Here is a 57,671-nt window from a genome sequence, read left to right on the forward strand (position 1 = left end):
GACGAGGATTTTTGCCCCGGTTTTCATGTCCTGTCCCTCAGTAGTCTGTTCATGCCGGCGATCATCGCCTCGACACTTGCCATGATGATGTCGGTGCGGGCGCCGCGTGAAGTAATTATCTTTCCGTCTTTACTTAATCTTACTGTCACATCGACAAGGGCGTCAGTGCCTCCCCGGATTGCGTCGACGTGGTATTCTTCGAGCCGGATATCCGCTACATCGGCCACGCATTTGCGCAGCACTTCCATTGCCGCATCGACCGGCCCGTCGCCCGTTGCAGCCCCGGTCATCTCCACCCCGTTTACAATCAGGGTGACTGATGCCGTGGGGAGCATGTTGCTTCCGGAGACCGCGGTGAACTGCCGCATTTTAATGATCGGTTTGCATTCGATCGCCATGACAGCATCGGCGATCGCCATCAGGTCAGTGTCCGTGATCCGTTTCCCGTCATCGCCCAGCTGCTTGATCCGCTTTACGATCTCCTTCATCTGGTTATCGTCAGCGGAATAGTTTAACTCGTGCAGGGCGGCCTCGACCGAGGCGGAACCGGAATGTTTGCCAAGTACGATCCTCCGCTTGCGGCCAACCTGCTCGGGTCTCACCGACTCATAGGTGGACGGTTCACGGATCACGCCGTGGGCATGGATGCCGCTCTCGTGCGTGAAGGCCATCTCGCCTACGATTGCCTTGTTTACCGCGAGCGGTACGCCCGTGTGCCGGGAGACAAGGCTCGAAAGCAGGTAGAGCTGTTCCTTTTTGATCCGGGTCGGGTACCCGTACAACACCTCAAGGGCCATCACCACCTCTTCAAGCGGCGTGTTGCCGGCCCGCTCGCCAAGTCCGTTGACGGTCACGTGGGCGCAGGAGGCACCGGCCTTCAGGGCGGCCATCGTGTTGGCCACGGCAAACCCGAGATCATCGTGGCAGTGGATAGAGAGCGGGGCGATCTTTGCAAGAGGCGGGATGAACGCTGCCACTTTCTCTGGTGTCAGCAGCCCGACCGTATCGCAGAAACAGAGCCGGTCGGCCCCGTGCTCAACCCCGTCCGAGAAGATCGACCGGAGAAATGCCTGGTCGGCCCGGGACGCATCCTCGCCCGAGAGCTCGACAATGAGCCCCCGGCTCTTCGCGTACTCCACAGCGCCCATTGCCATGGCAACGACCTCGTCGCGGGTCTTGCGCATCTTCTTGGCGATGTGCAGGTCGCTGACCGGGACTACGAGGTGGATTGCATCTACATTGCACTCTGCAGCATAATCGATATCAAGCCTGAGGGCCCGGACAAATGTGCAGATCTCTGCTTTCAGCCCGGCATCCGCGATCCGCCGGATTGCTTCACGCTCTCCGTCCGATGCAGCTGCAGAACCGGCTTCGATGACATCGATACCAATGTCCGCGAGCCTTGTGGCGATCTCGAACTTCTGGTCAGGATTCAGCGAGACTCCGGGTGTCTGTTCCCCGTCCCGTAATGTTGTATCTAAAAAGCGCAGGTTACTGGCGAATAAAACATTCACTCATGGCAATCACCATGAGTACACGTGGGGAAGGTGAATATAAATAAATTCGGATGCTCCGCGCCATGTTCTCGCGAGCTTCGCAAGTCAGGCCGGTCCTGCACCGACCGGGATCTCTGGAGCAGCCAATTATCTTAGAATAGGAACGGAGCGGCTGATTTATGCTCGGGATTGCCTATTGCAAATTCCGGATACGGAAAACCTTTTTCCAGCTTTACGAGTCTTCCCCGCCTCAGGGCCTCTCCGAGGCATGGCGGGGCAATGAATGTTTTTCTTTTGTCATGGGCATTCTTTTTCCGGTAATTGATCCGCCGCGGGGCGCTCTTCGGGGCGGCGGTCGTCCATCGCTCCCCTGGTTCCCTACCCCCCCATCCACCAACAAACATTTATCCAAAAATATCTTTCATTATATATCAAATGCATCGCACTCATTCAGTACCGCTGACGATACAGCCCCCGGGGACCCGCCGTACCCTGCACGGTGCAGACCGGGCCGCGTCCTTCCTGGCCGGTAGCATCACGAAAACCACTCCATGAAAAAGAAGGTGAAAGCATAGAAGAAAAAATTCTGCCGGCCCGGGTATTGCACAACGGGTCGGAATCTACGCACGAATCGTCGACCCGCCCGCAAGCCGACAGACTATCCGGGAAGTGCCCGCCATGAAACCGGGTCGCTGGTCGCCCCGGGCCCTGAAGGATGCAATACCCATCGCACAGATGCGGGGCCTCATCCAGTTGGCCGGGAAGGGACCCGACCGGCTCTTCGATATCAATATCGTCTCGAAAATTCCGATCGCGTTTATCCGGGTAAAGTTCGCGCCGGAAATCCTCGCGTCGCTTACTGAGATTGCTGATGATTTCCGCGAGGAGATCCGGAGGCTCCGGCTCATCGCCCGGGACGCGGCGGTCACGGCCGAGCTCTGGCTCCGGTCCAGGCACGGGACCTGGCGGTTTTTCCTGGTCACGGAAAAAGATCTCATCGAGCTGGACTGCCATGGATGGCCACTTAATGTCGGGTGACTGCGAGCTGAGCCGGGCCGATTTTTTTATTTTTTTGTGATTGTCCGGAAGTTTTCCCTGTGAAAATTTTTGTCCGGAATCTCCGGAATTTTTTCCCGCAAATCATCCGGAATACTCTGATACTCCGGGGTGTTCAAATCCGCCGGAATTGCGCCCCTGAATTGCGAAAGTGACGTGGGGATGATTTGGTAAACCGGATACATGGGGGTCGCGGAGGCACTCCGCTTTGGCTGCCTCCCCGGGGAAGGAGAGTGGGGGTCACCCTCATAATGTATACCGAAGGTGACACTCACCGTCGGAGAAATGGTCCCCTGGAGGGGTAGACCAATCCGGGCCCGTACAGAGCTCCGATTACCTGTTTTTCCGGTCCCGGGAGGTAACAAATCCGGAAAACGCGGAATTAAGACCGGAGTTAACGGGCATTTTTCGACGGGAATTAAGGAGGTAACTGACAGAAGCGTTTGCGGGGCCGAAAGAAGGGGTGGATGAGGTTGAATACGGGGGAATGCGTGGAGAGGCGGGTCCGGGATCTGGAATTTCAGAGGTTATTTTTTAGCAGCGGAATTTTCCCTCTTCATCGATCCGCTGCGGGGCGCCCTCTGGGGACCGCCAAAGGCTGTGGAAAAGATTTTCGCCGGTAAAATCCAGGACCCGGCGGACGTTTGTCTCAACCGGGGGTATGGGACAGCAAGCCCATATCGGCGATCGCAAAAAAAGCGAATGGGCCAACCTCCGCGGTCCGACCAGCCATTCACCGCTCCAAAATTTTGTCCGGAAAATCTTTCCGGACAGGCCCGACCCCTCAGCAAAAAATTGTGCCGAAAAATTCTTAGTCCGTTCTTTTTGCAACCAGCCAGCGCCCCGGAACAAAGAACCTATATTTCCCGGGTTCCAACTATCAGCCGGACCGTTCGTTCACACGATCGCCAGAATATATTCCATGTCGCTGTTTGGTAAAAAACCGGACCCTGCATCTGCTACCTGTGATGACATTGCCCGTCATTGCGCAGTGCTCAAAGGGACAAAGGCGCGGGGGGAACTCGGTGAACAGATCGCTAGTCTCGTGCTCACGTACTCACCGGCCGATATCCAGCGAATGAAACGGAACTTCGACAACAAGGTCCGGGACATCCCGCCCGAGTACCGTGACCGGCTCACACGGAAGATCACCGAACACCTCCTCGGGACCTGGCAGCGGATCCGGCTCGCTCAGCAGCAGGGAATCTTCAGGATTATGCACGAACCGGTGCCGCCCGGACTTGCAATGTACTGGGATATGGTTGCGGGGCAGTGCAAGGATAACGGCACGGGGGATGTCCCGAAGATCCGGTTCCTGAAGTTTCTCCTTGCCGGCTACTGCATGATCGTGTTGCAGGAACCGGGTCATCCGGTAGGGATGCCGTTTCCGGGCGGGGACCAGATCGAACTGACCGACGGGATCTACTACTGCCCGGTGCGGGAAAAAGCCGGAGATATGGACGCGGCGCTCTGCCCGTTCTGCCCTGCCCGCCAGACTCCGGAGATCGGGTACCTCCGTCCCCCAACGAACCCGGGCGAACACCGTAAGCAGGAGTTTATCGAGCACTGCCACCGGTTCCATAATTTCAATGGCTGATAATCTATTGAATCTCTATATTTTTAACAAAAGACGCCCGGATTCCGGGTATTTTTTCCCTGCCACGTCCTGTATCAGGGAAGGGTATATTTTATAGGAGACCTATCTTTGTTACAGACTATACCGTAAGTTCCTGTCATTTGCCGATATTTCCTGCGGGGCACGAGAATGGATACACCACAACTGCTTGCCGACAATCCGTCGCTCTATATCAACCGGGAACTGAGCTGGATCCGGTTCAACCGCCACGTGCTGGATGAAGCTCTCGATAGCAGCCACCCCCTGCTGGAGCGGGTGAAGTTCCTTTCGATTTACGCAAATAACCTGGACGAGTTCTTCATGATCCGTGTATCGGGTCTCCAGCGCCAGCTGGCAAAAGGCGTGCTCAGGGCCCCGCCGGATGGCATGACCCCGTCTCAGCAGCTGGACGCGATCCGGCAGATGCTTGACCCCGAGCTCCGGGCACAGAACGACTGCTGGCATAAGGAACTCCTCCCGAAACTGGCGGAAGCCGGTATTCATGTGTACAATTACGCGGATCTCTCGGTCCCGCAGATGGAAGCAATGCACCGCTTCTTCGTGGATGAGGTCTTCCCGGTACTCACTCCGCTCGCGTTCGACAGCTCTCACCCGTTCCCCTTCATCTCCAATCTTTCCCTCAATCTTGCGATTATCGTGAGGGACCAGAACCACAAGGAATTTTTCGCCCGGGTCAAGGTCCCGACGAACCTCTTCTCCCGCCTGATCCGGGTCCCCGAGCCGGACGGTACAACCCGGAACGATGACAGCGTGGTCCACTTCGTGTACCTGGAAGAGATCATCGCCGCCCACCTTGACATGCTCTTCCCGGGGCTCGAAACCGTGGCCTCGTTCCCCTTCCGGATTACCCGGGATGCAGATCTCGAGATCGAGGTCGACGAAGCTTCCGATCTGCTGACCACGGTTGAGGAGATCATGGAGCAGCGGGCCCGGGGCAAACCGGTCAGGATCGAAGTGGACTCCTGCATGAGGGAAGGGATCTGCCACATGCTGGAGCAGAAACTTGGCATCAGCACATCGATGCTTTACCTGGTCGGCCACCCGGTGGGGATGGCAGACCTCATGCAGATGATGTCACTTGACCGTCCCGATCTCAAGGACTCCCCGTTCGCACCTTCGCTTCCCCCGGACCTTGCAGATGACCGGGATATTTTCGCAGCTATCAAACGTCACGATATCCTGCTCTACCAGCCTTATGACAGTTTCTCTCCCGTTGTCAATTTTATACGACAGGCGGCTCATGACCCGGATGTTCTCGCTATCAAGATTACCCTTTACCGGGTGGGATCGAATTCCCCTATAGTCAATGCCCTCATGGAAGCCCGGGAGAATGGCAAGGCTGTCGCAGCCTTAATCGAACTCAAGGCACGGTTTGACGAAGAGAATAATATTGGCTGGGCCCGGGCCCTCGAACGTGAGGGTGTCCACGTGGTTTACGGTGTAGTAGGGCTCAAGGTGCATGCAAAGCTCTGTATGGTTGTCCGGCGTGAAAAAGACGGGATACGCAGGTATATGCATCTCGGTACCGGCAACTACAACGCGACCACAAGCCGGATCTACACGGACTTCGGGCTTCTCACCTGCGACAAAGAGATTGGCGAGGATGTGGCCAACCTCTTCAACTTCCTGACCGGCTATGCGCGTATTGAAAACTACAAGAAACTCCTTGTCGCGCCGGTCACCCTCCGCAGGATTCTTCTCGAGAAGATCGAACGGGAGGTTTCCCGGCAGAACGGTCACGGTGACGGCCATATCATCTTCAAGATGAATGCACTCGTCGATCCTGTCTCCATCGCTGCCTTGTACAAGGCCTCGCAGGCAGGTGTAAAAATCGACCTGCAGGTCCGGGGTATCTGCTGTCTCCGTCCGGGTATTCCCGGGTTCAGCGACACGATCCGGGTCACCGCAATTGTCGGCCGGTTTCTTGAACACGCCCGGATTTATTACTTCCGGAACGGTGGCAATGAGGAAGTCTTCCTCGGCAGTGCGGACCTGATGCCCCGGAATCTCGACCGTCGTGTCGAGATACTCTTCCCGGTCCAGGATCCTGCAATGAGGCGGGCGATCATTACCCTGATCCTCCCGGTGCAGCTCGGTGATAACGTCAAATCACGGGTGATGCAGGCCGACGGTACGTACGCACGGATCACACCCGTCCCGGATGAACAACCGATGAATGCCCAGACCTGGATGGTGGAGCACCGTGGAATCTGGTACGATACCCGGGCCTGATACGGTTGCACCGGAACGCGGGCTCTGCTGGTACGGTCTCCAGCGGCTGCCGGTCCTGCTGGACGCGTTTGCCCGTGAGATTGAGGGTGTCCGTGCTGCAGAGGACATCGAGTACATCCACCGGATGCGGGTGGCCACCCGCCGTCTCCGTGCAGCACTTCCGCTCTTCCGGGCCTGTTTTTCCGGGAAACAGTACTCGCGCTGGATGCAGGAGATGGCAAACATCACCCGTGCACTTGGAGAAGCACGGGATGCAGATGTCCAGATTGCATTTCTCCTGAAGTACCAGAAACGGTCCCGTTCTGCACAGAAGAAAAAGGCACAGCCCCCCGGTACCGGAATCCCGGTGAACCCGTACGATCCTGCCCTCCTTTATCTTCTCGCGGATCTCCGGAAACGCAGATCCCAGCTCCAGCAGAGGGTCCTCTCTGCACTCGGTGCCCTTGAAAAGAGCGGCGTGATCGGAGACATGCAGATATTATTTGCTGCCCGTAAATCCGCGGTCCGCAGGGTCCCGTGGAAGACCATGAGCTACGGTATCCCGACTGTTGCAGCACTGCGGATCGAGACCCGGCTTGTCACCATGCTCTCGTATGAACCCTGGGTACCGTATCCCGATGCGGTTGCCGAGCACCATGCAACCCGGATTGCAGCAAAAAAACTCCGGTACACCATGGAAATTTACGGCCCCGTATATCGCCTCAATCTGAAAAAACCCTTAATCCGGGTGAAGAAGATCCAGGAGGTTCTCGGTGATCTCCATGACTGCGATGTCTGGATCGATCATGTCACCCGCATTATGCTCCGCGAACGTTCCCACCTTCGCACCGAGAAGGAAGAGAAACGGCCGGACACTGCAACGCTGGCAAGTCTCCGGCTCTTCCTTAAGGAACGTGAACGGGCCCGGATCCTCCTCCACCGGCAGTTCGTGCGGTACTGGGAATCCCAGAAGCGGACACATCTCTGGGATGAACTCCGGCAGACCCTTCTTTACGGCAGGAAGAAGAAGTTCCAGCCGGACCCGGAGGTCAGGATTGAGGAGACCCGGCGGGTTGTCGGGGCTGTAGCTGCGCAGTTCCCGGAAGGTCTTGCCCATCACCGGCACGCAACGCATCTTGCCCTTATGCTGTTTGACAGCCTCCAGCCTGTCCATGGCATGACAAAACATGACCGTTTCCTCCTCGAATGTGCCGGGATGCTGCATGATATCGGCTGGATGACCCGGCAGAAGCGACATAACCATTTGAGCGCTGCCCGGATTTTTGCCGATGAGACCCTCCCCTTCGATCTCCCTGACCGCGTGACGGTCGGGCTCATTGCGCTTGCCCACCGCGGACAGGAAACACCGGAAACCCATGTCTTCTTCCCGCTTCTGCCGGAAGACCGGCAGAAGAAGATCCTGCAGCTTGCCGCGCTCCTCCGGGTAGCGGACGGGCTGGATTACCTCCACCTCGGTTCCGTGCAGGAGATCCACTGTATCATCGGCTCCGGGGAGATCAGCTGCGATATCGTATCCCCGGTTGATGTAACTCAGGAAAAGGAACGGGCGCGATCAAAAGCAGTGTTGTTTACCCGGGCATTTGGGCGTGAACTGGTGATCCGGTGAAACTCAAACCTCCCGGCCCGAACGGGCGCGTGGTCTCGTTCCTTGATCTGGGAACCAATTCCCTCCGTCTTCTCGTTGTCCGTCTCAACCCGAACCATTCCTACACGATCCTGACCCGGCAAAAACAACAGGTACGGCTTGGTGAAGGTGAGTTTGAGGACGAGGAGATCACCCCCCAGGCCATGGAACGGGCAGCGATCGTAGCAAAACGGTTCACTGATCTTGCCCGGACATTCAGTTCTGAAGAATTTGTTGCAGTAGCAACCTCTGCCGCCCGCGAGGCTGCCAACCAGAACGAACTCCTGCACCTGCTCCGGCAGGAAGCCCAGATCGATATCCGGGTCATCTCCGGTCGCGAAGAAGCCCGGCTTATCTATCTCGGGGTGGCGAGCGGTACGCACCTGACTGCAACCCCGGCATTCTTTATTGATATCGGGGGAGGCAGTACGGAAGTTGCTGTCGGGGATTCACGGGATTACCAGTACCTGGACAGTTTCAAGCTCGGGGCAATCCGGCTCTCGAACCTCTATACTGCTCCCGGAGATAATGGGCCGGTAACTCCCGAACAGTACAGGAAGATCCAGCAGCATATCAGGAACGTGATCTTCCACTCGCTGGAGAAACTCCGGAAACTCCGCCCTGCCCTTGCAATTGGCAGTTCCGGGTCGATCATGAACCTTGCCGAGATCGCCCAGAAGGCACTTCATTCCTCTTCGGGCTCATCTGATACCATGCTCACCTGCAAAGATCTCAGGAAGGTAACTGATCTGCTCTGTTCCCTTCCCCTCGAACAACGCCGTAAAGTGCCCGGGATCAACCCGGAACGTGCGGATATCATCATTGCCGGGGCAGCGATCCTTGAAACGTTTATGAAGGAGCTCTCGCTCGATGCCATAACAATCACCGGGCGCGGACTGCAGGATGGTCTCCTTGTCGATTACCTCTCCCGTATGGATAATTTTCCCCTGCTTGGGGAACTCTCATCCCGCCAGCGAAGCGTGCTCCAGCTTGGCCGTTCGTGTGGCATCAACGAGGTGCATGCAAGAACCGTGACGAGCCTGGTGCTCGAGATGTTCGATTCAGCCCGGGAACAGAAGCTCCACGACTTTTCCGATCTCGACCGGGAACTCCTCGAGTATGCCACCTTTCTCCATGATATCGGCTCATTCATCTCGTACACCAACCATCATGCACATTCGTATTACATTATAAAAAATTCAGAACTGCTTGGGTTCGACCAGAAGGAAGTTACATTCATGGCAACCCTGGCAAAATTCCACCGGAAAAAGACCCCAAAGAAAAAAGATCTCGACGTTGCGGATCTTGATGTCCGGGAGCGGGAAGCCCTAAAAGTACTCTCCACGTTCATCCGGCTGGGGGAAAGCCTGGACCGGAGTCATGCTGCCCTGATCCAGCATGTCCGGTTTGCCCGGGTCGACGAGGACGCTGTTCACCTGGAAGTAGTTGCCCGGGGTGACTGCCAGCTGGAGATATGGGGGATTGAAAGTGAACGGCGGACCTTTGAGAAGGTGTTCGGCAGGAACCTGGTCTTCGAAGTGATAAACCCGGCAGCCCCGTAATATCTCCGCCTTTTTTCAACAGTTCTGTATCCTGCCGGAAGGTGTGCGCAGGATCAGCGGATCTTTTTGAGGGCTTCTTCAGCAGCCAGATGGATGGTGCTGTTGCTGTCCGAGAGACGTTTCAGGAGTGGTGTTGAGGCCCGTGCATCTCCAATCTCACCAAGGGCCCATATTGCATACCCGGCAAGATCCCTGTCGGATTCCATAAGCCGGATGAGCGGATCTACAGATTCACGGGCCCGGATTGCACCGAGAATGAGAATCACGGAACCGACCAGCGGCCGGTGGGTATCGTCAAGTGCCTCTACAAGCGCGGTTACGGCCGGTGTACCGAGACTGATAAGGGCATCATATGCTGCAGATCGCACCTGCCATTGATCGTTTTCAAGGGTGCTTATCAGGAGAGGGAAGCACGCCGGATCACCGGTATCTGCCAGCCCCCTGACTGCCTCAAGCCTGGTGGCAGGCCGGTCGGATCCGAAATCGTCAGCCCACTGAGTCCTTTGATCTTCAGATACGGTACTTTTCCGGCGTACCGATGAAACGGCAGCCGGGGCAGGGTCCTGTTCCGGCCGTGCATCCGTGGTGGAGAGCCCGAGTGCTGCCGACCAGGTATCCACTGCCCACTGCGCTGCCTCGTCAGAGAATCCCAGTTCATCCTGGAGACGTTTTACCAGGAATCCCTTAAAAAGCGGGAACGGCAGCGAATGGCGCGGGGAGAGAAGATCGGCCGGTACCTGCTGGCGGACGGCATTGACGAGAACAAAGATCTCCCGGTTGCAATGCGTGCAGGTATCCCGGAGCAGTCCTTCGCACCGGAGGGGATCATACGCCAGGGAAGTACCGTACCGTGTGACAAGCGATGTGAGAATCCGGGCCGGCTCGTTGTTCATGGTGTCACTCCTGGTTCGGGGGCAAGTATCGTGAGCTCAATTCCCTCAATACGTATGGTCGTTCCGGGATGTAACGGAACAGCACGATCAGGAGGGACTTTTGTGGATCTTCCATCAGGGAACGTAATATTCCAGGATTCTTTTGACAGGTTACGGATACCGGCTGCGCCGGCAATGGACGGGTGTGGGACAACCTTTCCCACGACTTCCGCCCCGTCATCCAGGGGTGTGGCAGAGGAGATGTGACGTTTTCGCAGGGTTGTCCCGAGCGAAAGGAGTAGCGGAATATTCCCGGATGGGCGTCGGATACTGAGGACCGGGGGCGGAGTAATTGCAGCATTGCAGTGCCAGCAGGAACCGATCCTGCCGTTTTGCCCGGCAAAGTTTTCGGCCCTGCACCGCGGGCAGCAGGCAATGCGGTCCTTGATCCGGGAGAAGAGGCCCTGCCATTCACCCTCGGTCACGCGGCGGTCCGGGTCGCGGAGGCCATCCGAAAATGCGCGGGTGAATGTGTCCCGGAGCTCCCCGGGGCACCATGCCCATCGCTCGCGTGCGATCGCATAGTCGGGATCCTGCGGGAGCGTGTTGGAAAAGTCCAGCCGGTCAAATACAAAGACCGGGGTCTCGCCATACACTTTCTTCTTGGCCGGGATGTCCCAGCAGTGGAAACGGTACTCCATCTCGCCATGGAAGGGATGGTGCCAGACCCAGAGGTAGAAGAGGAGAATTGCAAGGGAATGCAGATCTGTCTGGGTGGAGGGATCGGCTGTCCCGCGGATGATCTCCGGTGCCATGTACTCCATCGTACCCCAGACCTGGCAGCGCGACTGGCGGTTCACGCCGACATTATCGTTGTCGCAGATCAGGATATCGCCGGTTACGGGATCGAACATCAGGTTCCCTGCCGAGATGTCCCGGTAGCAGTGGCCCGAGAGGTGGAGGGCCCGGTAACTGTTGGCAAGCTGGTAGGAGATTTCGCATAAGGCAGAGAAGTTGGGCACCGGTTTGAGATGGGCCCAGACTTCGCCGAGCTCGGCAAACCGCTTTGTGTCGATCCGCTGCATCAGGTACCCGAAATGGCCCGATGGTCCCGAGGTCACGAGGTCAAGAGGCCAGATAAACCGTTTCCCGGCAGCACCGAACGGCGGGCCGGTCCGGACCAGATAGAGGATCGCGGTCCGCTGTTCCGGTGTTGCCTGTTCAGGTTTGTACCATTTGACCGCCTGGTACCCGTCCGGTCCTTCCACGAGATAGACCTCTCCCTGGGTGCCTTCGCCCAGTTTTTTGATCACGTGAAGTTCTGCACCGGATAACTCTGCCTTTACCCGCTGGCCAATTGAAAGAGGCATCACCACACCCCCGAGAGCGTACCCTGCTGTGGCGGTGCGGTCTGCCGGTCAACCTCATCTTCCCGGGAAGAATCCGGCTCACAATTTTCTTCTGACGGGTTGATGCAGACAAATACCATAGTCATATCATCGCCGCTGGCGAGTTCTGAGTACCGGTCAAGCCACCCGTTGAGGGAACCTGCCACGTTCTCGATCCCGAATTCCCTGATACGCGCAGCAAGGCTTGTTATGAATTTTTTAAACTCTTCTCTTTCCGATCCATCAAAGGAATCCGAGATTCCGTCCGTTGCTGCAATGAGGATGCCCCCGGCTCCACGGTCCAGCGTTGCCGTACGCCAGAGCAGGTGGGCGTCCCGGGACGAGAGGGACCGGGTCTCCGCACCCATGAGGGTGGTATCGGCAGGGATCGGGATATCGAGAGTCCCGTCCGGGCGGACAAGGATCACGTCCCCGTCACCAATCTGCCCGATAAGGATCGTGTCTGCAAGGACCATGGAGGAAATCAGCGTAGTGCCGTACCGGGAAAAATCCCCGGAGCCACTGCCCTCCTGCGGTAAAATTTCGATCTTACGACGCACTGCATCCCCGAGCACTGCTTCGCGCCAGCGGCGGGTTGTACGGCGGGGAAAATCGGCCCGGAATTCCGAGCGGAGGACCACCCGGGAACCGGTTTCCCCGTGGATACGGTGGAATGAGACCAGTTCATCAATCGCTGCCTGAACGGCAAGGGCAGCCCCCGCCCGGCTCCTGTCGTGGCGGGAGTCTCCATGACCGTCTGCTATAGCTGCCGCAATGCAGGGGATTGCACCGGAGGCTCCGCTCCAGAGGGCGAATGCATCTTCGCAGGGCCTGCCGGAGCGGAGATGAGAGGCACCGGTCCGGCTGGAGCCGAATGCCCAGCCAAGGCCGGCATCACCGGAACAGAGGAATTGTCGTGAGGGGTGCATGCGACAGGACTAGAACAGGTCGGTGTTGGACGTGATCATAGGCGGCGGGGAGTCGAGCGTGACATTGGAGGTATCTTCCGTGATACCGGTACTGCGGCTCCTGCCCCGCGAGGAGGCGACCGAGGCCGAAACCGAGGCCCACTTAATGTAGGAGACGAGCTCTTCCGGCGAATGGGCCTTTAAGAGCCCGATCGCGTCCTGGTTCACGAATTTCAGGAGTTCGGGCTCGTTGTAATCTGATTCATCGCCGATCGCAATCGCGAGCCGGACTGCCTTTACGCCCCAGGGTATCTTTGCCAGTTCAGCGATTGAATTGTCATATTCTTCGCGGGGATCCGTGCAGAACCCATCGGAGACGAGGATGCAGACCGGGGGAAGTCCGCGCCGGGGCATCCGTTCGATCGAGAGCTCCCCCTCCAGCAGCTTCAGGGCTTTAGCCGTAGCGGTAAGACCGGAAGTCTCGAGTTCCGGCCAGGTAAACTGTTCGATCGGGACCGGGGCCGGACCCACATGCCATGCAGCTTCATCTGAGAACTTGATCGCCCGCATGAAGATCTCGACCTGCGGGTACGCAGCCACGGCCTTCTGGACTTCCGGTATTGCTTCCCGTATTGCCTGATTTAAGGTTGCTATCTTCTTGCCCCGCATGGAATCTGAGCAGTCGGCAATCCAGAAAAAGTGGAGTTTCTTACGGACAACCTGTCCATCCGGAATCGGGACGGTATCTTCTATGGTATAACCCCCTGCCTTACCATTGAATCTGGCAGATAACCATATAAGGTCACCGTTTTCCGGGCCAACCGGCGTGAAAAACCCGGCCGGTTCGGGAATTTAAAAAAAATGCGTTTTGAAAAAGAAAGGAAACCGGGAAAAATCCGTTTGTTCTTTCCGGAGCATCTCGTCGATCCCCTTTAAAGTGCCGCACGCCGGGAGACCGGCAGGGCCATTGCATCGGCCCGCCGGATTCTCGTGAAGCCTAGACCTTCTTGAGGGCCTGCACGAGCTTCCCTACTGTCTCCTGCGCGTCACCATAGAGCAGGCGTGTGTTATCCCGGTAGAACAGGTCGTTCTCTATTCCCGCGAAGCCCTTCCCCTGGCCACGCTTGAGGACGATGACGTTCTTCGCCTGCTCGACATCGAGGATAGGCATACCGAAGAGCGGGCTGCCCTGCCGATGCGCCGCCGGGTTGACGACGTCGTTTGCACCGATGACGAGGACGACGTCAGTGCCTGGGAACTCCGGGTTCACTTCATCCCGGTCGAAGAGGTGGTCGTAGTTGATCCCGGCTTCGGCCAAGAGGACGTTCATGTGCCCGGGCATCCGCCCGGCGACCGGGTGGATCGCGAACTTCACCTGGATGTTCTTGCTCTCGAGCATGTCGGTCAGCTCCTTGACCTTCTGCTGGGCCTGGGCGACCGCCATTCCGTAACCGGGAGCGATGATTACTTTGTTCGCATAGGCAAGCATAACCGCGACGTCATCAGCTTCGATCGACTTCATGCTGCCCTGGATCTCTACCCCTCTCTCTTCTGTCGCGCCGAACGCACCAAAGAAGACGTTCGAGATCGAGCGGTTCATCGCCTTTGCCATATTGAGCGTGAGCAGCGAACCCGCAGCGCCGACTATGATGCCAGCGATGACCATCGCGTAGTTGGGGGTAGCAAACGAGAACCCGTCGAGCGCGACGGCAAGGCCGGTGAAGGCGTTGTACATCGAGATCACGACGGGCATATCCGCCCCGCCGATCGGGAGCGTCATGAGAAGCCCGAAGCCGAGCGAGAGGACAAAGAACAGCGGAAGGTATATGGCAACTGTGAGCGGGATCCATGTTGGCTGCAGGACGACGAGTACGCCGGACACGATAGCGAGGGCCAGGAACGCGGTGTTTACGATCTGCTGGCCCGGGAAGGTGATCGGCCGCGGCCGCATCCAGCCCTGGAGTTTCAGGAACGCGATGATGCTCCCCGCAAACGAAACGGCCCCGATGAGGCCGCCGACGACCGCAAGGGAACCGGAGGTGGCGTTTGTCGTGCCAAGGAGCGCAACTGCCGAGATCCCGGCCGCTGCGCCGCCGCCCATCCCATTGTAGAGCGCAATCATCTGGGGCATGTCGGTCATCCCGACGCGCTTTGCGGCGATGTAGCCGAAGCCCCCGCCGATAACGATCGCGATCGCCATAAGGGCGAAGTTGGTGAGGCCCGGAGTAAGGAACGTGACGAGAGTTGCGATCAGCATCGCGGTGCCGGCCCAGACAATCCCGCTCCGGGCGGTGAGTGGGTGGCTCATCCGCTGGAGGCCGACGATGAAGAAGAAGATCGTAGCGATGTAGACCGGGTCGATTGCCCAGGAGAGGTCGATCATTTCAGGCCCCCTTTCCGGGCTTCTTCCCACTGCGGTCGAACATCTGGAGGATCCGCTCCGTGACCACGTAGCCGCCAGTGACGTTCGCTGCTCCGAGAATGACCGCTACAAAACCGATGGCCTGCTCAAGGGGCGTCGTCGCGAGGCCGAGCGCGACCATGGCGCCGACAAGCACGATCCCGTGGATGAAGTTCGAGCCGCTCATCAGTGGTGTATGGAGGATAACGGGGACCCGGCTGATGACGACGTAGCCGGTGAACGCGGCGAGCATTGCGATGTAGACTGCGGTCCAGAGGGTGGTTATGTCGGTCATGGTTTTCCTCCTATCAGGAGGTCACGTGTTGGCCCGTGGCGCACCTCTCCTGCGTGGACGAGAAGGCTCGCAACGAGGATCTCGTCTGTGAACTCTTTTATGAGCGCCCCGTCTTTGTCGACGAGGAGCACGAGAAACGACTGGAGGTTCTTTGCGTACATCTGGCTCGAATGGAATGGCACGCGGGCCGGGAGGTTCTGCGGGCCTATGATCGTGACGCCGTGTTCCCGTACGGTCTTGCCATACCGGGTCAGCTCACAGTTGCCGCCCGATTCTGCGGCCAGGTCGACGATGACGGCACCCGGACGCATCATCGCGACGGTCTCCTTGGTGACAAGGAGCGGGGCTCTCCGGCCGGGGATGGCTGCGGTCGTGATGACAATGTCTGCCCGCGCAACCGCGGTGGAGACCATCTGCTGCTCCTGTGCCTTCTCTTCGGGCGTGAGCTCGCGGGCGTAGCCGCCCTGGCCTTCAGCATTAATTTCAAGTTCGAGGAACTTTGCGCCGAGGCTCCTGACCTGCTCGCCAGCTGCACGCCGGACGTCATAGGCCTCGACAATGGCGCCGAGCCGTTTTGCCGTCGCGATCGCCATAAGACCGGCAACGCCGGCACCCAGGATGAGCACTGTTGCTGGTCGTATCGTGCCCGCGGCCGTCGTCAGCATCGGGAGGAACTTCGGGCAGTTATCGGCACCCAGGATTGCTGCCGTGTACCCGGCAGCCGTAGCCTGGGAACTGAGTGCATCCATGCTCTGAGCACGGGTGATCCGCGGGACAAGCTCGAGGGCGAAGGCAGTGACATTACGGTCGCGCATCCGGGCGATGGCTTCGAGGTTTGTTGTCGCGTTCATGAACCCGATGACGATCGTGCCCTCGGCGAGCTGGTCGACTTCGGCGACGGTCGGGGGCTGGACGCGCAGCACGATCCTGGCACCGTTCAACAGGTCGGTCCGGCTGGATGCAATTATTGCACCGGCGGCTGTGAAGAGATCGTCGGGATAGTACGCACTTGTCCCTGCATCGTGCTCGATCCGGACTTCGTAACCCGACTTCGTGAGCTTCTGGACGACCTCCGGTACAGTCGCCACGCGCTGTTCCCCTGGGGCCAGTTCCTTTGGAACGGCGATAACGATTGGCATAACTTTCGGGCCCTTCGAACCGGCCGGGATTATACCCTTTACTTCCTGTGCAATGACGGGGGTGCTCACAGTTCCCACCTCCCCGGTTCGGCTTTTTCGATACGGAACAACCTTTTCACTCCATGGATGATCTGCAATGTATCGTACTTGTTGAACCTACACCTTTTTTATCTTACGCACCCTGACGGCCACCCCGCGCTTCGATCGGGGGATATCTTCAGAGGGCAGCGCAGCCCGGCCGGTGCCGAGCGCACGCGCTCCGACAACGAGCACCTCATCGCCGTCCCGTATATCGGGATCGGTTTTTGTCACACCCGGCACCAGCACATCACCTTCCGGTATGAAATCGTCGATCCAGACCCGGTACCCTTCCGGTATCATCTTCCATCCATCGAATGTCGGGCGGAGCATGCCCGTTCCTGTGTCGATAGAAAAGAGCTGCGTATTTCCTTTGCTGTAAAAGAGCTCAGGGTAATGACCGCGCAGCGTGGTCCCTTTGGTGTCAACATCCACGTTGAACTGGTAGGAGATCATGCCATGGAGCCGGTCATCTTTTATCTTCCGTTCGCCCGCAAGCGAATCATCGAGAGCATTCAGTGATGCCGGGCTTACCGGGTTCCCGGTGCAGGAATATTCGAGTGTGATACCGCAGGCTTCGGCTGCCTGCCGGGCCACCTTCAGGGCTCCGCCTTCGAGATGGGCGATTATCCGCCGGTACTGGTGGCGCCGGAAGTAGCGTTCGAGTACCCCGGCAATGATCGCGCATTCTTCTGCATCCCAGTAACCGGTGACCGGAACATCGTAATGGCCGGCCGGGTAGATGGTCTCCAGTTCCCGCGGGACAAGACCAAGCGGGGAGGTAACGATCAGTTCGTGGGCCCGGCTCCCGACAGCCATCTGGAATTTACGGTGGCTCTGGGAGAGGGAGTACGGTTTCCGTGCCGAACAGGGAAGGAGCACTGCCACATCGCAGCGGGGCGGGATATACCGGCCCACAACCCGATCCGCAAATCTCCGCACTTCCACGCGCTGCATGGACTCGCCGGAGTTCGCCCGCATGATGCCGTTCCTTGCTATCGGCTGCTGCACTTCCATGAAAGCATACTTGTTGTCAAGATGGCGCATGATTGCTACCTGGGGTGCATCCATCCGGCACCGGGACTCGACCAGTTCACGGAGCTGCGCCTGTTCGATAAACCGGGTGACAAGGGCAATCTCCTGCCGGAGTGCCTGCCGGTTGTGCTCTTTGAGATTACCATCACGGCACCCTGCACAACCACACATGCCGGTCGCCATCACCTCCTTGGGGAAATCGCCTTCCGGCGTGCAGAACCGGCCCTGCGCGGTCATGAGATCCACGGCAACGTAATCGAACAGGTCAAACCCGGAATAGCAGAGGATTGCAGCTGTTGACGGGAGGGCAGCGGCAGGAGCATACCATGCCGTGTCGGCTGGTGTCTTCTCCTTGAGTTCAACCAGCCAGTCCACGTAGTTCCTGGGATTAGCATAAGCCGTATGCCATCCGGCAACCATTACGCAGTCACCGCTCTGTGCGGAATTATCGAGCCGTGGATGGATGGTAATCGGCTGACCGGTATTTGCCGGGGGAAACTGCAGCACGAGAGCTGCGGGTGCAGACAGGGGAATGTTGGTATATTTTTCTTCCCGGAGTGCGGGGAAAAGTTCTTCGCAATCGGCGGACGCAGGTAATTTCAGTGTTGTCGCTCCGTTCTCGAAAAGACCGGTACGGGCAAGGCCGTCCCGCTTCCGTATGTTATAGCGGGGCATGCCAGATCTCCATAGTGGCGAGTTCCTTCCGGACAACCGGCTCCCAGCGATGACTACAGGAGAGCACGATCCGGCTGTCAGGATGGCTATCAGCAAGAGATTTTATTCCCACACATCCCTGTCGCACCATATCCTCGTCCCACTCGGGGATTTCGCACGGTCCGATGGGAAATGTCTCTCTCAGTTCAGCCGGGTACGGGCCGAAAGGCGGTTTGAAGTGCAGGATATCATCAAATCCCTCTGCCCGGCTGCCGTCAAAAGATACAAGTACATTTTTTCCCAGATTAAGGCGTGAGAGCTGGCGCTGGTACCGCAGGACCTCGGTGCGCCGGCAACTCTCGCTGCCCCGGTAAAAGAACCGTCGTTTCGATACCCGGTCATGGGCTTCGAGTGCAGGAACATGACCGAGCAGGGCCCGGTAACCGGCAAGGAGCTGGGGGTGGCCGCGGCAGCGTTCGTCCACCAGTTCCCAGAGCGTGCCATCCGCGATTGCCTGCCGGATCCGTGCGATCTCCGCAAGGGTCACGTGGAGGTTGTGGAGAGCAAGCAGGCGCTCGCGATCGTTTGCTGTCCGGAGCTCTTCGGCCGTATGCGAACGGCAGACCGCACAGGCACAGGGAAGATCGGCAAGTTCCCCGATACGGTAACTGCCGTGCGAGGTGAGGTACCGGCCATCCTTTGCATAAAGAGCATAGGCTGCCGAGTCAAAGAGATCGCACCCCATCGCGGTGGCAAGGGCAAACATGGCCGGGTGACCGGCACCGAAAAGATGGACGCATGCGGATGGTGCGAGGGTTCGTTTTGCGGCCATAACGACGCTGACAAGATCCCGGTACCGGTATGATTCCATGAGTGGGACTACTGCACCCACCGGGCAGAACGAGAACCCGAGATCGCTCACCTCGCGGCCTGCCCGCTCCCGGAGATCTTCAAAGATACCTCCCTGGACAGGACCCGCGATTGGTGCATCGCTGCCGAACACATCCCGGGCTTCTTTGAGACGCTGCATGGTGACAGCGAGTTCCCGTTCCGTGGTCTCGCGGTCAGATGCGGGGGATGTCGGGATGTCGAGCGGAACCCATATATCACTCCCGATATCGCGCTGGAATGAGAGTGTCTCGGTATTAGTGATCGAGACCTGGCCATAGACCGAGAGCTGGAACGAGCCGGAGTCAGTCATGATCACGCCGTCAAAATCCAGGAGTTTGTGGAGCCCTTCCGCCAGCGCCAGTTCGCGGTACTGCTGGCTCTGGGAGAAGATGTAGGCATTTGTTATGAGCGCCTCGACGCCCATCTGCCTGAGTTCCTTTGGGGTGACCAGCTGGAGATGGGGGTTGATGACCGGGAGCAGCGCGGGTGTCCTGACCGTCTTTTTTCCGATTGTCAGCTTTCCTGCGCGTCCCGCACAATCACTGTCCAGACTTTCAAATGCAATTGCCATGGCGCACCGTATGTGCCCTTAAATAAGCTCTCTTCAGGTTAAACGGTTGCCCTCAGCGCATCAGGCCTTCTCGGAAAAGATCTGGCCCTCGAAAGTGAGAAATTCCACAGATTCGTTCTTCCAGCAGTGGTCCGGGAGGCCGGCTTTCATGCAGGTGTGTTCAAGAAATGTCGTGGCGTCCCAGCTGTATTCCGTGGCAACCTGGGGGAGCAGCAGGCCGCTGGTGCCCATGCCCCGGACGATCAACCCATGACGCCCGACCACAATCTTATGGGGGCGCTCTGACGGCTTGGCTTCCAGGGGAACCGGGACGGTCAGGATCGTGACCTCAAGGGAGATATCCCCCAGTTCCTCTTTTTTTACCGGGGGAAACCGGGGATCTTCCAGCGCAGCGGCGGCAGCGGCATGCTCGATTGCCTCCCCGAGAGGCATGACCGGATACGGGAGTCCTATGCAGCCACGCAACTCCCCGTGCTTGCTGATCGTGACAAACACCCCCCGTTTGTCCCGGAAAACCGGCGTCAGCTTCTGTACGGGTTTTGGTTTTTTAGCACAGACATGATCGATCGTGCCGCGTGCAGAGCGGACGGCCAGGTTTCCTTCATCAGCGGTGAGTAAATCCATGGTGTTCCCCCATGCTTGTGATGGTCTATAGTCCATCTTGGATAACAATCTATCGGATTTTTCAGATATTACGTAGTTTATTGCGCAGAATGGTAGTGTTCCGGTCTTCCGGCGCTGTGCTTATCTTCTTCAAAGTCGTATAATTACAGGAGAGGGAGAGAGCGGCCGACGGTGACTTCAGTGTCGCTGAGGAAAGTCCCCCCACCCACCGGTCACGCAGCCGTACGCAAGTACGGGTGGCGAGAGTCACGGCAATGGCACAGAAACGACCAAGTCAGAACAGGACATATGGATCGTCCGGTATCCGTCCGGGTTTGACGCATAGCTGAATGCCGCTAAAACAAAAGGAGGCTTACTCCTCCCACTCACTTCTTCTTATGGTTTTAGCGCACGAAAATCTTTTTCGATTTGGTTGTTTGTTTTCCGGATAGGAATTCAGATACCTGAAATCCCGGTAATGTTATCAGTTTGAATGGATATGTTGCCGGAACGTGCACCCAAAGGGATACATCTATCAGATACTCGCGGAAAACGTGGTACAAAAGATGGGAGGTTTTTGCATGTTTCATGCAGGTTTCTTTAAAATCCGGAAAATGATTCTTCTTACGCTCTGTATCAGTCTTCTCCTTGTAGCGGCACCGTCACAGGCGCTCGATCTGATGCCCGGGACGTCCCAGTCTTCCGTACCGGTGATCTCTAACGGAGATCCCGTAACAATTCATGGTATTGCCACCGGCCATCCCCGGAATGGGCTTATGGTCTGGGTTATCGGGTACAATTACCTTACCATTTCCAATATCCAGGTCAATGATGACAATACCTACAGTTATGAAATGAAATCCGCCGATACTGCAAATCTCGCATCCGGCCAGTATCTGGTGATCGTCCAGCACCCGATGATGAACGGTCAGTTTGACATAACCTACGACTCCTCGACCGGCAACGTAATTAACCGTCAGCTCGGCAATGGTATGGCAATATTCCAGCTCGGAAAGGCCGGAAGTCTCCAGAGCCCGGATGCGGCATCAGCCCTCATGAGCGCCATCAACAGCCAGAATATCGATGATACTTTTGCTACATCCTCATTTTCTGTCAGTCCTCCGGATGCATTTATCAACCCGATTGGCGACCATGCAGTAGGGGATAAATTTACCATTACCGGATCCACAAATCTTGCCGCCGGGGACAATCTCCAGGTGGATGTGTATTCGTCATCGTTCACACCTACCGGAAAGAACCAGGACAGTACGTTTTCCGGTGCGAGCGGAGTTGTCCAGGTTCAGCAAGGAACCAATGGGCATAACTTCTGGTCGTTTGATGTGGACGCGACGGGATTCAAACCCGATGAATATATCGTCATGGTGAAGGGCATTACCCAGGATGTCAGCGGGTCTGCCACGTTCAATATAGTGGAAACGCTCCCGACAACAGCGCCCGTGCTTTCAGTCATCCCGACAACAACCGCAATACCCTCGCAGACGGTGACTACCCTCCCGGTTTCTGCTATACCCACGACAAAAAAATCAGCGTTGCCAGCAGGTATCTGCATTGGGGCGACTGCCACAGCATTTATCGTACTGCTGATAAAAAAAGAAAATACCTGAAGTTTTATTTTTATTTACCAGCCAAGGAACAGCGTCTTTGTCTCCGAATACTGGTCAAGCGCATGGTGCCCGTTCTCCCGGCCGATTCCGCTCTCGTTTGTGCCCCCGAACGGAACTTCCGGCGGTACCGTAAGATGCCGGTTCACCCATATAATGCCCGCCCTGATCTCATCAAAAGCCCGCCGGGTTGTGGCGAGGTTTGAGGTCCAGATCGATGCACCGAGGCCAAATCGCGTGTTGTTTGCCTCGCGGATTGCGGTCTCAAGATCCGGCACGGTCATAACCGGGAGCACCGGGCCGAAGAGTTCGTCCGTGACAAGCCGGCTTCCCGGGACAACATCGGTTACCAGCGTCGGCTGATAGAAATAGCCCTGCTTATAGGTACCTTCCTGCAAGGTACACCCGCCTGTCAGGATAGTACCGTTATTCTTATCCCGGGTCTCATCGAGCATTCCCGCGATCTGTTCGCGCTGAATGGCGTTGTTCATCGGACCCATATCGATCGCCGGCATAAGGCCATTCCCGATACGCAGGGATTCGACCCGCTCCTTCATCTTCCTGATAAACGGTTCTGCAATACTCTCGTGGAGATACAGCCGTTTTACCGCAGTACAGGTCTGGCCTGCATTGTAAAACCTGCCCCTGACAGCGCCATCGACAGCCTTGTCGATATCCGCATCGTTCATCACAATCATCGGATCTGATCCCCCAAGCTCCAGCGTGATTACCTTGAGACCCTGATGTGCAAGGTCCCGGATCCGCAGGCCCGTAGTGACATTTCCGGTAAAGGAGATCTTCCGGACCGAAGGATGTTTTACGAGTGGCTCCCCGACAGATTCCCCGCTTCCTGTTACAATATTGAGGACTCCCGGAAGGAGCCCGGATTCGTCGAGAATTTTTCCAAGCCGGAGATTGGTAAGAGGGGTGGTGGAGGCAGGTTTGAGAACGAGGGTATTGCCCGCGAGGAGTGCAGGACCAACTTTCCATCCCATGATAAGTACAGGCATATTCCATGGAATGATTGCACCGCAGACCCCCAGGGGTTCGCGGGTCACCAGGCAATCGCCGGCCGCACCGAGACGAATCATCTCACCCTGCTGCTGTGCTGAGATCCCGGCATAAAATTCCAGGATGTTGGCAAATCCCCGTACTTCGTCAATGGCCTCGGCAAGGGGCTTGCCTTGTTCCGTTGTGAGAAGTGCGGCCAGATCTGTATGCTGCTTTCGTACGTTCTCCGCAGCATGGAAAAGGATCATGCCCCGGTCGCGCGGGGTTTTCTTCTTCCATGCCCTGAATGCAGTTTCGGCTGCATCCACTGCCCGTGCAACATCATCCGCGGATCCTGCCGGGATCCGATCGATCACCTCGCCCGTTGCCGGGTTTTTTACCTCAGTCCAGGCGTCATCAAGGGATGGAGATTCTTTTCCTCCGATTCTCATCAGCATCGTATTGTCACCCTTTTCGATCTCTTTGACTGTTCGGAACCATTATTTTCCGGACATAAAATTTACTGGTTAGTATCTTTATTCAGTTCCCCTATTTTACAACAAACTATATGGTCATATACCATAAAGTGAGCCTCTAGGGAATTCTCTATGATGGAAGATCCACAAAAAAACGGGAAGATACCCGCTGCTCCGGAGCCTGTTGTCACTCCGGTAATCCCGCAAAACGATGATCTGCTCATTGAGACTGATGAGCTTACATGGGAAAATACCGTGGAAAAATCCAAAAAACCCGTTGCCGTCATGTTCTACTCACCGACCTGTGCCTTCTGTCACCAGATGGAGCCGTATTTCAGAAGTTATGCCGGAGAGTATCAAGATTCAGTTATTTTTGTCCGCATCAATATCCTGACAAGCATGTGGACTGCAGAGCGGTATGGAGTTAAAAGCACTCCCACGTTCAAATTTTTCTGCAACGGGAAACCCGTCCATGAAATGGTTGGCGCAATATACCCTGCGATCCTGAAGAAGATGATCGACGAAGTTCTCATCCATGGCAAGGAATGTGCAAAGAACTCCACCCTGATCGATTACGATATTACCGGGTACGGATAGTTGTTCGGGAATTGCCCCGTTAGTCAACGCTGCGGCTGCAGCCACAGCTGATTGCCGCTTTTGTCACGGCTTTTGCGACAACTTTTGTGACGGTCTTGTCAAGGATGTTGGGCATTATACAATCGCTCTTTGGCTTTGGGACACAACCGGCGATCGCATGGGCTGCTGCAATCTTCATTTCATCCGTAATCCGCGTGGCCCGGGCATCGAGTGCCCCCCGGAATATTCCGGGAAATGCGAGGACATTGTTGATCTGGTTGGGAAAATCGCTCCTTCCGGTACCGACAACCATCGCCCCTGCATGCAGTGCTGCATCGGGCCAGATCTCCGGGACCGGATTCGCCATGGCAAATACGATGGCCTTTTTATTCATCGATCTGACCATCTCTTCGGTTACAAGACCCGGTGCTGAAACACCAATTAATACATCCGCCCCAATCATTGCATCCGAGAGCGAACCGGCAAGGGCCGGCCTATTGGTCTCTTCAGCGATAATGAATTTGTACTTGTTTTTATACAATCCCTGCCGTTCGCGGAATATGGTTCCCTGCGTATCGCAGACAATGATCTCATTTACCCGGGTGCATACCCGGGGATCGTAACCGATACACTTGAGCAGCCGGGTGATGGCAAATCCTGCAGCTCCCGCACCGCAGATGACGATATTAAGATCAGCATATTTTTTCCCGGTGACTTTGCAGGCATTGAGCAGAGCGGCAAGGACAACCACAGCTGTCCCGTGCTGGTCATCGTGCATCACCGGTATACCAATATCCTGAAGGGCGTCCTCTACCTCAAAACATTTCGGGGCTGCGATATCCTCGAGATTGATGCCACCGAAGACCGGGGCGATATTTTTTACCTGGTCGACGAAGTCTGTCTCATAGTTCTCAAAACAGATCGGGAATGCATCCACACCGGCAAACTCCTTGAAGAGAATTGCTTTTCCCTCCATGACGGGAATTGCTGCATAGCCTCCGATATTTCCCAGGCCAAGGACGGCTGATCCATCCGTGACAATAGCGATCGTATTTGCTTTCAGGGTGTATTTGTACGCGAGATTCCGATCCCTTGCAATTTCCCGGCAGACTTCAGCAACACCCGGCGTATATGCCCGTGAAAGATCTGCCCTGGTCTTCAGTGGGATCTTGGAATGGATCTCCAGTTTTCCTTTATGCAGTGCATGGAGGGCAAGGGATTCCTTGTAGATCTCAATGCTGCCGGGTGAAAATACCATCCTGATCACTTCACATACGTCACAGTGAGGGGACAGGCAATGAAGTTAACGGTCGGTGTAAAGGATTCAGGGATGTCCTTACGGAGATCACTCCGGGATTATTGTGTAACTGATGATTCCTGCCGGAATGCTGTTCCCGAAAGGCAAATCTTAATAAATGAATGAACAAATGTATACATCAAGGTATAATTTGGTCACTACTGGGAATTTCTTGCAAATAATTTTCGGTAACCTGTAATCTCTGGATGTGCAAACCATGACCCTGAAATCAAAAGATATTGCTATTGTTGGAATCCTGCTCGCAATTGGTGCAATCCTCCGGTATTTCCTTGCGATGCTGCATACGCCCCTCACCCCGAACATGATCATCGCATTCTATTGTCTTGCGATCATCCTCATCGCACCGACAATGCTCGAGGCTGTGGGGATCGGCCTTGTTGCGGGAGTGTTGTCGATGCTGATTTCGGGATCGATATTTCCCCCGGCAAACCTGATCAGCGAACCTCTTGGGGCGCTGGTTTGCTTTGCGGTGTATGCCCTTATTAAAAACCGGTCAAAACTTGCGCCTACCGCAACGACCTTCCTTGTTACGCTGGTCAGTGGATTTTCCTTTGCTGCGATCGCACTCATTGCAGTAATGCCGACAATAGTCCAGAAATATCACACCCTGGATGCATTCATCATCGTATTTGTCCCCATCGTCGTCGTAACTGCGGTATTTAATGCCGTTATCGTCCAAATCCTCTACATACCTGCCAACCGGGTATTGTCACGAGGATAGTAATGATAGATCTCGAAAACGTCAGTTACACCTATCCCCATACCGTGCAGACCGCTCTGCACGATCTCTCTCTCTCTTTGCCGGAAGGAACCTGTATACTGGTTACCGGCCCGTCCGGAGCCGGAAAGACTACACTCTGCCTTGCTGCCGCCGGCATTCTTCACCATGAGTACGGTGGGAAAAAAGAGGGATCTGTCACGGTTGATGGAAAAAATGTATCCGAATATACCGGACTCTCGGCTCTTGCACAAAAGATCGGCATTGTTTTTGATGATCCTGAAGCGCAGATGATCTTCACCACGGTTGAAGAGGAGATCCTCTCGGCACTCGAGCACCGGGGACTGGAAGCAGCGGTCATTGAAGAACGTCTTGCATCGATCATGCAGGTTACCCACCTGTCAGAACTCCGCAACCGTTCGCCGCATAACCTTTCAGGGGGTCAGAAACAAAGAGTTGCCCTTGCTGCAACACTTGCGCTTGGCAATGATATCCTGATCCTTGATGAGCCGACTTCGGAACTGGATGAGCATGCTACCGGAAGAATTGTCTCGATACTGAAAAATCTCAAGGCACAGGGAAAAACAATTCTTCTTGTCGAACACAAGTTTTCGCATTTCAGGGAAATTGTCGATACTCTTGTTGTAATGGAAAACGGAAAGATCAGCGCGATGGGGACCCCGGCAGAAATATTTGCAGATGAACGACTGCGGAAGATCGTGCTTCCTGATTTTTCAGGAATTCGTGACCTGAAACCGATATCCGGCACCTCTGCTCTGTCACCGGTTGCCACTTCAGATCCGGTTATTTCCGTGCAAGATCTTTCATATTCCTATGGCGACATACTGGCAATTGACTCTCTGAACCTCTCAATTCATGCCGGTGAGTTTGTTGCAATAGTCGGTGAGAACGGATCCGGAAAGACCACCCTCGTCAAGCATTTCAACGGGCTCCTTGCACCTACCCATGGCAACGTGCTTATTGGCGGGAAAAATACCCGGCAAAGCACCATCACGGATCTTGCCCGTGATGTGGGCTTGGTATTCCAGAACCCCGATCATATGTTCTTTGCCGATACTGTCCGGGAAGAAGTCGAGTTCGGCCTGAAAAATATTGGATTTTCCGAGGGGAATTCTGTGATAGACAAAGCACTGGAAGATGTAGGGCTGACCCATACAAAAGATCTCTACCCCCGCTGGCTCTCCCGTGGCGAACGCCAGAGGCTCGCCATTGCCTGTGTTATCGCCATGAGGCCTCCTGCCATCGTCCTGGATGAACCCACTACCGGGCTCGATGGAATTGAAGCACGACTTGTCATGGAAATATTAAAGACGCTCCAACTGGCCGGACACACGATCATCGTCATCACTCATAACCGGGAAATTGCGCAGTATTGTGCAGACCGTGTTATCCTGATGGAGAAAGGAAGGATCATTTCCGATTCCGCTGGTGGTGCACGTTGATGGCTGAGATTCTCGCTTATGTCCATAAGGATGGTTTTTTTCACCGTCTGCACCCGGTAACCAAAATACTTTTCATTCTTGTCTTCGGAATGATGTCCATATTGTCAACGAATCTCGGGTTTCTTGCATTACTGGTAATTGTGATTCTCGTAATCTCCTATTGCGCAAACCTGGGTCCTGAAGTCCTGCACCAGTTCCGTCTTATCGCGATCATGAGTGTGATCCTCATCGGTATAACCATCATCACGATGCCTGGTGGTGATATCATTGGATACATTATCCCTTACGGGTCCCCTATCCTCGGAGGAAGTCTTCCGGTGACGACAGGTGCTGTCGAATTCGGGCTGGTCCTTACGCTCAGGTTCATGATCCTGATCTGTGCCTTCCAGCTTTTTGTCATCTCAACACAACCACGGGATATTGTTCATACTATGGACCGTATGAAAATTCCGATTGATTATTCACTCATGTTTCTTGTTGCCCTCAGATTTATCCCGACACTCCAGATTGAGGGTATTAGGATCCATGAAGCACAACTGGCGCGTGGATACAACCCCGGGACCGGGCTGATCGGAAAGATTCGTAGTGTTGCCCCGGTGGTTATCCCTCTCGTATCCAATGCATTATCCCGGGCAACCGTACTGGGACTGACAATAGATATCCGCGGCTACCGTACCGAAAAGCGAACCCGGTTGCGGGAATTCATTTTCCATGCGCGGGACTTCGGTGTGATAGTTGTGTTGGCGATCACAAGCTGCGTATATACGTTTCTTGTGCTGACACAGATCCTCGGATCGTGAATTTGCCTGACAATATCGGACACATTATTCCCATGCATATTAATCGAGAAAATCTTTTTCTCCAAATCCCGTTTTCACATTGATCCGGAATTACCGGATAAAAACCGTTATCACGTAAAAGATTCATGGGAAAATGTTCTCGGAGGTTCGAGATGATAAAACGAGACGCCCCGGCCGGGACTTGAACCCGGGTCAAAAGATCCGCAATCTTCTAGGATGTCCACTACCCCACCGGGACGCGTTTAATGCCTGCCTTACTTAAATTGCTTTTATCGCTTAAATATCTCACCGTTAAAAAAGGGATGTTATATCCTCGAAATAAAAATAAGAGTTATTCTTGGATAACTGATCCGGGTGTCCACGAAGGTGTCGTAGTTGCGGTTACCAAAGCAACTGCTGTGTTCGAACGAGGTGTTCCTTCCCAGTATGTGCAGGCATCAAAAGTCATATTATCGGGATCATCAAAATTGCCTTGCGGCTTTACCCAGAAGCTTACTGTTGCAGTAATCTTGTTGCCTTTCAACTCGATCAACATATCATCCGTATTTAATACTTTAAGTGTCCGGTCCAAGTACGTAGTATACTGAGGGCCGAAGCCGTCCTGAAGATAGATCTCCCCGGAGGTTTTGTTACGGACTGTGATCTCAAAATATGATTGAGGATCGTACGTGGAGAATTGGTAGGTCACATCCTCTTTTGATAAATATTGTGAAGTTGCCGCTTTGTTTACCGTAATATTCGTAGGGATAACTGTATAATTGATATACATCGGTGGATTTTTCAGGTCAAATGTGAATGCAGTTCCGTTATACATGAACGTCTGAGTAGTTGTTTTTATCAGGCAGCTTTTATCTGAAGGTGGGGGTGTCGGGGATACGAAGGTGGTAAATCCAAGTGTTGCAGTCTGGCATACACTTGAATCATGCGAGTTAATATACGGAGTAACTTCTGTTACATAGGAAGCACTCGTTGTATTCGTGGGTGTACCTCCATCGGGATTAAATGTGTAAGTCACTACGGCTGACGTATCTTTTGGCGGCGCAACACACCCAGTTGCCGCAATTATAAGGAGCAACGCGGTGCAACAGATCAGATACAGTTTTTTGTTTTTCATTAATCAGAGTACTGTTACTCCTAGTAATTAATGATTTCAAAACTTATAGAAAACAGGTGACCTCGTTTTAAAATTTTAAAAATCGTTATTAAGGTAATTATATTGTGCTATTATTGGAAAGTATCAAATTTTCGGAGTCTCTCTCAAAAAATTTAGGAGTTTATGAAAAACCGTGGAATTTTCCCGGATTTTTAGAAAAAATCGCCGTCCTCGTACATTTACAAGAATATTCTGGGGCATCTTGATATTTAAAAAGGGTTTTTCCCATATTCCCTCAACAGAATCCGGCAGATTGTAAATTTCGTGTTGTATTCATTAGTCATGCGATAAAACCCTGTTTAAAGAGGGTTCTTTTCTAATACTAGGTTCTGCTGACAAAGAATGCCCTGGAAGTACTGATTATCCTCTATTCAGGAATATCGGTTAACAGTAAAAAATATGATATCACCCCAGACTCATCGAATAATGTGAGACGACCGCTGACTTTACTTCTGATTCCTGAGGCACCTTCTACACGGAATGATATATCCGAAATTTTTTGCTTGTTCTCTTGACATTCCGAAAACTGTTTCCTGATGCAATCCCGGTCTTCCGGAATAATTCGTTCCATCAAATAGAAGAGTGGTATTCTCTGGCATGCGAGACCAAATAATTTTTCAATCTGCTTGTTTGCAAAGATAACATGCTCGTTTTTACAGATCAGAATTCCCTGATGGGGGCTATTGGATACAAGATTCAGAAGGGTGTTGTATTTAAGTTCCAGAAACACTGCATTTTTCTTGTCACTAATATCTTCCATCGAAACAGCAGTTCCTTTTGTGCCGTTACAGAAAACAATGGATATAGTTCTTATAAAATATGTTTTATGTATATCATTTTCTATAGTTATCTCGTGTTCAGAAATATCTGATTTAAGGCAGGATTGTATTGAATCCAGAATAGTTTGTGATGGAGATGGTGAAACGGAAAAATAAGAGAAATTTTTTCCCAGGATCGCCGCACGGGGGGTGTTCATGAGATCGAGAAAAAAATTGTTAACGTGGAGAATTCTGTTATCCTTATCAAGTAGGAGAATAAACTCATGAGAATAATTCATTAATAAATCCTGTGGGATTCTGCTGGCTACTGAAAAGACTTTGGCTTTCCCGAACGTTCGCATTTCAACTTGTCCGGAAACCTGTAATACTTCAAGATATCGTCCAACGGAATGTTTATTTTTTTGTATTGCACGCGCGATTTCCGTAATGCTCATACCGTGAGGAGAGTTTTTGAGAATTTCAAGTATTTTGAGAGTCTCGTTTTGAAAATTATCCATTCTTTAGAAATTAGGACTATTGTATAAATAGATTATGGTCATTTGTAACAATTATTTATTACAACTATATGTTACAATTAAAGTTAATCTACTACCTTTAAAATTAAATATTTGATTAGCTTTGATAATGGGGAAGTAATGTTGGACATTCTGAGAAACCCTTTTAATCTCAATCAATTGTGGGATATCGGACTTGATGCAACAATTGCAATCTTTGTTCTATTCGCTATGGGGCGTGAGTACAAAATCATCATGGAAACGATGATAGAGCTTGTGAAAAAGAATACATGATCTGAAAATGAGGCTTGAAAAAATTTTCATTACGATTATTTTTTTTGGTCAGGTTACGCAATAATGTAGAAAATGTGTTCTATTTAGGAACGTATAATCCCGCAGTTTAAATGTTTGAATTACAACCGAGGAACAACATGAGTGAAACAATCTGGAAACATGGAGAGAGAAAAAGATTGATACGCACCCGCGAAGGGCAGGAGATCCGTCTACCGGGTAGCATGAGGGGATACCTGTATGTATGCCTTGCCGTGGTAACCGTAATCCTGCTGGCCGTGCCGTCCCTAGCAGATGATTCCGGAAGCCGGTACATGACCGGAAGCCCGGAACTTTCAGCACACATATCCGGAACCAACGAGTTTTCACCCGGGGATGAAATCAACATACCAATCGCCATTGAAAACAGCGGGACTAACCAATACAAGATCGTCAAGTCCTCGATAATTAATCCCGGGGATCTTTCAAATACGGCCAAGCAGCTCAGCGTAAGCCTTGGAGCGGCCGATGCTCCTCTCCAGGTCAAATCTGATCCGCAGCTGGTGGGGGATCTCACCGGCAGTTCGGTTGTAACGGCCACGTTTCACATCACCATCAATCAGGATGCACCGTCAGGCACGTATAACCTGCCGGTCACGTTGAACTACACATATCTCTACACCGCCAACCAGTACGGTACCGATACGCTCATGTATACATATAAACCCATCAACCAGACCGTGACGATCCCGATAACCATCAAATCAGATGTCCAGATCACCGCGGTGTCGATCGATACGCAGGCTCTCAACGTGGGAAATGAAGGCTATGTCATCATCCATCTCAAGAATACCGGGTATGAGGATGGTCAGGATGCAGTGGTAATGATACAGCAGGTCGGCCAGAGCCCGCTCTCGCCCACAGAAGGGAACTTCTATATCGGGGATTACCCGGCCGGTGCAGTTGCAAACTGCACGTTCCGCCTCATGGTCTCAAGCGATGCCCAGCAGAAAACTTACCCGCTTGGCGTGGTGGTCAATTACAAGAACTCCAATGGCGTGTATGTTGATTCCGCAGCGGAGACCATTGGGGTGCCGGTCGGTGAAAAAATCCATTTCAATGTGACACCGGTCAAGGCCACCCTTTCGCCCGGAGCGAAATCCGTGATCACGGTCACGTTCCAGAACACCGGTGGCGCGACAGCGTATAATGCACAGGCGCGGATCAGCGCGGTCGACCCCTTCACCAGCAACGATGATACCGCGTTCCTCGGTACCATGGCCCCGGGCGATATCCGGCAGGCGTCCTATGAGGTCTCCCTTGATTCCGATGCAACGGTCAAGGAATACGGTCTTGATTCCGAGGTAATCTACCGGGATGCCCTCAATAACGAGATCACCTCCGACCCGCTCAAGGTCAACGTGCAGGTTGTGCCGGCCAGATCCTTTATCAATATGCTGGGCCTCCCCGTCCTGCTGGCGCTGATCGTTATCGGTATTCTTGGGATTCTAGGATACTTCGTCTATTCACGGCGGGTCAGGCAACAGTGAACTCCCGTTTTTTCCACGGTCGCGTTGCTTGTGAAAAAGGATTACTATGATCGATAAGGTCTTCAGTTCAATCGCACGGTTCGTAAACCACCGGCCCAGACTGGTAGTTGGCATCATCGGTCTGATCTTTATCATTGCCATTATTGGCATGACGATGATCACCATGCAGACCGGCAACGATACTTATATGGACAAGAATTCTCCGGAAGGTATCGTCAACAAACAGTATACCGAGACGTTCAACACGGATTCCATCATCCTGATCGTTGAGACAAGTGATCCGCTCAACCCGAACGTGCTCAATTATATCGACCGGCTCGAAGGCGATATCCGACAGCAGCAGCACATTGCCGGTGCAGCCAGTGTTGTCGATATCCTGAAAAGCGAGAACGGCGGGGTTCTGCCCCAGTCCAAAGGGGAGATCGATGCTCTCCTTAACAAGATCCCGCCCGCCACCCGCGCCACTGCGGTTCCCTCAAATGTCCTGACACTGGTGCAGGTAAACCTCGATAACGGCCTGACGAGTAATACCCAAACCATGGTATTGAATACGGTACAACAAATTGTCGACCATTCCGATCCACCGGCAGGCGTGACGGTAGAGGTGTCCGGTACTCCCGCATTCACTAAGCAGATGCAGGCAGAAATGAGCTCCTCCATGGGGGTGTTGATCGGTGGCGCAATGATCCTGATGATCATCGTCATGGGCCTGCTGTTCTCGTATGTCAGTCACCGTTTCCTGCCGGTTATATTTGTAGGCCTGGGTCTCACGACTGCTATCGGTCTCATGGGACTTGCCGGTATCCAACTCAACATGGCAGTGCTGGGGGCATTCCCCGTCATGATCGGCTTAGGGATCGACTATGCGATCCAGTTCCATGCACGACTTGATGAGGAGTCACGAAAAGGTTCACTTGACGATGCCGTGTTCATGACTATAACCCGGACCGGGCCTGCTGTAATGTATGCGATGCTTGCAACATCCCTTGGATTTTCCGCCATGTTCATCTCCACGGTCCCCATGATCCAGTCCTTTGGACTCGTGGCCATAATAGGTATCATGAGCTGTTACTGCATCTCGCTCGTAGGTATACCAGCGGTTGCCCACATCATCGGCTACAAACCCAAACAGCAGACTCCCGATGTCTGTTATGCGGTCGGCGAAGATGCCTGTGAGACGCTCCCGTTACCAAAGGCGAAGACATGGAATTATGGCCAGTTTCTCACTGATACCTCCGTCAAGATCGCAAAAAATCCGATCCCGATCCTCCTTATTGCAGCGCTCATTGCGGCGATCGGCTTCCAGCTCGATCCGTATATTCCCATTGAAGCGAACCAGAACAACTTTGTCCCAAGCGATATGCCGGCTTTGATCGAGATGAACAAGGTAACGAGTATCCTCGGGGCAACGAGTACAGCGGATTTCTACGTGGAAGGGGGACGGGTCACGGATCTCGATACGATACGCTGGCTCAAGGAGTTCCAGGATTATGAACTGGCCACCCACTCGGAACTTACCTCCGCAACCAGCATCGTCACCTACATCATGGACTATAACGGAGGGGTGATGCCACAGACCCAGAGCCAGCTCGATGCCGTACTTAAAAGAATTCCATCCTCGGTGAGAGACCAGTACATCAGCGGATCGATGCGGGGCGTTGTACACTTTGGAACGATCTCGCTCCAGATCCCCCAGGAGGAGGACCTCAAGAAAGAGATGGTCAATGATATCACATTCCTCCAACCCCCGCAGGGTATATCAGTTCAACCCATAGGAAACTTCGATATCATGACAGCGCTCATTGGAGGGTTGTCCTCATCAAAAGACGAGATGACCTATCTGGGTTTTGCCCTTATCTTCATCTTTCTGGTGCTGGTCTACCGGCATGTCCATGCGATCTCGCCCCTGTTTCCCATCATCCTTATTGTTGGGTGGAATTCGGTGGCGATGTACGTGATGGGCATCGCGTACTCGCCGCTGACCGCTACACTCGGATCGATGACCATTGGCGTAGCCGCTGAATACACCATCCTCGTGATGGAACGCTACTCCGAGGAAGAGGAACGGCTCCACGATCACATTGCCGCAATCCAGGAGAGTGTCAACAGGATTGGGACCGCTATCACCGTTTCCGGCCTTGCAACATTCTTTGGCTTCTCGGCCCTCTGCCTCTCCAATTTCCCCATCACCAGTAACTTCGGGGTCTCTACCCTTATTGCAGTCGGATTCTCCCTCTGCGGTGCCATCTTCATTATGCCTGCAGTGCTCTCCATCATGGGCAGTTTCACGGAATGGTGGGATACCAGAAAAGCGCACCCGGCAGCACATGATGATCCTCACCTCCCCCTTGGAATGGCAAACGAAAACACGAACCTACGGTAGGTAATTCAGATGAAACATTACACAGCATTGATTTTCCTGATCCTCATGGCAGCATTCTGTACGGTGCCGGTGATGGGAGTAGACCAATACGTCGGGGGAAGTCCCCAGATGACGGCGTACATATCCGGCGTCAATGAGTTTTCCCCGGGGCAGGACGCAACCATTTTGGTGGAGATCCAGAACGGCGGGACGAATGCGATGAAGTTTACCAGTCACGGCACGCTGCCTCAGGCAGACCTGCCGACGACCGCAAAGCTGGTAACGGCCGGACTCTCCGGAGACAATACCCCGATCATCATTAAGACCGACCCCCAGAACCTCGGCGATATCTACAGCCCGGGCATCGTCACCGCCACTTTTTCGGCAAAGATCACGTCAAATGCAACGCTGGGGGACTACCAGCTCCCGCTCACCCTCCACTGCAAGTATCTCTCAAACAGTAACAGTCCCCAGCCGTCCGCTGACACGCTCCAGTACCAGTATGACGATATGACTACGGTCATCCCGCTCACGATCAGGATCAAGCCGGAAGTCAAGATCGAGGTTCTCGATGTTGTCCCCGGAAACCTGATCGTGGGAACTGAAGGCTACGTCAACCTGACGATCAAAAATATCGGACCGGAGGACGGGAAGAGAGCGTCCGTTATCCTCCTCAGAAATGGCAACAGCGGCGTGATCCCCACTGACAGCAGTGTTTATATCGGGGATTTCCTGCAGAACCAGACGGTCAGCTGCCTGTACAAGGTCTCGGTCACGAACGATGCACAGCCACAGTCCTACTCAATTGATGTGATGGTCACCTACACAAACTCCGAAGGCGAGACGGTGAACTCCGTAATCGATACCGTAGGTGTACCTGTAGGAAGTAAACTCGGTTTTATGGTGATCTCCGCTCCGGCTTCTATTAACCCGGGACAATCTAAAATCATAGAGGTGGAATACAGGAACACAGGATCGATTACTGCATATCACGCGCTGGCCCGGCTGACGACCGTCAGCCCGCTTTCAAGCTCCGATACTATGGCATATCTCGGCGATATTGCCCCGGGTCAGAACGTCACTGCCCTGTATACGATCTCTGCCGACAGTATGGCGACCCCTGGTACATATAATCTCGATACCAATGTGAGATACCGCGATTCCCTCGATGACAGTCTCACATCCGATACTGTCAGTGCCCAGGTCGATGTCGTCGCGCCTACTCCCGGGAGGAGTCTGCTGCCAGTACTTGTAGTATCAGCCCTGATAGCGGCGATTCTTATCGGCGCAGGGTATTACGTATTGGTGATGAGGAGGAAGAGGTAATGACAGGGATGATGATGATTTTGGTAACAGATACACCGGGTGTGATGTGATGAGGTCAATCCAGACGCGTGCAACCCTCCTGATACTCATTATGGTCTGCATAGTTGCGCCGACAGTGCTTGCCGATACAAAATATATGGAAGGGAGTCCGAACCTGAGTGCGTATGTTTCAGGTTTAAATGAGTTTACGGCCGGCAGCGATATCACGATCCCGGTCGTAATAGAAAACTCCGGCCTCAACAAGTACGAGGAAGTAGCTCCAAATATCGTAGCCCGTGACGATCTTCCCAACACCGCAAAGTTTGTCACGGTAACCCTGTCTGCCGGAGATGCACCGATCAAGATAAAATCCGATCCCCAGATGATCGGTGACATCCAGGGCCAGACCACAGAAACGGTGGTCTTCTCGGCAACGGTCAATGCCGATGCCCCGGCCGGAACATATATGCTCCCGGTTGACATCAGCTACGCCACCCTGTCCTCGGTAGATGAGTACACTGCAGCGCCAATGTCCCAGAATCACTACACGCAGAACAACGTGACCCTCACGGTGCCGCTGGTCATAAAAGCGGAAGTGATTCCCCAGGTAATTTCGGTGATCCCGAATCATCTGATCGCCGGTGCTGACGGATATGTCAACCTCACGCTGAAAAATATCGGATCGCTGGACGGGGCAAAGGCAACTGTCACGATCCTTCAGGATGGCCAGAGCCCGATCGCTCCGGTCGATAGCAGTGTTTACATTGGTGATTTCCCGGTCGGCAGTACCGTGACCTGCCCGTTCAAGGTATTTGTCGACAAGACTGCAGTCAACAAATCCTACCCACTCAATGTGCTTGTTACCTACCAGAATAACGAAGGCAACTTTGTCAATTCACGGACCGAGACTGCTGGCGCGAGTGTAGGCAGCGAAGTGAATTTTGCGATCATCTCACCCACGATCACGATGAGTCCGGGCAGCAGCAAGACCATCCAAGTCGAATACAAAAATACCGGCGATTCAATGATCAAGAACGCCCAAGCCCTGATCAGCGTGGTCACGCCGTTCACGAGCTCTAACGCGGTGGCAGACCTCGGTGACATTGCCCCGGGACAGTCTGCTGTTGCCAGCTACCAGATCAGCGTGTCCGGCAATGCGGTGACCAAACTCTATGGCCTCGATTCCGAGATCCGGTACCGCGACGCTCTCGATGATACTTATATTTCCGACCCCATGAAGGTCTCGATCGATGTGGAAACTCTTACCGGTATTCAGGGTATTTTGTCCAACACAGTCATCCTCTCCATCATCGTCGCTGCTTTGATTGGTATCATCTATGCAATCTGGTACTTTAGGAAAAAGCAGAGATGAGCGGCGCTCAAGAGAGGCCAATAACGGTGTACCGTATAGGATGCTTTCGCTTGAAGAGTGCAATGCGCTCATCAACTTCATATTTGCTCCGTGTCGTCGCGGCCGTGCCCCTTGGCTATAGTATGGAGGAATCAAGGACCCCCAGTCATTGTAAATTGTTTTTAAGCATATTTGTTGACAATGTGTCATTTTAATAGTGTACCATGAGTGACCCGCGGGGTCTTTACCCAGATTGCTCCTGAATTATTTTTATCATGAATAAGGAAAATAGGAAATCCCTGAAAAATACATGTAGATCTAATCACCATTAAATACACAAGCCAAAATTACTAAGTATCTATGGAGAAATAACTGATGACAAGCATCGGAAGACTGACCTGTATAATTCTGATTTTCTGTGCATTCATGATAGTGCCTTCTATGGCAGGATCTAAATTCATGTCCGGAAGCCCGGAATTATCTGCATATATTTCAGGTACTAATGAATTCAATCCTGGTGATGATGTACAGTTACCTGTTGTTATCGAAAACACAGGACTCAACGAATTTGAATATGACCAACCAGGAATTATCAGTCGTGACGATCTGCCAAATACAGCAAAATTTTTAACCGTTACACTTTTACCCGGTGATGCCCCCATGGTAGTCAAATCAGATCCCCAGATGGTGGGAGATCTCGATGGTGGAAGCAGTGTGAATGCGGTTTTCACTACAAAAATAAATTCAGATGCCGCTGGCGGAACCTACCTTGTACCTGTCATACTAAATTATACTTACCTGTATACTGCTGATCAATATGGTGTTGACCTCATCCATTATACCTATAAAACCCAGAACCTCATCCTCAATATACCCGTTAAAATCAAGTCAGATGTATCAATCAATGTTCTTTCCGCCACATCCGATCATCTGAATGTGGGTACTGAAGGCTATATTGATATGCAGATCAAGAATATCGGATCCGAAAATGGTACAAAATCCATTGTGAAAATATTGCAGAGCGGCAACAGCCCGATCCTTCCCACAGACAGTAGTGTATATATCGGGGATTTCCCCTCAGGAAGCACAGCCAGCTGCCGGTACAAGGTATTTGTTTCGAGCGATGCGCAAAATCAGACTTATCCGGTTGATGTTGTAGTTATTTACCAGAACGACGAAGGCGATTTTGTCACGTCCCGCAGCGACACCGTTGGTATACCTGTGGGTGGAAAAATTGATTTCGATATCATTTCCCCGGCAGCAGAGATGAATCCCGGGAATAAACAAGTCATCAACGTTGAATACAAGAACACAGGCGATACTACGGTTTATAGTGCACAGGCCAGAATAAGTGCCGTGGACCCATTCACCAGCGACGATGATATTGCCTATATCGGGGACCTCCAGCCGGGCGAGTCAAGAACGGTCTCTTATATAATGACCGTGGACAAGTCAGCAACCATAAAAGAATATGGTCTGGATTCCGTGATCCTGTATAAGGATGCTCTTGATAATATATACACTTCGGATACCATGCAGGTAAAGGTGGATGTAACTGAACCCGTAGCACTTAACGCCATACTCACTAATCCCGTCTATCTGCTCATCGTTATTGCAGCGATAATCGGAATCCTGTATCTGGTGTTTCGTTACCGCAAGAAAAATAAATAATTCTTGAATGAGGGTTTTATTCCCACATTCTTGTTTTCTCTAAAAAAGATCTTCCGGTAAAATTACTTTGTTGAATCCCTCTATTTACTTGGTAAAATTCTAAAGATTACTTGGTAACGAAATATGATAAATGAGATTTTTACATAGCCAGTTTTTCGATCACCAGCTATTTCAGTATCAATACATTAATTGCGGTCGGTTTCTCCCTTGTGGGAGTCATCTTCACTATACCAGCAGTGCTTTCCGTTGTCGGTAAATTCAATGAATGGCTTGAAGAGAGAAAGTACCAGATATTTCCTGAACCCGCCAAGATGGAACTCTTTTTTAGGTTTGCTTTGTAGCAGTACCTATAGTCTTTTTGCGAATCTGGTAATAATTGTGTCTTGTACCAGTACTTTTGTAACGGGGGGAGAATCTATAAATATCGACGTGTTCTACAAATTATACAATAAAATTAGAGTTAAAGCAAGTATCCTTTAATTACTTTATTTCTGGTGATACAATGCACATAATGGAAGGATTTCTACCCCCGCAGTGGTGCGTCTTCTGGTACCTTGTATCGGCACCGTTCATTATCTACGGGGTTTACCGGTTGAACCGCCAGGTTAAGGAAAACCGTGAAACACTCTCACTGCTCGCAGTATCAGGAGCCTTTATCTTCCTTCTCTCCTCACTGAAAATGCCATCGCCTGTTGCGGGAAGTTGTTCCCATCCCACGGGCACCGGGCTTTCGACTGTCCTGTTTGGCCCGATCACCACTTGTGTTCTCAGTCTGATCGTGCTGATCTTCCAGGCGCTGTTCTTGGCCCATGGGGGGATCACCACACTCGGTGCCAATGTCTTCTCTATGGGAATTGCGGGACCGCTTCTCGGGTATGCTGTATACCGGCTGGGAAGAGCGGTACATCTGAACATATTTGTCAATATATTTCTCGTCACAGCAGTCGCGGACCTCTTCACCTATGTTGTCACGGCAATCGAGCTCGCCGCTGCAATCCCGTTGAATGGGGGGTTCATGTTCTCATTTGAAACATTCTTTGCAATCTACGCAGTAACGCAGGTCCCCCTTGCGATCCTTGAAGGCGTCCTTATTGCGCTCGTGTTCAAATACATTGTCCAGAGCCGGTCCGATATTCTCGTCAAACTCAAAGTGCTTACACCGGAGCAGGTGACAAAAATCATGGAGAGTTTCTCATGAACTTCAAGGTTGTCATTAAGTACAAACTTGAGATCATCTTTGCGGTCGTAGTCGTGGTCTTTGCGGCGGCCTTCCTTATCCAGAATGCCAATATCCAAGCAACCGCCAGACCCGGGCAGGAAACCTGGCAGGGATCAGATGATATGGGCAGCGCTGCGATTGAAGCCACAGGATATACTCCCTGGATATCCCCTATCTGGACGCCCCCCAGTACAGAAGTCGAGTCCCTGCTCTTCAGCATCCAGTCAGGCCTCGGAGCACTGGTGATCGGATACTTCTTCGGGTATTACCGGGGCAAACGGGAATGTCCAAAATCTTCATAACCCACCTCTTTAATTTACTGACGTTCGTGACATTTGAGGGTGTGTATCCACTATGACATTTATGGAAGAGAATCTGGATTACTATGCCCAGGCAAATGGCTTACGGGACGTTAACAGTTATCTCAAACTTATCCTTGGCATGGGAGCAATACTGATCTGTGTAGCATCCCCGGGGCTGCTGGCCCCCCTTTTCATTCTCGTTACCCTCTCTGCAATTACGCTCGTGTTCGCAAAGATCCCGGTGCGGGTTTACAGCGAACTTTTGCTCATACCGGCAACATTTGCGGGTCTCTCAGTAATCGTGATACTGTTTTTAAGCGGTGGGGGTCAGCCGCTCCTGACATTTTCCATCGCTGACTTCCCGCTGACCGTCACGACCGGCTCCGCAAATCTTGCGCTCCTTGAACTTGTCCGGACCTTTGGCGGGATGTGCGGGCTCTTTTTTATTGCCCTGACAACACCTATGGTAGAGATCTTTTCTGCAATGCACACGTTGCGCGTTCCTCCCGTCCTGATCGATCTTTCCATGCTGATCTATCATTTTATCTTCGTTTTTATCGGCCAGGCCATCGCGATCCACAATGCCCAGACCATCCGGCAGGGGTATACTTCATTCCGGCGATCTCTTGATTCAATGGCAATGCTCGGCGCGATGCTCTTCATCCGGGCATGGAAGGAGGCAGAAGACCTGATCATAGCTATGGACTCCCGGTGCTATGACGGCAAACTGGAATTGCCAGGGCGCCAGAACCCCCCGAAACCGGTCGCAATCGCGTCCACCGCATTGTATCTGGGACTTTGTATCTCCGTGGCAATCATGACCAGCACGATAGTGCCTTTCAGGTGAACGATGACTACTCTGCTTGAATTTGACCATATTCATTATGCCTACCCAAACTGCCCGGAATCACTTTCCGGTGTAACATTCTCGATACAGAAAGGAGCCCGGGTTGCACTGGTTGGTCCCAACGGTGCCGGAAAGACCACCCTGCTCCTGATGTGCAACGGGATTCTTGCACCCACACAGGGCCAGGTGCTTCTCAATGGTGAACCGCTCCGGTACGACAGCCGCTCTCTGCGCGAGGTGCGCAAGAAAGTCGGGCTGGTATTCCAGAACTCAGATACCCAGCTCTTCGCACCGACCGTATACCAGGATGTTGCATTCGGCCCTCTCAATCTCGGCATGACGCCGGACGAGATCCAAGCGACCGTCGCACGATCGCTTATGGCCGTGGGTCTCACCGGATACGAGAAGCGGCCTCCCCACCAGCTGAGTGGCGGTGAGAAGAAACGGGCCGCAATTGCCGGGACCCTTGCGATGGAGCCGGAGGTTCTTGTCTTTGACGAGCCTACAAGTTCACTTGATCCTGCCGGTGCCGCAGACCTCATGGAGCTGCTTGATGAACTCAATACCCGGGGAACGACCATCATTATCTCGACCCATGATGTGGAGCTCGCGTACCTTTGGGCAGATCAGATCATCCTCCTGAACAAAGGAACCGTACTTCATGCAGGCTTCCCTGAGGAGGTCTTTACCAATCCCTCACTTATCGCTGCGGCAAATCTCCGCATGCCTGCGGTACTGGAAGTGTATAGCGAACTTCTCTCCCGCCATATGCTGACATCAACAGTCTCACCAAAATCTGTTCTGCAGCTGGTCAATGCACTTGAACAGACGAACAAAAAATTCATTTCTGATGCACGTGATTATGGGAGTATCACTGTGTGCAATGTAGATGTGACGGCATTCAGTGATATATCACGGTGGCGTTCAGAACACCCGAAGGCAAAAACCGGAGTCATGGGAAGCAGAGCGAAAAACCTTGTTGAACAGGAAAACTTTATCCCGGATTTCACGTACGGCGTGATTGATAAATGCATCCTCCGGGCTTTGATGGGCGAATCCTCAATTATCATGACCAGTGAAGGTATGGTGGAGCGTGTATCCCGAAGAGTGATGGAATTTGACGAGGAGAGCAATATCCGGATACCAGTATGTCTTTTCGGCGGTGATCGATCCTGACAATTCCCTGTATAGTAATAGCCGGTACCCACAGCGGATGCGGGAAAACCACGATCGCAAGTGGGATCATGGCCGCCCTTACGGCGCGGGGAATGAAGGTACAGCCCTTCAAGGTCGGCCCTGATTTCATTGATCCCTCGTATCATACCCGGATTTGCGGCAGGATCTCCCGTAATCTTGATCCATTCATGATGGGTGAGGTGGGCTGCAGGGATACATTTCTCCGTGCTTCGGAAGGAGCCGATATAGCTGTCATTGAGGGTGTCATGGGATTATATGATGGCATTGACGGAGGCGATCTGGCAAGTACGGCCCATATTGCCCGGATTCTCAAAGCTCCGGTGATTCTTGTTGCAGATGCCAAAGGAATGTCGCGAAGCGTCCACGCTCTCATACAAGGTTTTCTGGCATTTGATCCCACAATCACGATTGCCGGAATTATTATCAATCGTATCGGCAGCCCGCGTCACCGGATCATGATTGAGCAATCAGGATCTATTTCCGTACTCGGATGGATTCCCAGAAACGATGAGATCGCGACAAAAAGCCGTCACCTGGGGCTTGTCATGGCTCACGAAACGGAATCTCTTGATGAGATTGGTTCCCTTGTGGAAGAATGCTGTAATCTCGACGAATTGTTATCGATTGCAACAAAAGCTCTGCCAATCGTTCTTGCATCCCGGGATGAACCCCCCTTATCATCCAGGGCCAGCATTGGCATTGCCCTGGATGAGGCATTTTGTTTTTATTACCAGGATAATTTTGACCGCCTCCGCCAGCAGGGAGCAGATCTTGTTTTTTTTAGCCCTATGAGAGATGCCCTGCCAGAGATTGATGCCCTGTACCTTGGAGGTGGATATCCGGAACTCCATCTCCCGGTTCTCGAGTCATCAGCCTGCACCCGGAAACTGAAAAAAGCCTCTGATAACGGGTTACCGGTATATGGTGAGTGTGGCGGGCTGATGTATCTCACCCGTGACATTCAGACTGACAAAACATATCGTATGGCCGGTATTCTCCCCGGCAGTGCACAAATGACTGATCGGATTCAGGGACTCGGATATGTGAAAGGCACCGCGACCGGATCGTCCCCTCTCATGGTCCCGGGACAAACAATAACCGGCCATGAATTTCACTATTCGCGGATAATCCCTGATACTGATGCCCGGTTTGCCGTTTCTCTCTCGCGAGGAAAAGGCATCAATGACGGAAATGACGGACTTCATTCGTCATGTGCATTGGGTTTGTATACCCATGCATATTTCACTACAGCATTCTGCAGGAACTTCATAGATCTGGCTGCGGCATTTTCGCACAAGTAACGTTTCCTCTTTTCCCGGTTCACAAGAGATAAACATGTGGAACACTTAAAAACTATCAGCAAGAGGCAGAAATGATGTCCCTGAGAAGCGATGAAATAAAAACCGGCTATCAGCGAGCACCCAACCGCTCACTTCTCCGGTCTCTTGGTGTAACAGATCGTGAGATGGGTCTTCCCTTTATCGGTATTGCCAACGCGTTCAACACCATCGTACCGGGACATATCCATCTCCGGCAACTGGGTGAGAAAGTACGGGAAGGTATTGCTGCAGCCGGTGGCGTCCCGTTCGAATTTGGCGTGATCGGGATCTGCGACGGTATTGCAATGGGACACGAGGGCATGCACTATTCTCTGCCATCCCGGGAAAACGTGGCCGATTCCATAGAACTGATGGTTCAGGCGCACAGGTTCGACGGCCTTGTCTGCATTGGAACCTGTGATAAAATTGTCCCGGGCATGCTGATGGCCGCGGTCCGTTGTAACATACCAACGGTGATCCTTACTGGCGGTGCAATGTTGTCCGGCCATCAGGATGGCAAAGATCTCTCCCTCATTGAAGTGTTTGAAGGTGTCGGCAAAGTTGCAGCAGGAACTATGAGTGAAGCTGCCCTGAATGAACTGGAAGGATGCGCAATGCCGGGATGTGGCAGCTGCCAGGGCCTGTATACTGCCAATACGATGGCCTGTATGACAGAGGCAATGGGAATGTCGCTTCCCGGGTGTGCTGCAATACCGGCGGTGGATGCAGCGAAACTGCGCATTGCACGTGAGAGCGGAGAAGCCGTTCTTACCCTGGTGAAGAAAAATACCCGGCCTAAGGATATCATAACCGATAAAAGCCTCCGGAATGCAATAAGGGTAGACATGGCCCTTGGTGGGTCTACCAACACCGTCCTTCACCTTATGGCACTGGCTACTGAGGCCGGAATTCCCCTCAGCCTTGAGGATTTCAATATTCTTGCGGATGTAATTCCCCATATCTGTCATATGCAGCCGTCTGGTCCACACTCGATGCAGACCCTGTATCGTGCGGGAGGAATTCCGGCGGTCCTGAAACAACTCGAGCGACTACTCGAATCATCACCAACCATATCCGGAAAGGACGTGCTCGATATCGCCCGGCATGCAGTAATAAAAAATTCATCCGTGATCAAAAGTATTGACGCGCCGGTCAGTTCAGCCGGTGGATTAAAGATCCTCTTTGGTTCCCTTGCCCCGGATGGAGCCGTGGTAAAATGTGCCGCAGTCCCGCAGGCCATGTGGAAACATACCGGTCCTGCCCGCGTCTTTGACAGTGAATCTGCTGCTATGAGCGCGATCCTTTCCAGAAAAATTGCTGAAGGTGATGTGCTCATCATCAGGAACGAAGGTCCCCGCGGGGCTCCGGGTATGCCGGAGATGCTCTCACCGACCTCAGCCCTCGTGGGCTTTGGTTATTCCCGTGTCGTGCTCATCACGGACGGCCGGTTTTCCGGGGGAACGCGGGGTCCGTGTATCGGCCATGTTGCCCCGGAAGCAGCCGTGGGTGGACCGATTGCGTTTGTCCGGGATCATGACCGGATAACAATCGATCTGTTCGAGAAGAGGATAGATCTCCTGATAGATCAGAGCGTGCTGGATGAGAGAAAGAAAGGATGGATCCCCCCCCATAAATCACTCACCGGAGTTCTCGCCCGATATGCCAAATCCGTTGAGCAGGCGAACCTTGGTGCAGTACAGAAATAGTACTCCAGTCAATCAGTACTTTTAAAAGCACGTTTTTTTAAAATAAATTTTAATCTGTCGTCAGTGATTATCTCATTCTTTACAATAACGGTCAGGATTTTCAATTCTGGTTTTTAATTACAGTGTAAAAAAAGCCCTGATAACTGTCAGGGAATTGTTTTAATCACGTAGGGAAAAAAAGTGTTGAGGGATTATGCCGCGCCGGCCGCATCATAGACCTGGCAGAGATACCGGGCTTCAAAGATTGACAGTGGGGCAATGAGGATGATCTCGATGATAATGCCCAGGAAGGGGATCATCGAGAGGATTCCGATTATGATACTGAAGATGATCTGGACGATGATCAGGACGATGAGGGCAATGATGTAACTGCCCCAGCCGATTTTCCCGATGGTTTCGAGGATAGCACCGAAGTTGAATGCCTCCCCCATACTGCCGGTCCGAGCGAACCGGATGATGCCGATGGTTGCAAAGAGTCCGGTGAGGATTGCAACGATCACAAAGACGATGAACCCAAAGAGCATCCCGCCGATTGCTCCCATCGCTGATGCGGGATCGCTGGCTAATGCAAAAAATCCTGCACCAATCGTTATGAAGAATATGATAAGCATGGGGATTGCCCAGATAAGTGCAACGATCGCGTACTTGATCCCGTCAATGAAAAGTGTCCCCCAGTCGGTAACTTCCGGCGCCGGCTTTTCGCCGCGGAAGACCTTAAGGGTGTAGCCAAGAAGCGGAATGCAGAGAATGATCGTTGCGATTACGAGCAACAGCCATTGCATCCACTTACCAATCACCGCATCCTTTGCATAAGCAAAGGAATCTCCAACCATCTTACCAAAATCCATTTGTTTCACCACAATGATACCATCAAAATTTCATAACCATTCATGACCAATCTTAGCCAAAAACGATTTAAGTACCGTATGATAACTTCGCAGAATATAAAATTATCGATTTTACTGACTTAAAATGAAAAAATGGGGAAAATATTCAGTGCCTGAAGTACCGGACGCCCGTAAAAACCATTGCCAGTTGAAGGCGGTTGGCAGCGTCGATTACTTCCTTATCGCGTATGGATCCACCCGGCTGGACCAGAGCTGTTGCCCCGGCTTTTGCTGCTACTTCAAGTGTATCGGGGAACGGCAGGAATGCATCCGAGGCAACAGCTGAGCCTTTCAGCGAGGCACAGGCCTTTTCTATCGCTATCTTTGCGGAATCCACCCGGCTCATCTGGCCAGCGCCGATGCCCAGTGTATGCCGGGAATCTGCAAAGATGATTGTGTTGCTCTTTGTGTGCTTGCAGACTTTCCACGCAAGCTGGAGGGCTTTCATCTCATGTGCAGAAGGATCGCGATCTGTAATCACTTCCCAGTGTTCCTTGTAGGACGGAGTCCGTTGTACAAGAACACCTCCGTCAATAGTTCTGATTTCATCAGCTCTGCATTCCGGCGGGAGAATAAGCACTCTCATATTCTCTTTTGTTTTCATAATATCCAGTGCTTCTCGTGAGAAGCATGGTGCGACAATAACTTCCACAAACGTTTTGCAGATTTCCTCTGCCAGTTTTTTTGTGACCTCCTTATTCACAGAAACAACAGACCCATATGCTGAAACGGGATCTACCTCTCGTGCAGTAATATATGCGTCAAAAAGATCATGGCCGATCGCTACCCCGCAGGGGTTGTTATGTTTGATGAATATCGCTGCAGGTTCTTCAAATTCCCGAAGGAGTGCGACTCCGGCATTGACATCTAGGTAGTTGTTGTAGGACATCTGTTTGCCCTGGATCGGTTCGGTGCCTGCTATCCCGTTCACACCGTAGACTGCTGCAATCTGGTGAGGGTTTTCCCCATACCTGAGTGCCCTGCCGTTGGTATACTGCATGGAAAGTGTTGTCGGGAACGGATTTGAGATGCTGTAGAGATAATTACTGATGGCTGCATCATAAGCAGCGGTGCGGGCAAATGCTTTCTTTGCCAGGTCGAAACGTTGTTCTGCTGAAATACCATCTTCCCGGATCATGTGAACGATCATCGGATAATCAGTTGGATCGACTACAACTGCAACATCCTTGTAATTTTTTGCTGCTGCACGGATCATTGCAGGCCCGCCAATGTCAATAAATTCTATCAGTTTTTCAAGATCCATCTGTTTTTGCGACATTGCTTCGAACGGGTACAGGTTGACGACAAGCAGGTCGATCTGGTCTATCCCATGGCGGGCCATGACCGCATCATCAATATGGCGGCGACCGAGCAATCCCCCGTGTATCTTGGGGTGGAGGGTTTTCACGCGGCCATCCATCATCTCGGGAAATCCGGTGTAGGAGGAGACTTCCGTATATTTTATGCCTGCCTGTGCCAGAGCCTTGCCGGTTCCTCCGGAACTCATGAGATTATACTTTTTTTCAGCCAGAGCCTGTGCAAGCTCCACGATGCCCGTCTTGTCCCAGACCGAAAGCAATGCCCACTTCATGGTCTAGTGTATGAAGAATGTGGGTGAAAAATGTATGCAGATTTCTTAAATTATCCTTGAACGGGATCAGGTTTTTGTATGTATAACTTTTATCAAATAACCTGTGCCATTAAGGAAACGTAAATATCTGTTAATATTGCTTTTGAAACCCAATTCATGAGACCGGGAGTCTATGATTTGGTAATTGGGGGAAATTCCAGAGGTTCTCTCCTGCGAACGAAGTAAATATTTATATAGAACTACAATGCAATAGATATTGGAACATCGAATGGGATGTACTATGGACGATGCAGAACGCGAAGCGGTTCAGGCCGGTACAAACGATTCCGGTACAATCGAAAAAACTTCCGGGGAATCAAAGCCCGGGAAGGCTGAATTGGATGAGCTGAAGAAAAACAATGCAGAGCTGAACGATCGGTTCCTCCGTCTTGCAGCGGATTTTGAAAATTTCAAAAAACGCACGGCACGCGAACGGGAAACGATTGTTGCTCTGGCAAATGAGCGGTTTGCAGTCGATATCCTTGAAGTCATGGACAACTTTGAACGTGCACTCAGGACAGATGACGCTCATCTTCGTAAGGGTGTTGAACAAATTCACCAGCTGTTCACTGCACAGTTGCAGCGTTACGGTATCTATCCCATAGATTCGCTGAAAAAACAATTCAACCCGGCTGAACATGAAGCGATTGCCCATATTCCATCGGGTGAGGCTACCGGCACTATTGTCGATGTTGTCTCCCCAGGGTATCGCATGAATGACAAGGTAATCAGGTACGCAAAAGTAGCAGTTTCAAACGGAAACCAGCAAAATCAGGAGGCATAACATCATGGCACATGAGAAAGTTCTGGGAATTGATCTGGGAACAACCTTTTCCTGCATGTCAATTATGGAAGCGGGAAAACCGATCGTTATTCCTAATTCCGAAGGCGGACGAACAACCGCGTCAGTAGTTGCATTTACCAAAGAGGGAGAACGTCTTGTTGGCAGCCTTGCCAAGCGGCAGGCTGTGACCAATCCCCAGCGCACGATCCAGTCCATCAAACGGAAGATGGGGACCAGTGAGAAAATTGTCATCGACGGGAAAGGCTTTTCGCCCCAGGAAATTTCTGCTATGATCCTGCAGAAACTCAAGATGGATGCGGAAGCATACCTGGGCGAGAAGATTACTAAGGCCGTAGTCACGGTTCCCGCCTACTTCAATGATGCCCAGCGACAGGCAACCAAGGATGCCGGACAGATCGCCGGTCTCGAAGTGATGCGTATTATCAACGAACCCACGGCAAGTGCCCTTGCCTATGGCATTGACAAAGAGAACGATGCAACAGTACTTGTCTATGACCTTGGTGGTGGAACATTCGATGTATCGATCCTGACGCTTGGCGATGGCGTGTTTGAGGTCAAATCCACGGCAGGAAACAACCATCTCGGCGGGGACGATTTCGACCAGAGAGTTACCGATTATCTGGTCGAAGAGTTCAAAAAGAAGGAAGGAATCGACCTTAGGAATGATCCCTATGCAATGCAGCGCCTGCGGGATGCTTCGGAGAATGCGAAGATCGAGCTTTCCCAGCGCCAGACCACGAACCTCAACCTGCCCTACATCACTACAGATGCGAGTGGCCCGAAGTTCCTGAATATCGATCTCTCCCGTTCAAAGCTCGAGCAGTTGATTGGTGACCTCATCGAATCAACCGTAGGGCCCGTCAAACAGGCACTGAGCGATGCAAAGCTTGAACCCAAGGACATCGATCACGTCCTTCTGGTCGGCGGATCAACCCGTGTCCCGCTGGTTCAGGATACCGTGCGGAAACTTCTTGGCAAGGAACCGGACAAGGGACTCAACCCTGATGAATGCGTTGCACTTGGCGCCGGAATCCAGGGAGCTGTTCTGACAGGCGAGACCAAGGATATTGTCCTGCTCGATGTCACACCACTCACGCTGGGTATAGAAACTCTTGGCGGTATCTCGACCAAGCTCATCGAACGCAACACCACCATCCCCACAAGAAAGAGCCAGATCTTCTCTACGGCGGCTGATGGTCAGACCAGTGTTGAGATCCATGTGGTCCAGGGAGAACGGGCGCTCGCCAAAGATAACTTCACGCTCGGAAAATTTCAGCTGACCGGCATACCCCCGGCACCCCGTGGCATACCGCAGATAGAGGTAACCTTCGATATCGACTCCAACGGTATCATCCACGTTTCGGCCAAGGATCTTGGCACCGGCAACCAGCAGGCAATCTCCATCAAGGGCGACAAGAAGCTCTCTGAAGACGATATCAAAAAGATGATGAATGCAGCCAAGCAGTTCGAGGCTGACGATAAGAAGAAGCGCGAAGAGATCGAGCTGCGCAACCAGGCCGACACCGCAGTCTTCACTGCCGAGAAGATGCTCAAAGAAAGTGGCGACAAGCTCGAAGCCACTGACAAGACCAAGGTGGAAGAAGGCATCGCAGCGGTCAAGAGCACACTGCCCGGGGAGAATCTCGACGAGATCAGGAAAGCGATGGAATCTCTCACCGAAGCAGTCTATGCAGCAACTACAAAAATTTACCAGAAGATACAGGCGGAACAGGCATCCCAGCAGCAGCCATCCGGCAGTGCCGGGCCCTCAGCAGAACCGGATAATAAAGACGATGACAATGTAGTCAATGCTGATTACAAGGTAAAAGAAGAGTGAGCCGGAAATGAGTGCGGGAGATTATTACGATACCTTAGGTGTTCCCCGGAGTGCGGACGATAAGGAGATCAAAAAGGCTTACCGGAATCTCGCACGGAAATATCACCCGGATGTCTGCAAAGATCCCGGTGCAGAGGAGAAGTTCAAGGAGATTAATGAGGCTTACAGTGTCCTCACTGATGACCAGAAGAAGGCGCAGTATGACAACATGGGTCACGAGACCTTCACCAATGCATCGAAAGGCTCCTATTCCGGAGCGGGAGGACAGAGTAATGGCGATTTCCATACCGACTTCTCCGGCTTTGGCGACATCTTCGATTTCTTTGGCGGTGGAGGGCAGCGGCGAGCCGGTCCCCAGCCCGGTGCCGATCTGCTGATGCGTATCCAGATCCGCCTCGAAGATGCAGTTGCTGGGATGGACCGGGAGATCGAGGTAATGCACTCTGAGCCCTGTGCAAGCTGCAGCGGTTCCGGCAGCGAGACCAAGCGCATGAATGTCTGTCCCCGGTGCGGTGGCAGTGGCCAGATGCGGCAGGCTACCAACTCCCCCTTTGGGCAGTTTGTCCGGATGTCGACCTGTACCCAGTGCGGCGGTAAAGGTAAAATCCCTGAAAAAACCTGTAAAGAGTGTCATGGTTCCGGTCACACACGGGTGAAACGAAAAGTCTCCGTCCATATCCCGGCAGGTATCGACAGCGGTATGCGCCTGCGTATGGAAGGATATGGCGAAGCCGGGGATTACGGGGCGGCCAACGGGAACCTGTTCCTTGAAGTGCATGTCCAGCCCCATAACCGGTTTGTCCGGTCCGGTGACAATCTTGAGACTTTTATCGAGATCAGCCCTGCCCAGGCTATCCTTGGAACGACCACGGAAATTGAGACGATCGATAAACGCCACATCGATCTCAAGATCCCTGCAGGAATCCAGTTTGGCACGGCGCTCAAGCTGGGCGGCGAAGGAGTGAAGCGTCGGGGCAAACATGGCGATCTTCTCGTACGCGTAAAGATCGTGACCCCCAAATCCCTCAGCGGGGAACAGAAAGAACTGTACCAGAAGATTGCCGAACTCGAGGGATCGCCAAGTGGCGGATCCGGTTTCTTCTCCGGTATTATGGGAAAGAAGAAGCCAAAAAAATAAATCTTTTTCTTTCCTGTTTTCCCACACGTATTTTTGAGTCTTCAGGTACCATCTATTCTGGATGAAACTGATCTTCGAGCTCTCCGGTGAAAATCCCACTCTCCCGTTTGCTGAGCTGGAATGCATCGGTTCCGTCCTGGATCAGCGTCTCCAGGTAGCAGTTGCCGAATGTCCGGATCCGGCAGAAGCGCACCGTCTTGCCATGACACAGGGTGTTCTTGAATATCTGGGAGAATGTGAGCCTGCGCTTCCGGCGTTTCGGGATCTGCTCAAAGATCTCAGCCTTGAAACAACCCGGCCGTTTGCCGGCAGGACAAAGAAAGTTCATGGCGGCTGTCATGAACGGAATCCCCAGTCCCAAAGGGAATTCGAGAACCTGATCGGTACGATGATCAATGGTCCGGTCTCACTAAAGCAGCCTGAAGTGGAGTACCGCGCGATCCTCTCCGAAGATAAATGTTATTTTGGACGGGTATTGTTTACGATAGATCGCTCTGCCTATGATATCCGCAATCCCGGGAAACGGGATTTCTTCCATCCCGGTGTGATGATGCCACGGATGGCGCGGACTCTGGTCAATCTTGCCTGTGCCCGTAAGGGGGACATTCTCCTTGACCCGTTCTGCGGCACCGGTGGCATTCTTATCGAGGCTGAGTTGCTTGACCTGTACGCGGTGGGCAGTGATTTCGATCCGTTCATGATCAAGGGAAGCATAAAAAATTCAAGGGAATCCGCGTTCCTGCAGGCTGATGCCACCTCACTGCCATTCCGTGACAGATCGATCGATACTATTGTCACGGATTTTCCCTATGGGCAGTCGGTCTGCATAAGGAAAACTGATACCATGGATCAGTTATACGCTGACGCGCTGGAGGAGATCCGAAGACTTATCAAACCCGGTCGTCGTGCAGTTATTGTTACGCACCGGGATATCGCAGATATTGCCTCTCAACACATGACAATTCTTCAGCACCATGATCAGCGCGTTCATAAAAGTCTCACCCGGCGTGTGCTGGTGCTGGGATTATAGTAAGGACGAACTCATGAAAATGAATTCTTTTATGGTGCATTCGCGCCAGATATAATCCGGTGAATATGATGACAAACAATGGTATTGCAGTTTCTGTAGTATTTTTTTTAGTTCTTCTCGCATTTGTCATTCCAGTATCCGCATATTCTGATGAAGCTGTTGCCTGGTATTCCCAGGGAAATGCGTTCCTGCAATCACAAAATTACACTCAGGCTGTTTCAGCATACGATCACGCTGTTGCACTTGAACCCCAGTACTTTGAGGCCATGAATGCAAAGGCTGATGCACTCAATCGTGACGGAAAGTTTGTTGACGCTCTGTCCGCTTCAGAACAGTCTCTTTCAGTCAACCCGGATTATGTCACCGGCTGGATTAACCGGGGACAGATCCTCTATAATATCGGGTACGAGTACGAAGATCAGGTCCACAATATGACCGAGGCTGACGAATATTATACCTACCAGTTGCAGGCCTTTGACAAAGCAATTGAACTCGATCCCACTAATGCCGAAGCATGGTTCAACAAGGCCTATGCCCTTGCCGGGATGAAGCGGTATGACGAAGCGATCGACGATTTTGATAAGGTCAGGGCACTCAATCCAAATTACCCGAATCTTGCAAAAAACCGTGAGATCGCCGTCCAGTTGCGGGATGCATCCACTCCCGTTTATGTGAAATATGCCGGGATCATTATTGGCGGTATTATCCTATGTGCAGGTGTTGCACTCTGGTTTTTCTTCCTTCGGGAAAAGACGGAATGATTACCCAATTTTTAAAATAACGATTAAACAGCTCTGTATAAAACCTGACAGCATTCATTATTTTCGTAAACTCCGATCAGGAACAATCGAACAATGGCGGAAAACTGCCCTTACCCGCGGCAAGAGGGGTTCGGGAAGATGCCGAACGCTTCTTCGCTGTGTCACCGTAGCGAGATGGAGGAGTGAAGTGTCGAAGAATCCATCGGTTTTTTCTCCAGCCAGCGTTTCACTTAAGGAACAACAGGCTCCCATAAGGGTGTCATTTTGGTTTTTCGAAAATTTTTTTAGAGCCGGTAAAAAACTAAACAAAATAAATTAATTAAAAAAATTATATTTACTTCCCCTTTTCGTAACAGATCTTTGCTTCCTCATGTTTGCCGATCTTGTCGAGGATATCACCGATATCATTCCAGATCTCCTTGCGACCCGGTTCGGTCTCCAGGGCGCGTTTGAATGATGTCAGCGCATCCTGGTACATTCCCATCTCCTGCAGTGCCCGTCCCTTGTGGATCCAGGCATCGACAAATTCCGGCTGGATTGTGATCATCGCATTGAAGGCCTCAACTGCTTCCTCATTGCGACCAAGGGCGATGAGTGCACTGCCCTTGGTAAAATAGGCGATAGAGAATGTGGGATCGATCTGCAGGGCCCTGTCATAAGATTCGAGAGCGGCATCGTATTTTTGCTCCGATGAGAGGACCATACCATAGCGGGTCCATGCTATCGCATTTTCCGGGTCCAGGGTAAGACCCCGGTCATAGGCAGTTTCCGCTTCGGAATATTTACCGAGATCGTAGAACGCGTTTCCTTTCCCCATCCAGGCTTCTGCCAGATCCTGATCCTGGTCAATTGCCTTGTCAAAGGCTTCGACAGCATCCCGTATCATTCCGAGTTCCGTAAGGGCAACGCCTTTATGTGCGAACACTTCCGGACGGTGATCGATCTCCAGTGCACGGTCATAGGACTGAATTGCTTCGCGGTATTGTTCCAGGGAAGCATATGCAAGTCCTTTCAGGTCATATAGTACCGACATGCGGGGCATGATCTCTATTGCCCGGTCAAATACGGTAATGGCAGCATCGAAACTTCCCTGTTCCGAGAGTGCCTGTCCTTTCCAGAAAAATGCCTGCCAGCAGGAGGGGTTGATATCGATTGCGCGATCCAACGCCGTTGTTGCGGCCGTGATATTACCGAGGGCGAGGAGGGCCCTTCCTTTCTCGTAAATAGCGTTCGCGGATCCGGGGTTCAGGTTAAGGACCTGATCAAAGGAAGTGATGGCATCCTTTTGTTTTCCGGTTTTCATGAGTGCACGTCCCCGCTCATAGATCGCGTCCGCATATTCCGGTTGGATTCCGAGCGCCATATTGAATGCGACGATCGCTTCATCGGACCGGTCTTTGCGTGCAAGAGCTACACCCTTGTTGTAATAGGCATCGGCATATCGTGTGTTGTTTTCTATGGCATTATCGAATGCGTTGATGGCCTCATCGTAGAGTGATTGCTGGAGAAGGGCGAGTCCCTTGTAATAATATGCCTCGGCATAATCGGGCTGAAGAGAGATCGCGTCGTCAAATGCCGTAATTGCTTCTTCGTACCGGTCCAGGTGGATCATGGCCACTCCCCGGAAGACATGGGGTGCGGCATAGGCTGCATGGAAAGCCAGCGCATGGTCGTAATCCCCGAGTGCCTGGTCATACTGACCGAGGCTGGCACGGGAGATACCCCGGTAGAGCCACGCTTCCGTAAAGTTCTCTTTCAGCGAGATTGCCTTGTCATAAACCACGATTGCCTCATGGTTCATGGAGAGCATGGCAAGAGCCCGGCCCTTCTGGTAGAATGCTTCCGCACAGTCGGACCGCTGTGCAAGGGCAGCTTCGAAGTTCTTTATGGCCTCATGGTATTTCCCGAGACGCAGCAGAGAGATGCCGATATGATAGTTTGCCAGGACATCTTTTGGATCGATGCCAAGGGCCTTGTGGAAGAAGCTGATGGCGTCCTGATCTCTTCCAAGATAGGAAAGGGCGATCCCTTTCCCCGTCCAGATATAACCGAAATTGGGGCGAATTTTCAGGGCCTGTTCAAACGAGACAATTGCTGCTTCGTATGAGGAGAGCTTTATCTGGGCATTTCCTTTGTGATACAGAGCCTCAACAAATTTTGGCTGGATGGAGAGGGCATTGTCATATGCCAGAACCGCCTCTTTGAACATTTTCATCCGGTAGAGTGCCCGGCCCTTGTCGTAGTACGCTGAGACATAGTCGGGTTTGATCTCCAGGGCTTTGTTGAACGCTTCGATCGCGTCGTCAAATCCCTCTATTGCAAAAATTGCACTGCCTTTGAGATACCAGGCATCGGCGTTGGTAGGATCAATTTCCAGCGTCCTGACATATGCCTCGACGGCATCATTGTATTTTCCTGTTGCAGCAAGTACCATGCCCTTATGGAGCCATGCATCAATCGATTTCGGATACAGCGTTATTACCTGATCGAAAGCTTGGATCGCATCCTTCTGGCGTCCCACTTCTGCAAGTGAGATTCCTTTATAGTACCATGCCTGCCAGTTACCGGCATCCAGATCCAGCGTCTTGTTAAGAGCGATGACAGCCTCGTCATGACGGCCCAGGTTCGCGAGGGCAAGGCCTTTATCGAAATAGACATCCGCATAATTTTTCTCGAGGCTGAGCACTTTGTCGAATGTTTTTACTGCTTCGCGGTACATGCCAAGAGAGGCAAGTGCCCGGCCCTTGTCATATATCGCTTCAATGTATGAAGGATCGATCTCAAGGGCCCGGTCGATGACTTTTACCGCATCCTCGAATTTTCCGGTCTTCATCAGTGCAGCACCCTTGAGATGAAGGGACGGGACATGCAGCGGCTGGATGGCGAGCGCCTGGTTATAGGCATCAATGGCATCTGCCGGCCGATCCAGTCTGTCAAGGGAGTGTGCACGGGCAAACAGGGCATCGAAATAATCGGATCTGATCTGGATTGCCTGGTTAAACGCAGAGACTGCGTCTGCATGGCGGTTGATAGAAGCAAGGGCGGTTCCCTGCTCGTACCAGGCTATGGCATTTTCCGGTGTCAGGGAGAGAAGGTGCTGGTAGGATTCAACTGCGTTTTCATACTTTTCGAGTGCCAGGTAAGATGCAGCTTCAAAATACATAGCCTCGTGATTTCCGGGATCGGATGCCAGTGCCTGTTCAAACGCGTCAATCGCCTTTTCATACTGTTTCAGCAGGAACAGCGCCAGCCCTTTCTCGTGCCATGCGGCAGCATGTCCGGAGGACCGCCCGATTACCTCGTCAAATGACCGGACTGCTTCACTGAACTTCCCCAGCGCATAGAGTGCACGTCCTTTGCCGAGATAGGCTTCCAGTTCGTCCGGGTGCTCGTTCAGCACCATGTCAAAGGCAGATATGGCCTGATCATATCGCTCCAGATGCGACAAGGCCATTCCTTTCTGGGACCAGATATCCGGGTTATCCGGTGTGAGGGCAAGGGCAGTATCAAATGCCGTAGCTGCCTCTTCGTACCGCTGCAGTTCCATCAATGAGAGGCCACGCAGGACAAAGGGCTCAGGCTGTTTTATCAGGTGTTCTCCTGCATCGCCAAGAATTGTTTCCGCTTCAGCATGGCGTCCCAGCCGGGCAAGGG

45 protein-coding genes, 1 tRNA gene and 1 other RNA gene (1 of these 47 running past the window's edge) are annotated in these 57,671 nt (G+C 52.6%); 28 read left to right on the forward strand and 19 right to left on the reverse strand.

Features of this window, described 5'->3' with window-relative positions; translation table 11 throughout:
• Positions 1-23: 23 nt before the first annotated feature.
• Complete coding sequence (locus tag ABSE13_RS06845; protein WP_424027767.1) at positions 24-1,514, reverse strand: 2-isopropylmalate synthase; 1,491 nt, start codon at positions 1,512-1,514, stop codon at positions 24-26.
• Between the two features lie 660 nt (positions 1,515-2,174).
• Here ABSE13_RS06845 and ABSE13_RS06850 point away from each other — a divergent pair.
• The 5 genes from ABSE13_RS06850 to ABSE13_RS06870 all read left to right on the forward strand — a co-directional run bounded on the left by ABSE13_RS06850 (position 2,175) and on the right by ABSE13_RS06870 (position 9,606).
• Positions 2,175-2,534 carry a hypothetical protein gene (locus tag ABSE13_RS06850; protein WP_424027768.1) on the forward strand — a complete coding sequence of 120 codons (360 nt, stop codon included), beginning with the start codon at positions 2,175-2,177 and terminating at the stop codon, positions 2,532-2,534.
• 940 nt (positions 2,535-3,474) lie between these two features.
• A complete protein-coding gene (locus tag ABSE13_RS06855) occupies positions 3,475-4,149 on the forward strand; it encodes a DUF2115 domain-containing protein (protein ID WP_424027769.1) in 675 nt (224 codons plus the stop codon).
• A gap of 168 nt (positions 4,150-4,317) precedes the next feature.
• Complete coding sequence (ppk1, locus tag ABSE13_RS06860) at positions 4,318-6,420, forward strand: polyphosphate kinase 1 (protein WP_424027770.1); 2,103 nt, start codon at positions 4,318-4,320, stop codon at positions 6,418-6,420.
• Positions 6,392-8,026 (forward strand): CHAD domain-containing protein, encoded by a 1,635-nt coding sequence (locus ABSE13_RS06865; protein ID WP_424027771.1) that lies wholly within the window; start codon positions 6,392-6,394, stop codon positions 8,024-8,026. Before ppk1 ends, ABSE13_RS06865 begins: the two co-directional genes overlap by 29 nt.
• Positions 8,023-9,606, forward strand: coding sequence for a Ppx/GppA phosphatase family protein (locus ABSE13_RS06870; RefSeq protein WP_424027772.1), 1,584 nt, complete (start codon positions 8,023-8,025; stop codon positions 9,604-9,606). Before ABSE13_RS06865 ends, ABSE13_RS06870 begins: the two co-directional genes overlap by 4 nt.
• 53 nt (positions 9,607-9,659) lie before the next feature.
• Here the strand turns inward: ABSE13_RS06870 and ABSE13_RS06875 are convergent, their stop codons facing one another.
• From ABSE13_RS06875 to ABSE13_RS06920, 10 genes are all read right to left on the reverse strand, one after another.
• Positions 9,660-10,499, reverse strand: coding sequence for a HEAT repeat domain-containing protein (locus ABSE13_RS06875; protein WP_424027773.1), 840 nt, complete (start codon positions 10,497-10,499; stop codon positions 9,660-9,662).
• The gene (locus tag ABSE13_RS06880) at positions 10,496-11,848 is read right to left on the reverse strand and encodes a protein kinase domain-containing protein (protein WP_424027774.1); all 1,353 of its coding nucleotides are present in this window, start codon (positions 11,846-11,848) and stop codon (positions 10,496-10,498) included. The genes ABSE13_RS06875 and ABSE13_RS06880 overlap by 4 nt, the downstream gene beginning before the upstream one ends.
• Complete coding sequence (locus ABSE13_RS06885; protein WP_424027775.1) at positions 11,848-12,795, reverse strand: protein phosphatase 2C domain-containing protein; 948 nt, start codon at positions 12,793-12,795, stop codon at positions 11,848-11,850. Before ABSE13_RS06885 ends, ABSE13_RS06880 begins: the two co-directional genes overlap by 1 nt.
• A 9-nt stretch (positions 12,796-12,804) precedes the next feature.
• Positions 12,805-13,443: a vWA domain-containing protein gene (locus tag ABSE13_RS06890; RefSeq protein WP_424027776.1), complete on the reverse strand. Its 639-nt coding sequence runs from the start codon at positions 13,441-13,443 to the stop codon at positions 12,805-12,807.
• A 328-nt stretch (positions 13,444-13,771) separates the two neighbouring features.
• On the reverse strand, positions 13,772-15,157 hold the full coding sequence (locus tag ABSE13_RS06895) for an NAD(P)(+) transhydrogenase (Re/Si-specific) subunit beta (protein WP_424027777.1): 1,386 nt from the start codon (positions 15,155-15,157) through the stop codon (positions 13,772-13,774).
• Position 15,158: 1 nt separating this feature from the next.
• On the reverse strand, positions 15,159-15,470 hold the full coding sequence (locus ABSE13_RS06900; protein WP_490356174.1) for an NAD(P) transhydrogenase subunit alpha part 2: 312 nt from the start codon (positions 15,468-15,470) through the stop codon (positions 15,159-15,161).
• Entirely contained in the window at positions 15,467-16,678 is a 1,212-nt protein-coding gene (locus tag ABSE13_RS06905; RefSeq protein ID WP_424027778.1) for a Re/Si-specific NAD(P)(+) transhydrogenase subunit alpha, read from the reverse strand. Before ABSE13_RS06905 ends, ABSE13_RS06900 begins: the two co-directional genes overlap by 4 nt.
• An 87-nt stretch (positions 16,679-16,765) precedes the next feature.
• Positions 16,766-18,397, reverse strand: a complete 1,632-nt coding sequence (gene arcS / locus ABSE13_RS06910) for an archaeosine synthase subunit alpha (RefSeq protein ID WP_424027779.1) — start codon at positions 18,395-18,397, stop codon at positions 16,766-16,768.
• The gene (gene tgtA / locus ABSE13_RS06915; RefSeq protein ID WP_424027780.1) at positions 18,384-19,838 is read right to left on the reverse strand and encodes a tRNA guanosine(15) transglycosylase TgtA; all 1,455 of its coding nucleotides are present in this window, start codon (positions 19,836-19,838) and stop codon (positions 18,384-18,386) included. Before tgtA ends, arcS begins: the two co-directional genes overlap by 14 nt.
• Before the next feature lie 60 nt (positions 19,839-19,898).
• On the reverse strand, positions 19,899-20,462 hold the full coding sequence (locus tag ABSE13_RS06920) for a TIGR00296 family protein (protein ID WP_424027781.1): 564 nt from the start codon (positions 20,460-20,462) through the stop codon (positions 19,899-19,901).
• A 149-nt stretch (positions 20,463-20,611) separates the two neighbouring features.
• Between ABSE13_RS06920 and rnpB the strand changes: the two genes are divergently transcribed.
• Together rnpB and ABSE13_RS06930 are read left to right on the forward strand one after the other, a co-directional pair.
• Positions 20,612-20,829: RNase P RNA component (gene rnpB, locus ABSE13_RS06925), an RNA gene on the forward strand.
• Between the two features lie 226 nt (positions 20,830-21,055).
• On the forward strand, positions 21,056-22,066 hold the full coding sequence (locus ABSE13_RS06930; RefSeq protein WP_424027782.1) for a hypothetical protein: 1,011 nt from the start codon (positions 21,056-21,058) through the stop codon (positions 22,064-22,066).
• Positions 22,067-22,080: 14 nt separating this feature from the next.
• Here the strand turns inward: ABSE13_RS06930 and ABSE13_RS06935 are convergent, their stop codons facing one another.
• Positions 22,081-23,511 (reverse strand): aldehyde dehydrogenase family protein, encoded by a 1,431-nt coding sequence (locus ABSE13_RS06935; protein ID WP_424027783.1) that lies wholly within the window; start codon positions 23,509-23,511, stop codon positions 22,081-22,083.
• Positions 23,512-23,661: 150 nt separating this feature from the next.
• Here ABSE13_RS06935 and ABSE13_RS06940 point away from each other — a divergent pair, with 150 nt between their 5' ends.
• The gene (locus tag ABSE13_RS06940; RefSeq protein ID WP_424027784.1) at positions 23,662-24,126 is read left to right on the forward strand and encodes a thioredoxin family protein; all 465 of its coding nucleotides are present in this window, start codon (positions 23,662-23,664) and stop codon (positions 24,124-24,126) included.
• A gap of 19 nt (positions 24,127-24,145) precedes the next feature.
• Here the strand turns inward: ABSE13_RS06940 and ABSE13_RS06945 are convergent, their stop codons facing one another.
• Positions 24,146-25,363 carry an NAD(P)-dependent malic enzyme gene (locus ABSE13_RS06945; RefSeq protein ID WP_424027785.1) on the reverse strand — a complete coding sequence of 406 codons (1,218 nt, stop codon included), beginning with the start codon at positions 25,361-25,363 and terminating at the stop codon, positions 24,146-24,148.
• Between the two features lie 262 nt (positions 25,364-25,625).
• On the opposite strand from ABSE13_RS06945, the gene ABSE13_RS06950 reads away from it, so the two are divergent.
• From ABSE13_RS06950 to ABSE13_RS06960, 3 genes are read left to right on the forward strand one after another with little or no spacing between them, the layout of a single operon-like run.
• Positions 25,626-26,144 carry a tryptophan transporter gene (locus ABSE13_RS06950; protein ID WP_424027862.1) on the forward strand — a complete coding sequence of 173 codons (519 nt, stop codon included), beginning with the start codon at positions 25,626-25,628 and terminating at the stop codon, positions 26,142-26,144.
• Between the two features lie 2 nt (positions 26,145-26,146).
• Positions 26,147-27,604, forward strand: coding sequence for an ABC transporter ATP-binding protein (locus ABSE13_RS06955; RefSeq protein WP_424027786.1), 1,458 nt, complete (start codon positions 26,147-26,149; stop codon positions 27,602-27,604).
• A complete protein-coding gene (locus ABSE13_RS06960; protein ID WP_424027787.1) occupies positions 27,604-28,404 on the forward strand; it encodes an energy-coupling factor transporter transmembrane component T family protein in 801 nt (266 codons plus the stop codon). The genes ABSE13_RS06955 and ABSE13_RS06960 overlap by 1 nt, the downstream gene beginning before the upstream one ends.
• 166 nt (positions 28,405-28,570) lie before the next feature.
• Here ABSE13_RS06960 and ABSE13_RS06965 read toward each other — a convergent pair.
• From ABSE13_RS06965 to ABSE13_RS06975, 3 genes are all read right to left on the reverse strand, one after another.
• Positions 28,571-28,642 (reverse strand) — tRNA-Arg (locus ABSE13_RS06965).
• A gap of 93 nt (positions 28,643-28,735) precedes the next feature.
• Entirely contained in the window at positions 28,736-29,518 is a 783-nt protein-coding gene (locus ABSE13_RS06970) for a hypothetical protein (protein ID WP_424027788.1), read from the reverse strand.
• Between the two features lie 406 nt (positions 29,519-29,924).
• A complete protein-coding gene (locus ABSE13_RS06975) occupies positions 29,925-30,833 on the reverse strand; it encodes a PAS domain S-box protein (protein WP_424027789.1) in 909 nt (302 codons plus the stop codon).
• A 138-nt stretch (positions 30,834-30,971) separates the two neighbouring features.
• Here ABSE13_RS06975 and ABSE13_RS06980 point away from each other — a divergent pair, with 138 nt between their 5' ends.
• The 12 genes from ABSE13_RS06980 (at position 30,972) to ilvD (ending at position 45,929) form a co-directional block, all read left to right on the forward strand.
• Positions 30,972-31,124: a hypothetical protein gene (locus ABSE13_RS06980; protein WP_424027790.1), complete on the forward strand. Its 153-nt coding sequence runs from the start codon at positions 30,972-30,974 to the stop codon at positions 31,122-31,124.
• Positions 31,125-31,261: 137 nt separating this feature from the next.
• Positions 31,262-32,650, forward strand: coding sequence for a COG1361 S-layer family protein (locus ABSE13_RS06985; RefSeq protein ID WP_424027791.1), 1,389 nt, complete (start codon positions 31,262-31,264; stop codon positions 32,648-32,650).
• Positions 32,651-32,696: 46 nt separating this feature from the next.
• On the forward strand, positions 32,697-35,033 hold the full coding sequence (locus ABSE13_RS06990) for an efflux RND transporter permease subunit (protein ID WP_424027792.1): 2,337 nt from the start codon (positions 32,697-32,699) through the stop codon (positions 35,031-35,033).
• A gap of 9 nt (positions 35,034-35,042) precedes the next feature.
• Positions 35,043-36,338, forward strand: a complete 1,296-nt coding sequence (locus ABSE13_RS06995; RefSeq protein ID WP_424027793.1) for a COG1361 S-layer family protein — start codon at positions 35,043-35,045, stop codon at positions 36,336-36,338.
• A gap of 49 nt (positions 36,339-36,387) precedes the next feature.
• Positions 36,388-37,689: a COG1361 S-layer family protein gene (locus ABSE13_RS07000; RefSeq protein ID WP_424027794.1), complete on the forward strand. Its 1,302-nt coding sequence runs from the start codon at positions 36,388-36,390 to the stop codon at positions 37,687-37,689.
• 354 nt (positions 37,690-38,043) lie between these two features.
• A complete protein-coding gene (locus tag ABSE13_RS07005; RefSeq protein ID WP_424027795.1) occupies positions 38,044-39,339 on the forward strand; it encodes a COG1361 S-layer family protein in 1,296 nt (431 codons plus the stop codon).
• A 502-nt stretch (positions 39,340-39,841) separates the two neighbouring features.
• Positions 39,842-40,537, forward strand: coding sequence for an energy-coupling factor ABC transporter permease (locus ABSE13_RS07010; RefSeq protein WP_424027796.1), 696 nt, complete (start codon positions 39,842-39,844; stop codon positions 40,535-40,537).
• Positions 40,534-40,860 (forward strand): energy-coupling factor ABC transporter substrate-binding protein, encoded by a 327-nt coding sequence (locus tag ABSE13_RS07015; RefSeq protein WP_424027797.1) that lies wholly within the window; start codon positions 40,534-40,536, stop codon positions 40,858-40,860. The genes ABSE13_RS07010 and ABSE13_RS07015 overlap by 4 nt, the downstream gene beginning before the upstream one ends.
• Positions 40,861-40,912: 52 nt before the next feature.
• Positions 40,913-41,707 carry a cobalt ECF transporter T component CbiQ gene (gene cbiQ, locus ABSE13_RS07020; RefSeq protein ID WP_424027798.1) on the forward strand — a complete coding sequence of 265 codons (795 nt, stop codon included), beginning with the start codon at positions 40,913-40,915 and terminating at the stop codon, positions 41,705-41,707.
• A gap of 3 nt (positions 41,708-41,710) precedes the next feature.
• Positions 41,711-42,883, forward strand: a complete 1,173-nt coding sequence (locus tag ABSE13_RS07025) for an energy-coupling factor ABC transporter ATP-binding protein (RefSeq protein WP_424027799.1) — start codon at positions 41,711-41,713, stop codon at positions 42,881-42,883.
• 17 nt (positions 42,884-42,900) lie between these two features.
• Positions 42,901-44,205, forward strand: coding sequence for a cobyrinic acid a,c-diamide synthase CobB (locus ABSE13_RS07030; RefSeq protein ID WP_424027863.1), 1,305 nt, complete (start codon positions 42,901-42,903; stop codon positions 44,203-44,205).
• A 71-nt stretch (positions 44,206-44,276) separates the two neighbouring features.
• Entirely contained in the window at positions 44,277-45,929 is a 1,653-nt protein-coding gene (gene ilvD / locus ABSE13_RS07035) for a dihydroxy-acid dehydratase (RefSeq protein ID WP_424027800.1), read from the forward strand.
• A 191-nt stretch (positions 45,930-46,120) separates the two neighbouring features.
• Here ilvD and ABSE13_RS07040 read toward each other — a convergent pair whose 3' ends face one another.
• On the reverse strand, positions 46,121-46,777 hold the full coding sequence (locus tag ABSE13_RS07040) for a DUF4013 domain-containing protein (protein ID WP_424027801.1): 657 nt from the start codon (positions 46,775-46,777) through the stop codon (positions 46,121-46,123).
• A 145-nt stretch (positions 46,778-46,922) separates the two neighbouring features.
• Positions 46,923-48,407 (reverse strand): bifunctional phosphoribosylaminoimidazolecarboxamide formyltransferase/IMP cyclohydrolase, encoded by a 1,485-nt coding sequence (gene purH / locus ABSE13_RS07045; protein ID WP_424027802.1) that lies wholly within the window; start codon positions 48,405-48,407, stop codon positions 46,923-46,925.
• A 280-nt stretch (positions 48,408-48,687) separates the two neighbouring features.
• Between purH and ABSE13_RS07050 the strand changes: the two genes are divergently transcribed.
• From ABSE13_RS07050 to ABSE13_RS07070, 5 genes are all read left to right on the forward strand, one after another.
• Positions 48,688-49,230, forward strand: a complete 543-nt coding sequence (locus ABSE13_RS07050; RefSeq protein ID WP_424027803.1) for a nucleotide exchange factor GrpE — start codon at positions 48,688-48,690, stop codon at positions 49,228-49,230.
• 4 nt (positions 49,231-49,234) lie between these two features.
• Complete coding sequence (gene dnaK, locus ABSE13_RS07055) at positions 49,235-51,088, forward strand: molecular chaperone DnaK (RefSeq protein WP_424027804.1); 1,854 nt, start codon at positions 49,235-49,237, stop codon at positions 51,086-51,088.
• A gap of 7 nt (positions 51,089-51,095) precedes the next feature.
• Entirely contained in the window at positions 51,096-52,226 is a 1,131-nt protein-coding gene (gene dnaJ, locus ABSE13_RS07060) for a molecular chaperone DnaJ (RefSeq protein ID WP_424027805.1), read from the forward strand.
• 61 nt (positions 52,227-52,287) lie between these two features.
• On the forward strand, positions 52,288-53,256 hold the full coding sequence (locus ABSE13_RS07065; RefSeq protein ID WP_424027806.1) for a THUMP domain-containing class I SAM-dependent methyltransferase: 969 nt from the start codon (positions 52,288-52,290) through the stop codon (positions 53,254-53,256).
• A 65-nt stretch (positions 53,257-53,321) separates the two neighbouring features.
• Positions 53,322-54,017 carry a tetratricopeptide repeat protein gene (locus ABSE13_RS07070; RefSeq protein ID WP_424027807.1) on the forward strand — a complete coding sequence of 232 codons (696 nt, stop codon included), beginning with the start codon at positions 53,322-53,324 and terminating at the stop codon, positions 54,015-54,017.
• 334 nt (positions 54,018-54,351) lie between these two features.
• Here ABSE13_RS07070 and ABSE13_RS07075 read toward each other — a convergent pair whose 3' ends face one another.
• Positions 54,352-57,671 carry the end of a tetratricopeptide repeat protein gene (locus ABSE13_RS07075; protein WP_424027808.1) on the reverse strand. Its footprint extends 8,917 nt past the window's final position, so 3,320 of the gene's 12,237 nt are visible here — the last part of the coding sequence; its start codon lies off the right edge, out of view — the gene reads right to left on this strand; the stop codon is at positions 54,352-54,354.

Source organism: Methanoregula sp. (genome assembly GCF_049518935.1).
Taxonomy (GTDB): domain Archaea; phylum Halobacteriota; class Methanomicrobia; order Methanomicrobiales; family Methanospirillaceae; genus Methanoregula.

Coding starts and splice junctions, on each gene's coding strand:
- ABSE13_RS06850 (WP_424027768.1), top strand. CDS start 2,175: ATGAAACCGGGTCGCTGGTCGCCCCGGGCCCTGAAGGATGCAATACCC.
- ABSE13_RS06855 (WP_424027769.1), top strand. CDS start 3,475: ATGTCGCTGTTTGGTAAAAAACCGGACCCTGCATCTGCTACCTGTGAT.
- ppk1 (WP_424027770.1), top strand. CDS start 4,318: ATGGATACACCACAACTGCTTGCCGACAATCCGTCGCTCTATATCAAC.
- ABSE13_RS06875 (WP_424027773.1), bottom strand. CDS start 10,499: ATGAACAACGAGCCGGCCCGGATTCTCACATCGCTTGTCACACGGTAC.
- ABSE13_RS06880 (WP_424027774.1), bottom strand. CDS start 11,848: ATGCCTCTTTCAATTGGCCAGCGGGTAAAGGCAGAGTTATCCGGTGCA.
- ABSE13_RS06885 (WP_424027775.1), bottom strand. CDS start 12,795: ATGCACCCCTCACGACAATTCCTCTGTTCCGGTGATGCCGGCCTTGGC.
- ABSE13_RS06890 (WP_424027776.1), bottom strand. CDS start 13,443: ATGCGGGGCAAGAAGATAGCAACCTTAAATCAGGCAATACGGGAAGCA.
- ABSE13_RS06895 (WP_424027777.1), bottom strand. CDS start 15,157: ATGATCGACCTCTCCTGGGCAATCGACCCGGTCTACATCGCTACGATC.
- ABSE13_RS06900 (WP_490356174.1), bottom strand. CDS start 15,470: ATGACCGACATAACCACCCTCTGGACCGCAGTCTACATCGCAATGCTC.
- arcS (WP_424027779.1), bottom strand. CDS start 18,397: ATGCCCCGCTATAACATACGGAAGCGGGACGGCCTTGCCCGTACCGGT.
- tgtA (WP_424027780.1), bottom strand. CDS start 19,838: ATGGCAATTGCATTTGAAAGTCTGGACAGTGATTGTGCGGGACGCGCA.
- ABSE13_RS06920 (WP_424027781.1), bottom strand. CDS start 20,462: ATGGATTTACTCACCGCTGATGAAGGAAACCTGGCCGTCCGCTCTGCA.
- ABSE13_RS06930 (WP_424027782.1), top strand. CDS start 21,056: ATGATTCTTCTTACGCTCTGTATCAGTCTTCTCCTTGTAGCGGCACCG.
- ABSE13_RS06935 (WP_424027783.1), bottom strand. CDS start 23,511: ATGCTGATGAGAATCGGAGGAAAAGAATCTCCATCCCTTGATGACGCC.
- ABSE13_RS06940 (WP_424027784.1), top strand. CDS start 23,662: ATGATGGAAGATCCACAAAAAAACGGGAAGATACCCGCTGCTCCGGAG.
- ABSE13_RS06945 (WP_424027785.1), bottom strand. CDS start 25,363: ATGGTATTTTCACCCGGCAGCATTGAGATCTACAAGGAATCCCTTGCC.
- ABSE13_RS06955 (WP_424027786.1), top strand. CDS start 26,147: ATGATAGATCTCGAAAACGTCAGTTACACCTATCCCCATACCGTGCAG.
- ABSE13_RS06960 (WP_424027787.1), top strand. CDS start 27,604: ATGGCTGAGATTCTCGCTTATGTCCATAAGGATGGTTTTTTTCACCGT.
- ABSE13_RS06970 (WP_424027788.1), bottom strand. CDS start 29,518: ATGAAAAACAAAAAACTGTATCTGATCTGTTGCACCGCGTTGCTCCTT.
- ABSE13_RS06975 (WP_424027789.1), bottom strand. CDS start 30,833: ATGGATAATTTTCAAAACGAGACTCTCAAAATACTTGAAATTCTCAAA.
- ABSE13_RS06980 (WP_424027790.1), top strand. CDS start 30,972: ATGTTGGACATTCTGAGAAACCCTTTTAATCTCAATCAATTGTGGGAT.
- ABSE13_RS06985 (WP_424027791.1), top strand. CDS start 31,262: ATGAGTGAAACAATCTGGAAACATGGAGAGAGAAAAAGATTGATACGC.
- ABSE13_RS06990 (WP_424027792.1), top strand. CDS start 32,697: ATGATCGATAAGGTCTTCAGTTCAATCGCACGGTTCGTAAACCACCGG.
- ABSE13_RS06995 (WP_424027793.1), top strand. CDS start 35,043: ATGAAACATTACACAGCATTGATTTTCCTGATCCTCATGGCAGCATTC.
- ABSE13_RS07000 (WP_424027794.1), top strand. CDS start 36,388: ATGAGGTCAATCCAGACGCGTGCAACCCTCCTGATACTCATTATGGTC.
- ABSE13_RS07005 (WP_424027795.1), top strand. CDS start 38,044: ATGACAAGCATCGGAAGACTGACCTGTATAATTCTGATTTTCTGTGCA.
- ABSE13_RS07010 (WP_424027796.1), top strand. CDS start 39,842: ATGCACATAATGGAAGGATTTCTACCCCCGCAGTGGTGCGTCTTCTGG.
- ABSE13_RS07015 (WP_424027797.1), top strand. CDS start 40,534: ATGAACTTCAAGGTTGTCATTAAGTACAAACTTGAGATCATCTTTGCG.
- cbiQ (WP_424027798.1), top strand. CDS start 40,913: ATGACATTTATGGAAGAGAATCTGGATTACTATGCCCAGGCAAATGGC.
- ABSE13_RS07025 (WP_424027799.1), top strand. CDS start 41,711: ATGACTACTCTGCTTGAATTTGACCATATTCATTATGCCTACCCAAAC.
- ilvD (WP_424027800.1), top strand. CDS start 44,277: ATGATGTCCCTGAGAAGCGATGAAATAAAAACCGGCTATCAGCGAGCA.
- ABSE13_RS07040 (WP_424027801.1), bottom strand. CDS start 46,777: ATGGATTTTGGTAAGATGGTTGGAGATTCCTTTGCTTATGCAAAGGAT.
- purH (WP_424027802.1), bottom strand. CDS start 48,407: ATGAAGTGGGCATTGCTTTCGGTCTGGGACAAGACGGGCATCGTGGAG.
- ABSE13_RS07050 (WP_424027803.1), top strand. CDS start 48,688: ATGGACGATGCAGAACGCGAAGCGGTTCAGGCCGGTACAAACGATTCC.
- dnaK (WP_424027804.1), top strand. CDS start 49,235: ATGGCACATGAGAAAGTTCTGGGAATTGATCTGGGAACAACCTTTTCC.
- dnaJ (WP_424027805.1), top strand. CDS start 51,096: ATGAGTGCGGGAGATTATTACGATACCTTAGGTGTTCCCCGGAGTGCG.
- ABSE13_RS07065 (WP_424027806.1), top strand. CDS start 52,288: ATGAAACTGATCTTCGAGCTCTCCGGTGAAAATCCCACTCTCCCGTTT.
- ABSE13_RS07070 (WP_424027807.1), top strand. CDS start 53,322: ATGATGACAAACAATGGTATTGCAGTTTCTGTAGTATTTTTTTTAGTT.